We start from the raw sequence: 56,797 nt of genomic DNA on the forward strand, positions 1-56,797 counted from the left end.
GAGCGCGGGGAGCTTGGCGGCGCCGAAGATCAGCACGACGATGGCGAGGATGATCAGGGCGTGCCAGCCCGTGAGGTTCTGCAGCATGGTTCTCTCCTTGATGCTCTGCCGGCCGTCGGCCGGGCGGTGGTGGGGGTCAGTTCGTCGGCGGCTCGGGGGCGTCGCCGCCACCGCCTGCTCCGCCGCCGGGCGCCGCGCCCGCGGTGGGCTCGGTCGTGGTGTCGACGCGGACGACCAACGAGGCGGTGTAGCCCGAGGTGACGTCGCCGCTCATGGTGGCGATCTGGAGCTCGCCGCCGTCGTCGCCGAAGACGTTGTCGCTCGCGAGCGTGAGCTGCGACATGTTCTGCGTGGAGCCGTCGTACTCGGACAGTGCGTAGACCTCGGCGCAGGTCTCCTCGGTCAGGGCGAGCTGCGAGGTGGAGATCGCGTTGGTCGAGTCGGTGATCGAGTCGACGTCGGGGTACACCTCGAAGTGGATGTGGGGCCAGCGGCCGGTGTAGCAGGCGGGGAAGATCGAGGTGAAGGTGACCACGCCGTTCGCATCGGCCACCTGCACGCCGCGCAGGTAGGTCTCCTCGGTGACGCCGTCGGAGTACATCGAGTAGCGGCCCTGCGCGTCGCAGTGCCAGGCGTAGACCGCCACGTTCTCGAACGGCACGTCGCCGTTCGCCATGTCGAGGATCGTGAGCTCGAAGGTCAGCGGCACGCCCTCGGCGGTCGCCCCGCCGTCGATGCTCGATCGGATGTCGCTGCGGACGATGCCCGACTGCTCGAGGATGTCGGGCCCGTTGGAGCCGTCACCCGGGTAGGGGCCGGCCGTCTCGTCGGGGATCTCCGCCGCCGGCAGCTCGGTCGTCGTGGTCGACTCGCTCGCGCTCGGCGAGGGCGTCGTGGTGGTCGTCGTGCCGCTCGATCCGTCGCTCGTCGACGAGTCGGAGGACGTCGTGGTGTCGGACGTCGTCGGTGCGCACGCGGCGAGCGCGGCGGTGCCGACGCCGAGGCCCACGAGGCTGAGGACGCCGCGGCGGCTGATCAGGGTGCGGATGTCGAACGAGGCGCCCTGGTCGACGACCTCTTCGTCCGCGCGGTCGAGGAGGCGGCCCTCGTAGGCGGGGCCCTGCGGTGTCTGGGTGGGCTCTGGGATGCGGCTCATGTCGGACTCCTGCGTGAGGTTCGGATGGGATGGATCCCAGTGTGGGTGGCGAGTCCTTCCCGGCTCTCTGCGCCGTCTATGCGTTTCCTATGCCGGCGGAAGAGGCGGGGTCGGGGTGGCGCGGGGTTGTTTTAGGTGAGCCGAAAATGTATTTTTTCGGCATGCCTAAAAAAGCCAGCGTCCTCGGGGTCGTCGCCGGTCTCGCCGTCATCGCGCCGCTGCTCGCCGCCTGCACCGGCGATCGCGCGCCCGCGGGCGACCGCCCCGTCGTCCTGACGACCTTCACGGTGCTGGCGGACATCGCCGAGAACGTCGCCGGAGACCACCTCGAGGTGCGGTCGATCACGAAGGCCGGAGCCGAGATCCACGGCTACGAGCCGACGCCGGGCGACATCGCGAAGGCCTCGGAGGCCGATCTGATCCTCGACAACGGGCTGAACCTCGAGCTGTGGTTCTCGCAGTTCGTCGAGTCCGTCGACGTCCCCCACGTCGTGGTGTCGGAGGGGGTGGACGTCCTGGACATCTCGGAGGACGCCTACGCGGGCACGCCGAACCCTCACGCCTGGATGAGCCCCGCGAGCGCCCAGCTCTACGTGGACAACATGGTCGAGGCGTTCAGCGATCTCGAGCCCGAGCACGCGGACGACTTCCGCGCCAACGGCGACGCCTACAAGGCGCAGCTGCAGGACATCCAGGACGAGCTCGTGGGCGAGCTCGCGGCACTGCCCGAGAACGAGCGGGCCCTGGTGACGTGCGAGGGCGCGTTCTCGTACCTCGCACGGGACGCGGGCCTGACGGAGGCCTACATCTGGCCCGTCAACGCGGAGCAGCAGGCGACGCCGCAGCAGATCGCTGCCACGATCGAGTTCGTCCGGGACAACGACGTGCCGGCGGTGTTCTGCGAGTCCACGGTGTCGGATCGCCCCATGCAGCAGGTCGTGGAGGCGACGGGCGCGACCTTCGGCGGCACCCTGTACGTCGACTCGCTGTCGGAGGAGGGCGGCCCCGTGCCCACGTACCTCGACCTCCTCCGCCACGACGTCGACACGATCGTCGCCGCGCTCACCGGAGGCGACCGGTGAGCGCGGCGATCGCGGCCGAGGGCGTCACTGTCCGCTACGGGGACGTCCTCGCCCTGGACGACGTCTCCCTGTCCGTCGCGGAGGGCCGGGTCACCGGGCTGATCGGCATGAACGGCGCCGGCAAGTCGACCCTGTTCAAGGCCATCACGGGGATGATCCGACCGAGCCGCGGATCGGTGCGCATCGGCGGGACGGCTCCCGCGGACGCGCGCAAGCGTGGGCTGCTCGGCTATGTGCCGCAGAGCGAGGACGTGGACTGGGCCTTCCCGGTCTCCGTGCGGGACGTCGTGATGATGGGCAGATACGGCCGTCAGGGACCGTCGCGCCGCGTCCGCGCGGAGGACCGCGCGGCGGTCGACGAGGCGCTCGACCGGGTGGAGCTGACCGACCTCGCCGACCGGCAGATCGGGCGGCTCTCGGGCGGGCAGCGCAAGCGGGCCTTCGTCGCCCGCGGCATCGCGCAGGACGCGGGCGTGCTGCTGCTCGACGAGCCGTTCGCCGGCGTCGACAAGAGGTCGGAGGCGACGATCGTCAGGCTGCTGCGCGAGCTGGCCGCGGGCGGGCGCACGGTGCTGGTGTCCACCCACGACCTCCATGCCCTGCCCGCGCTGGCCGACGATGCGGTCCTGCTGCAGCACCGCATCGTGTTCCAGGGCGCGGTGGCCGAGGCGCTCCGGCCCGAGACCCTCGCCCTGGCCTTCGGTCTGGACGTGCTCGGACGGGAGGGGGAGGCATGAGCGTCCTCGACCTCATCCTCGAGCCGCTGCAGTACGAGTTCATGGTGCGCGCCCTGCTGACCACCGCGATCGCGGCCGTCGTGTGCGCCGTGCTGTCGTGCTGGCTCGTGCTCGTGGGCTGGTCGCTCATGGGCGACGCCGTCTCGCACGCCGTCCTGCCCGGCGTCGTGATCGCGTACGTCGTCGGCGCGCCGTTCGCCCTCGGGGCCCTGATCTTCGGGCTGCTGGCAGTGGTGCTGATCGGGGTGATCCGCGGCACCAGCCGCGTCAAGGAGGACGCCGCCATCGGCATCGTGTTCACGACGCTGTTCGCCCTCGGCCTGGTGCTGATCTCGGTCACGCCCAGCCAGACCGACCTCAACCACATCATCTTCGGCAACATCCTCGGCGTCTCGACGAGCGACCTGATCCAGATCGGCTGCCTGGCGGCGGTGGCGTTCGCGGTCCTGGTGTTCAAGCGCCGCGACCTGACCCTTTACGCGTTCGACCCCACGCACGCGTACGCCATCGGCCTGTCGCCGCGTCTGCTCGGAGCCCTGCTGCTCGGATCCCTCGCGCTCACCGCCGTGGTCGCGCTGCAGGTGGTCGGCGTCATCCTCGTGGTGGCGATGCTCATCATCCCCGGTGCGACCGCCTACCTGCTCACCGACAGGTTCGGCCGGATGCTCGTCATCGCGCCCGTGATGTCGGTGCTGTCCTCCGTCGTCGGCATCTACCTCAGCTACTGGATCGACGCGGCGTCCGGCGGGCTGGTGGTCGTGGTGCACGGCGTCGTGTTCGCGCTCGTCTACCTGTTCAGCCCGCGGCAGGGCGTGATCGGGCGCCGTCTCGCGCTCCGCAGAGGCTCGACCGCCTGAGCGGAGCCGTGCACGCGCCCCGGGAGTGCCGGGGCTCAGCGCCCGTCGGTCTCGCCGTCCTCGTCCGGCCGCGGGGTGACCCGCACCCCGGCGACGCGACGACGGTCGAGTGCGACGACCTGGATGGTCGCGCCCGGCACGTCGACGGTGTCGCCGACGTCGGCGAGGCGGCCGAGCCGCTCGGTGACGAAGCCGGCGATCGTGTCGGACGCCCCGCGGGGCAGCTCCAGCCCCGTCGCCTCCTCGAAGTCCTGCAGGTTCAGGCGCCCGTCGACCACGCCGCCCGTCGAGGCCGGATCGATGACGGTGTCGTACTCGTCGAAGATCTCGCCGACGACCTCCTCGACGAGGTCCTCGAGCGTGACGATGCCGTCCGTGCCGCCGTACTCGTCCACCACGACGGCGATGTGGTGCCCGTCCGCGCGCATGCGCGTCAGTGTCGGCAGCACGCGGGCCGTCGACGGGAAGTAGTGGATCGGTCGCATGAGCCGCGCCAGCGACCGGCTGCGATCGTCGGCGGCGGCCTCGAAGAGGTCACGCACATGCACGAAGCCCGTGATGTCGTCGATCGACTTGTCGACCACGGGGTAGCGGGAGAAGGGCAGCTCGCGCACCTGCGCGATCGCGTCGGCGATGTCCGAGGTGTCGTCGAGGGCGACCACCTCCGGTCGGGGGCGCATCACCTCGCTGATCTGCCGGTCGCGCAGCGACAGCACGTCGTCGAGGATCTTGCGCTCGTCCTCCGGGAGCCCCTGGTGGGTGGTGACGATGTCCCGGATCTCCTCGTCGCTGAGCTCGTCGGCGGTCTTGTCGGGATCGCCGCCGAGCAGACGTACGAGGGCGTTCGTCGACACCGACAGCAGCCAGATCACCGGGCGCATGACGACGGCGAAGCCGTCGAGCACCGGGGCCACGGCATAGGCGAACTGCGCGTTGCGCTGGATGGCGAGCCGTTTCGGCACGAGCTCGCCGAGGACCAGCGAGAGGTAGGCGATCACGAGGGTGAGCGCGACGGTCGCGATGGTCAGCGCCAGCTGCTCCGGCGCGCCCAGGGCCTCGATCAGCGGGGTCACCGAGGGGGCGATGGACGTGGCGCCGTACGCGGCCGAGGCGAATCCGGCGACGGTGACGCCGATCTGCACGGCGGACAGGAAGGTGTTGGGGTTGCGGGCGAGCCCCGCGACCTTCGCTCCCCGCCGTCCCCGCGCCGCGATCGCGTTGATCTGGCTTTCCCGCAGGGTGACCAGCGCCATCTCGGTGGCCGCGAAGACACCGCCCACGAGGACGAAGACGATGACGAGGGCGATGTTCCACAGCAGGCCGTCCATCAGCGTGCTCCTTCACCTGCGCGGCGGGCGCCCGCCGGGCTCGCGGCGGGTGCGATGCCGCCGATCGTGGCGGCGGGCTCGGACGTCGAGACGACGCCCGAGGTCCGGATGGGTGGGGCGATCTGCACGGAGGGCTCCAAGGAGAGACGGCGACATGAACGCCAAGGTCTTCTCCATCCCGATGTCGGGACCGATGACCCGGGATGCATGCGCATCCGTAATGACGAGCCGGTCGTGTCGGAGTACTCCCCTTGGGCCTCGGATTTTACGGGATTCCTCCGTCGATGCCGAATCCGGTGGGAGGAGGGGCGTGACGAGCCTGGTAATCGCTCTCAACTGCTCGAGGAGGTGGCCATTCATCGTGAATCGGCGGCATCATCGTTGTATGACGATGATCGATGCCGCCCCGCAGCGCCTCGACGAGGAGGCGACCGCGGTCTACGCGCACCTCTTCCAGGCGCTCGGCGAGCCCACGCGGCTCGCGGTGCTGCAGCACCTCGCCCGCGGCGAGCATCGCGTGCGCGATCTGGTCGAGCACATCGGGCTGGCACAGTCGACGGTGAGCAAGCACCTGGGCTTCCTGCTGGAGTGCCGCCTCGTCGCCGTGCGACCGGACGGCCGCTCGTCCTGGTACTCGCTGTCCGAGCCGGCGGCGATCTCCTCGCTGATCGCCGCGGCCGAGGAGCTGCTCGACGCCACGGGGACGAAGGCGGAGCTGTGCGTGCACCTCCGTCGTCCCGAGCACGCGGCGGGGGGTGTGTGATGGGCGCAGGGCACAGCCACGGCGCCGACCAGACCGAGGTCGTCGGCGACCCCGTCGACCATCGCCGGCGGCTCTGGATCGCGTTCGCCATCACCGCCTCGATCGTCGTCGCCCAGGCGGTCGGGTCGGTGCTCACCGGCAGCCTCGCGCTGCTCACCGACACGGCCCACGCCCTCACCGACGCGTCGGGCCTGCTGGTGGCCCTGGTCGCGGCGACGCTGGTGCTGCGGCCCGCGACCTCCACGCGCACCTGGGGGTTCCGGCGCATCGAGGTGATGGCGGCGCTCGGCCAGGCGACGCTGCTGCTCGGCGTCGGGCTCTACACGGCGATCGAGGGCGTGAAGCGGCTGTTCGAGCCGCCCGAGGTGCCGGCCGCCGAGCTGCTCGTCTTCGGCGTCGTGGGCCTCGCCGCCAACGTCGTCGCGATCCTCGTCCTATCGTCGAGCCGCGGCGCGAACTTCAACATGCGGGCGGCGTTCCTCGAGGTGCTGAACGACGCCCTCGGCTCCCTCGGCGTCATCGTCGCGGCGATCGTCATCGCCACCACGGGGTTCCAGCAGGCCGACGCGCTCGCGGGCCTCTTCATCGCGGCGCTCATCGTGCCGCGTGCGTTCACGCTGATGCGCGAGACGTCGCGCGTGCTGATGGAGTTCACCCCGAAGGGCCTCGACCTCGACGAGGTGCGCGAGCACATCCTCGAGCTCGACCACGTCAAGGACGTGCACGACGTGCACGCCTCCACCGTCGCGACCGGCCTGCCGACGCTCACCGCTCACGTCGTGGTCGAGGACGCCTGCTTCACCGACGGGCACGCCGCCGAGGTGCTGCACGAGGTCAGGGAGTGCGTGGCCGAGCACTTCGAGGTGTCCGTGCAGCACTCGACGTTCCAGATCGAGACCGAGCGCATCAGAGACCACGAGCCGGACGGCATGCGGCACGCCTGAGCCGCGGGGCCGTGCGTCAGAAGGCCAGGACGCGGATGCTCGCGGCCACCTGCAAGAATGGACGCCATGACGACCACCAGGCAGCGCCGCGCGCTGCGAGGTGCCGTCACGGCGTCGGTCGCCACTCTGGTGGCCCTGATGTCGCACCTGATGGGCGGGGGAGCGGTGCCGGGGTGGCTCGGGCTCCTTCTGCCGTGGCTGCTGTCGCTGCCGGTGGGGATGCTGCTCGCGGGGCGGCGTCTGTCGCTCTGGCGGCTGTCGACCTCGGTCGCCGCCAGCCAGGCGCTGTTCCACGTGCTGTTCGTCCTCGGGACGCCCTCGGACGCCGCACTCGTCCTGGCCCCGCATGGGGGACACTCCGCGACCGCAGGCACGATCGTCTCCGCCGTCGAGCCCCATGCCGCGACGATGCTGCACGGCGATCTGTCCATGTGGCTCTGGCACGGCCTGGCCGCGGTGCTCACCGTCGCGTGGCTCCACCGCGCGGAACGGGTCGCCGCCGGCCTTCGCGTCGCGGCGACGCGCGTCGCCGCCTGGGTGCGCCGCCGCTTCGACGCCCCGGTCCTCCCTCTTCCCCTCCGTGCCGCCCCGCTGACCGCCGCGCCGGGCTGGTCGTCGTGGCACCTCGTCTCAGAGGCTCAGCTGGCGCCGTTGTCGCGCCGCGGGCCGCCCCTCCTCCACACGGTCTGATCGTCTCCCTGCGCCCCGATGCCGCGCTCTGCGGCCTTCGGGGTGGATCCGCGTGAGCCGGCCCCTCGGGGCGGCGGCGCGTTCCTGTGTGTCTATCGGCGCAGGCGTCGGCCTGTGCCGGAAGTGAGGTCTGTCATGTCCCGTGTCCGCCTGCTGGCGGCGGGGATGCTGGTTGCTGTCGTCGCGGTGATCGCGACGGCCGTGCCGGCGTCCGCGCACGACCAGCTCATCTCCAGCAGCCCTCAAGCGGGGGCCCGGTTGGAAAGCGCCCCCACATCGATCGCGTTGGAGTTCTCCGACGAGCTGCTGACGCTGGGCGATGCCGGCACGACGGTGATCGTGATGGACGGTGACGGTCGCGACTGGGCGGCCGGGAAGCCGGCCGTCGAGGAGAACCTCGTCACCCTCGATCTGTCGTCGGGCATGCCCGAGTCGGGATACGAGATCCGCTGGCAGGTGGTGTCCTCGGACGGCCATCCGATCGCGGGTGTCATTCCCTTCACGGTCGGCGACGCCGAACCGTTGGCGGCCGCGGTCGCATCGGGCGGCGACGACGCCGGCGGCTCGCAGGCGCAGGAGCAATCGCAGGATCAGGCCACTCGAGAGCATCAGGGCGTCCTCCGGGCCGTGCTGATCGGCGCCGGTGGGGCCGCAGTCGCGGCCGCGCTGTTCGCGCTCATCCAATTCCTTCGTCGTCGCGGCGCACGCCATGACGACACCGGTCAGACCGCGCCGTGAGCGCGGACCGGAAAACCTTGCGAAAGGCAATCACTGTGAACATCGACATCCGCACCATCTCCCGGTTCGGCGTCCTGCTGGGCGCATCCGCGCTCGTGCTGGCGGGCTGCGCATCGACCGAGGCCTCCTCCGCTGAGGCGGCACCCGCGGCCGACGTCGTGACGATCTCGGACGGCTGGGTCAAAGCAGCCGACGAGGGGATGTCCGCCGCGTTCGGCGAGCTGGAGAACACCGGGCCGGAGGACGTGACCGTCGTGTCCGCGACGACGGAGGCGTCCAGCATGCTCGAACTGCATGAGACGGTCGAGAACGAGGCCGGCGAGATGATCATGCGCGAGATCGAGGGCGGCTTCGTGATCCCCGCCGGCGGCTCCCTGGACCTCGAGCCCGGCGGCGACCACATCATGCTGATGGACCTCGCCGACCCGCTGCAGGCCGGCGATGAGGTCACCTTCACCCTGACGTTCTCGGACGACAGCACCTACGAGTTCACCGCACCGGTGAAGGACTACTCCGGTGCGAACGAGAACTACGAGGGCGACGAGTCCGACATGGACATGGACATGGACATGGGCGAGGAGTGATGGCCGCGCCCGGTAAGGGCGCGCGCACCGATCGGCCGGGGTCGACCCGGCGGCAGTTCCTCCTCGGAGGGGCTGTCGCCGGCGTCGGCGCCGCGGCCGCGATCGGGCTCGACCTCGCCCTCGACAGTCCATCCACCGCGCCGGCCTCGGCGCCGTTGAACGGCGACGAGACCGTGCCGTTCTTCGGCGCCCACCAGGCCGGTGTCGACACCGACGCCCAGGCGCATGCGGTGCTCGTCGCGCTCGACCTGCGCGACGACACCGATCGCGACGGGCTGCGCCGCATGATGGGGATCCTCACCGACGACGCCGCCCGTCTCACGCAGGGCGTCGCCGCGCTGGCGGACTCCGAGCCCGAGCTCGCCGTCTCGCCTGCACGTCTGACGGTGACCTTCGGTTTCGGTCCCGGTCTCGTCGATCGGGCCCGTCGCACCGCCCCCGCCTGGCTGAAGCCGTTGCCGGCGTTCGGGATCGACCGGCTGCGACCGGAGTTCAGCGGCGGCGACCTGCTCCTGCAGATCGCCGCCGACGATCCCCTCACGGTCGCCCACGCCGCCCGGATGATGCTCAAGGACGCCCGCGGCTTCGCCGCGGTGCGGTGGACCCAGCGCGGTTTCCGCCGCGCCCACGGCACCGTCAAGCCGGGCACCACCATGCGGAACCTGTTCGGGCAGGTCGACGGCACCACCAACCCGGCCCCGGGCACGGAGGAGTTCGCCCGGGTCGTCTGGAGCGAGGACGGCTGGATGGCCGGCGGGACGTCCGCCGTCGTCCGCCGGATCCACATGGACCTCGACAAGTGGGATCGGCTCGACCGCAGCGGCAGAGACCAGTCCGTCGGCCGGTACATGTCCAACGGCGCTCCCCTCACGAGCAGCCCGGACGGCGCGGCGGCCGAGTTCGACGAGCCGGATCTCGATGCCACGACCGCGGTGGGCTTCCCCGTGATCCCGACCTTCTCGCACCTGCGTCGCGCGCGCAGCGAGGACACCGCGGAGAAGATCTTCCGCCGGGCCTACAACTACGACGACTCCCCGACGGGGTCCGAGGTCTCCGACTCCGGGCTGATCTTCGTGTCGTTCCAGGCCGACGTCGACCGCCAGTTCACCCCCATCCAGCGTCGCCTCGACGAGCTGGACCTCCTCAACGAGTGGACCACTCCCGTCGGGTCCGCCGTGTTCGCGATACCGCCGGGATGCGCCGAAGGCGGCTTCATCGGCGACACCCTCCTGACCTGAGAGCACTCCGCATCATGACCACCACCCTCACTCAGCCCGCCGAGAGCACGCACCCGCCGAGACCCGCCCGGAGGGGCGGCTGGTTCGGTCCGCTTCTGCTGCGTCTGCACTTCTACGCCGGCATCCTCGTCGGACCGTTCATCCTGATCGCCGCCACCAGCGGTGCGCTGTACGCCCTCACCCCGACGATCGAGCAGATCGTGTACCAGGACGAGCTGCACGCGCCTGCCACCGGCACCCGGCTGACCCTGGCCGAACAGATCGGCGCCGCGCAGGCCCACCTCGGTGACGCCGACGCGACCCTGTCCGCGGTGCGCCCCGCCCCCGAGCCCGGGGACACGACCCGGATCATGTACGCCCAGGACGGGCTGGGAGAGAGCGAGTCCCGGGCGGTCTTCGTCGATCCGGGCACCGGCGAGATCCGTGGCGACCTGACGGTGTACGGCACCAGCGGGGCGCTGCCGCTGCGCACCTGGATCGACCAGCTGCACCGCAGCCTCCATCTCGGGGACGTCGGTCGCCTCTACAGCGAGCTCGCCGCTTCCTGGCTCGGCATCGTCGCCCTCGCAGGCCTCGGCCTCTGGATCGTCCGCATCCGCAAGACCCGGGCGAAGAAGGACATGATCCGCCCCAATCGCACGCACAAGGGCTATCGCGGACTCTTCACCTGGCACACGTCTGTCGGCATCTGGGTGCTGCTCGGGGCGCTGTTCCTGTCGGCGACCGGGATCACGTGGTCGCAGTACGCCGGAGGCAACGTCTCGAACCTCCGCGCGGCCCTCGACTGGGGCACGCCCGCGGTGAACACGAGCCTCACCGGCGAGGAGGCGGCCGCCGACGAGCATGCCGGCCACGGCGGTCACGCCGGGCATGGGGCGGCGTCTGCCGAGGCGACAGGTGACGCGAACCCGGCGACGTTCGACGCCGTGCTCGCCATCGCCCAGCGGACGAACGTGAACACCGGGCTGGTGGAGATCAAGCCTCCCGCCGAGCCGGGTGCCGCATGGGTGGTGCAGGAGATCCAGCGCAGCTACCCCACCGAGGTCGACGCCGTCGCCATCGACGGCACCACCATGCAGGTCGTCGACCGCGCGGACTTCGCGGAGTTCACCCTCGCCGCGAAGCTCACCCGCTGGGGCATCGACATCCATATGGGGTCCATGTTCGGACTCGCCAACCAGATCGCCCTGTTCGTCCTCGCCGCGGGCATCGCGACGATGGTCGTCCTCGGCTACCTGATGTGGTGGAAGCGGCGACCGACCCGTGAGCCCCGCACGCCGTTCGGCCGTCCCCCTGCGCGCGGGGCGCTGCGGGGCGCGCCCTGGTGGGGCGTGGGGGCGGTCGTCGCCGCGGGCATCGCGATCGGCTGGTGGCTGCCGCTCGTGGGCTGGACGCTGGTCGCCTTCATGGCGATCGACCTGGTCGTCGGTGCCGTGAGGGCGCGCCGCTCTCGCGCGAGCTGACGTCTCGCTCGCGGCGGTCCGCCCCGCCCGTCCGACAGCGGGCGGGGCGGCCTGTCCCCGGCGGAGGTCCCCACCCGTGCCGGTTCCCCGGGTGGCGACACCGTCCACCCGAAGTCTATTGAGAACCATTATCATCAATGGTGGGCGGATCGGCAAGCCGCATCGCCGCCCGTGGCGACGAGAGGCGGTGCCCGAGGGTGGCGAGGATCCCGGTGATCGGCCTGACCGGCTATCTGGGCGCCGGCAAGACGACGGTGCTCAACCACCTGCTGGCCAGGCCAGGCGCGCGCGTCGGCGTGGTCGTGAACGACTTCGGCGAGATCAACGTGGACGCGGGGCTCGTCACCGGTCAGATCGACGAGGCGGCGTCGATCGCCGGCGGGTGCGTGTGCTGCCTGCCCGACGCCGGGGGCCTCGACGACGCGCTCGAGCGGCTGACGCAGCCGCGCCTGCGATTGGACGCCGTGGTGGTGGAGGCCAGCGGCGCGGCCGATCCGCTCTCGCTCGCGCGACTCATCCGGTTCAGCGGCGCGGAGCGCGTGCGGCCGGGCGGGCTCATCGACGTGGTGGACGCGCTGGAGCATGAGCGCACGGTCGAGACCGGGGCGCTCGCGCCCGGCCGGTTCCGCGCCGCGAGCCTCGTCGTCATCAACAAGCTCGACCGGGTGGCCCCGTCGGAGCGGGCGGACGTCGTCGGTCGCCTGTCGCGACGCATCCGGGAGGGCGGCCCCGTGGCGCACGTCGTGGCGACCACGCGTGGCCGCATCGACCCGGCGCTCGTGTTCGACGTGGCGCGCGACGACGACCCGCCCGACGAGCTGCCCATCGCCGCGCTCGCCCGCGCGGATCGCACCGACGCCGATCCCGACCGCGCCGACGCCGACCACGACCGCGGCGCAGGGCGCTCGCCCGCCGCGCACGTCCACGCCACGGCGGTGACCGTGCGGTCGCGCGGGCCCGCGCATCCGACGGCGATCGCCGACCTGCTCGAGGCGCCGCCCGACGGCGTCTACCGCCTGAAGGGATACGTGACGGTCGCCGGACGCCGCCCGCGCAGGTACGTCGTCAACGTGGTGGGGCGCGCGGTGCACGTGATGCGGGTGACCGATGGCGGCTCGGAGGACGGGCTGGTCGCCATCGGCACGCGGCTCGATGCCGAGCGCGTGCAGGCGAGGCTGCGCGCCGCCCTCGCGCCGGCGACGGCGTCGACGGGGGTGGCGGAGGGGCTGCGAAGGATGGAGCGGCACCGCCGCCTCAGCGAGTGACGCGGGCGGCGGCGGTGCCGTCAGCCCTGCTCGTTCCGCGCCTCCAGGCGGGTGAACGGACCCTCCGATGCGCGGAGGTCGCCCGCGCGCCCGGAGGCGACGGCCCGACCGCGGTCGAGGACCAGCACCGACGCGTCGTCGGGCACGAGGTCGGCCCGGTGAGTGATCTCGACCACCGTGAGGCCGGGCCGGTGCGTGCGCAGGCGCTCGCGCACCAGGCCCGCCGTGGTCGCGTCGAGCTGGCTCAGCGCCTCGTCCAGCACCAGCACCTCCGGCCGCGCCACCAGCGCCCGCGCGAGCGCGAGGCGCTGCAGCTGACCGCCGGAGACGGAGGCGCCCCGCTCCCGCGTCGGCGTGTCGATCCCCTGCGGCAGGCCGTCGACCCAGTCGTCGAGCCCGGCCGCGGCGAGCGACTGTCGCAGCTCGGCGTCGTCAGCGCCGGGCGCGGCGAGCCGCAGGTTGTCGGCGATGGTGCCGCTCAGCAGCGTGGGCCGCTGCGAGACGACCGCGACGCGTGCGCGCAGATCGTCCAGGCGCAGCAGCCGCAGCTCGGCGCCGCCGAGACGCACGACGCCGGCATCCGGGTCGCGCCCGCGCAGCAGCAGAGTGGCGAGGGTCGACTTCCCGCTGCCCGACACCCCGACGACGTAGCTCCAGTCGCGCGGGCGGAAGGCGACGCTCACCGCGTCCACCGCGGGGGCCGCCGCGCCCGGATAGCGCAGCGTGACGTCCTGCAGTTCGACGCCCGCGTCCGACGGCTCCGGGCCGGGGGCGGGCGGGTCGGTCACGACGGGCCGGGCCTCGATCACGTCCCGCACGCGCTCGGCGGCGGCGAACGCGGCGTCGAGGCCTGTGGTGAAGTCGTCGATGCCGCGAGCGGGCGCCCACAGTCCGACGGCGACCGCGAGGCCGACCGCGACCGTCACGGCCGAGAGCCCCGCTCCGGTCGCGGTCGCCACGAGCGCGATGAGGGCGCACGACTGCAGCAGCACCGCGGCCCCGCCCCGCACCGCCTGTGTCACGCCCGCGCCTGACCGTGCGCCGGCGAGCTCCCGATCCGCCTCGTCGAGACCGCGCAGGCGGCTCGACCGCGCGCCGAGGGCGAGGATCTCGCGCGTGCCCTGGATGTCGTCGCCGATGCGCGAGGCCAGCGCTCCGCGGGCGGCGGCGACGCGGCGGGCGGCCCGCCACGTCGCCGAGCCGGCCACCAGCGGCACGACGAGGGTCGCCGCGACGAACGGCGTCAGCACGCCCGCGAGCGCGGGGTCGACGACGACCGCGAGCCAGACGAGCGCGACGGCCGGGACGGCGACGGCGGACACCGCCGGCGGCAGGGTGTGGGCGAAGAAGACCTCGACGCGGTCGATGTCGCGCGTGGCGCGCTGGGTGAGCTCGGATCCCGCCCGCCCGGAGGTCGCGGCGGGGGCCTGCGGCACGAGGCGGGCGAACAGCAGGGCGCGCAGGCGCTGCAGGGCGGTGAACGCGACCCAGTGCCCCGTGTAGTGCTCGAGGTAGCGCAGCAGCGCCTTCGTCAGCGCGATCGCGACGAGCCACAGCACGAGCGGCGGCACGGCGACCTGTTCCCCGGTCGCCGCGCGGGCGGCGGTCGAGGCGGCCACGACGAGCAGGGCGACGCCGAGCAGCTGGCCCCCGACGCGGGCCACGATCGACACGATCAGGAGCGGCACCAGGCGTCGCGTGTGGCCGACCAGCCAGCGGGTCAGGGCGAGGCGTCCCCCGCTGTGCGCGGTCATGCGGCGGCCCCCGGGGCGCTCAGTGCGATCACGCGATCGGCGGCGAGGATGGCCCCCGGCCGGTGCGCGATCATCAGCACGGTGCGCCCCGCCGCCAGCCGGTCGAGGGCGGCGAGGATGGCTGCCTCCGCGGCGAGATCGACCTGCGAGGTCGGCTCGTCCAGCAGGAGGATGGGGGCGTCTCGCAGCGCGGCGCGCGCGATCGCGAGCCGCTGCGCCTGGCCGCCGGACAGCAGGGCGCCGTGCTCGCCCACGGGCGTGTCGAGGCCGGCCGACATGGCGGCGACCTCCGAGCGCATGCCGGCGAGCTCCAGCGCGTGCCACAGCTGCTCGTCGGTCGCGGCGGGGTCGCCCATCCGCAGGTTCTCGGCGATCGAGCCGACGAAGAGGAACGGGCGCTGTTCGACGACCGTCAGCCGTGATCGCACCGCCTCGGCGTCGCCGGCGGTGTCCAGCCCGTCGACGACGACCCGCCCCGCCGTCGGTGCCAGGTGGGCCTGGATCAGGGCGCTGACCGTCGACTTGCCCACCCCGCTCGGCCCGACCAGCGCGACGCGCTCGCCCGGCACGATGCTCAGCGAGAGGTCCTGCAGCACCGGCCGTCCGCCCGGCCAGGCGGCGGTGACGCCTTCCAGCGCGATCCCTCCGGCGGGCACCGGGGGAGAGGCGGGCGCGGGGGCGCCGGCGCCCGTGGCGTCCGGGCGCGGGGCCGGCTCCTCGCCGAGGTGGTCGGCGAGCTGGCGCTGGGCCGCGCGACCGCCGATGCCGATGTAGAAGAACTGCCCGATCACGTCGACCGGGCCGGTCACCAGGACGCTCAGCAGCACGATCGCGATCGCCGACCCGGCGCTGATGCTGCCGTCGGCGGCGCGCACGACGGCGATCGCGGTGGCGGCCACCACGACGGTCAGAGAGAACGCCGCGTCGACGACGAAGATCAGCAGCTGGTTGCCGGCCAGCATCCGCATCAGCCCGCGGCGGTGCTCCTCGCCACGGGCCTCGAGGTCGGCGCCGATGCGGTTGGCGGCGCGCGCGTAGACCAGCGTGTCGAGCGCCTGGATCGCCTCGAGGAACCCGGCCGTGAGACGCGCCTGGGTGCGCCGGTAGGACGCGCCGATCGGGCGGACCGCGCGCTGGAAACCGCCGATGAGCAGGGGGACGAGGAGGATCGTCAGCACGAGCCAGCCGGCGGTGACCGCGTCCACCAAGAGCGCCATCACTCCGAGCACGAGCAGCGGCGTGGTCAACGACCCGACGATCGGCCCGAGGAACGCGGCGCGGTAGTGGGCGATGCGCTCCACGGCGTCGGTGGCGAGCGAGAGCAGCGCGCCCGAGCGTCCCGTCGTCCCGGCGACGCCCAGATCGAAGATGCGGCTGACCGTGGCGCGGCGAAGCCGCTGCTCCGCCGCCGACGCCGCCCACTGCGAGAACCATGCGCCGACCCCCGCGCACGCCGCGGCGGTCAGCGCCAGCAGCACCGGCGCCAGCCACCCGGCCGGCGCCGGAGGCCCGTCGTCGACGACCCGGCCGAGCCAGACGAACAGCACAGCCGTGGCGACCGCCCCCGCCCACGCGAGGCCGGCGGACGTCCAGAGCACCCAGGGCGGCGTGGCATCGCGGATGCCGGCGGGCAGCGGGCCCGCCGAGGCGGGGCCATGCGGGTGCGGGCCGGGCGCCGGGCGGCCTCCCGCTCTCGAGATCGCGGACACCCGACCATTCTCCCCGGTCGACGGCGGGCGTCGGCGCGGGAACGGGCGGGCGTCTCTCCCCGAGGAGGCCGGTCAGCGCACGCGGCGAGCGAGGACGACGCCGTCCGCGAGCGTCCCCGATGCGCCGTCCGGCGCGGTCGCCGCGCGCTCGCGCGTCTCACAGGCCAGCACCTGCCAGGACGACCGGTCCAGCGACAGTGCGCGCAGGTCCTCCGCTGGCGCGGGGAACGGGTGCGACCGGACGCTCTCGGGGTCGGCCCAGGAGGGCGGGCCCGCGTGGGCGACCACGAGGATCAGCCCGCCCGGGGCGACGAGCCCGGTCGCCCGGCGCAGGATGTCCTCGCGCGGGATCTCCACGGGCCAGGACTGCAGGAACGAGGCCGTGACGAGGTCGTATCGGTCCTCGTCCTCCCACGCCGCGAGGTCAGCCGACTCGAACCGGGCGCTCTCGCCGAGCCCCGCCGCGTCGGCCGCGGCCCGGGCGCGGGAGACCGCGGTGGGGGACAGGTCGACGCCCGTCGCCTCCCAGCCGCGCGCGGCGAGCCAGAGGACGTCGCCGCCCTCGCCGCAGCCGAGGTCGAGAGAGCGCCCCGGCGCGAGCGGCCCGGCCACGTCCGCCACCACGCGGTTCACACGGCCCGACCAGACGCGTTCCGTGTCGGCGTACCGCGCCTCCCAGAACTCCGCGGGCGACGGCACGTCCGTCACGATGCGCTCCGGGCGGCGAGATCGAAGTCCTCCTCCACGAGCGCGCCGTTGACGGCGCCGCCGGTCAGCGAGGCGGCCCCCATCGACATCGGCACGTTGAGCATCGGGTTCACGACGTTGCCGGCAGCCCAGACGCGAGGATGGCTGGTGCGCCCGGCGGGGTCCACGGCCAGGAAGGCGCCCACGCCCGGCAGGGGCTCGGCTCGGTCGAGGCCGAGCGGCGCGAGGAAGCCGTCCCGTGGCCGGGGCGTGCCGGCCGTGAAGATCGCGTCGACCTCGGTGACCCGGCCGTCGTCCGTGCGCACGGCGACGAGCCGGCCGCCGTCGCGCAGCGTCTCGACGACGGGGGAGGGCGCGACCCGCACTCCGCGCGAGCGCAGCCGCGCCTCGGTCTGCGGATCGAGGGCCCCGATCGCCGCCGAGAACAGCGTGACGCGATCGCTCCACTGCCGCACGAGGGCGGCCTGGTGCAGGCTCTGCGGGCCGACGGCGAGCACGCCCAGCCGTCGGTCCCGCACCTCCCACCCGTGGCAGTAGGGGCAGTGCAGCACGTCGGTGCCCCATCCGGCGCTGAGGCCCGGGACGTCGGGCAGCTCGTCCACGATGCCCGTCGCCACCACGACGCTGCGGGCCTCGTGCGTCGTGCCGTCCTCGAGCGTCAGCCGCAGGCCCGCCGCGGCGTCCTCGACGGAGGCGGCAGCGCCCTCCCGCACCTCGACGTCGTACCGCGCGAGCTCGGACCGCCCGCGCGCCAGCAGCTCGGAGGGAGGCGTGCCGTCGTCGCCGAGCACGCCGTGCATGTGCGACGCGAACCGGTTGCGCGGGCTGCCGGAGTCGACGACGAGCACGCGGCGGCGGGCGCGCCCCAGCATGAGCGCTGCGGACAGGCCGGCGGTGCCGCCACCGAGCACGAGGGCGTCCCAGGGACGAGGGGAGGTCTGCGAGGTCATGTCGCCCAGTCCACGCGGGTCGTGAGAGAATCGCAAACGTTCTTGCAGAAGTGGCAAGTGGAGGACTCCCGTGGCACGAGACGACCTGTCCGAGGTGGGGCCGCGACTGCGGGCCTTCCGCCGCGCGAGAGGCTGGACGCTCGACGATCTGGCGGGGCGCGCGGGCATGTCGCCCAGCACGCTGTCGCGACTGGAGGCCGGAAAGCGGCAGGCGAGCCTCGAGCTGCTGATGCCGCTGACGCGGCACCTCGGCGTGCGGATCGACGACCTCGTGAGCCCCGACTCGCCGGATCCGCGCGTGAGGCGCCCGGTGATCCGCCGCGACGGCCTCGTGATCGCCCCCCTCGCCCCCGAGGGGTCGCCGATCCACACGTACAAGATCACCTACCCGCCCGTGGCCGCTCTCCCGGAGCTGCGCGTGCACGACGGGTACGAGTGGCTCTACGTGCTCACAGGGCGCCTCCGCCTGCGGCTCGGCGACCAGGACCTCGTGCTCTCCCGGGGAGAGGCCGCCGAGTTCGACACGCGCACCCCCCACGCGATGTGCGCGGCGGGCAAAGCGCCCGCCCAGGTGCTGAGCATCTTCAACGACGACGGGGCGCGCATGCACACGCGGGTCGCGGCCGGCGACGTCGACGCGGATTGAGCGCGCCGTGCGCCGCAGTCTGTGCGGCCAGAACGACAGATTGTGCGGGCGGCCGCGTAAAGAGGGAAGCGTCCGGAAGCATGTCTTCGACGGTCGGCAGAGGAGCGCGTCGCGATGTCGCGGCGCAAGCGCCCGCCGCACAGCAAAGGAGCACAGCGTTATGAGCACCGTGAATGCGGCGCAGCGGCCGTCTCGGCGGGCGGGAAAGAAGCCACTGCGCCTGTGGGCGGCGGTCGTCGTCTACATCGTGGCCGCGGTCCTCGTCGTGGCACTGGTCGTAGGGAACTACTTCGCGAGTCGCTACTTCGATCTCATCTCCCTTTACCTCGGGCAGCAGACGCAGACGGTCGTCGAGGCAGAGGGCGAGGAGACGCAGCACTACGTCAGCGACTTCGACAGCGACGCCGACCGCCAGGCGTATCTCGAACAGGTCTCTACGGACATCTCCCGAGAGGGGATCACCCTCCTCGAGAACGACGGCGCCCTGCCGCTCGCGGCGGGCGCACGAATCAGTGTCCTCGGACAGGACGCCGTCGATCCCGTCTACGGCGGCGGCGGCGCCGGCTCGATCGATCCGTCTCTCGCCGTGACGCTGGGCGAGGGACTGGACCAGGCCGGGTTTGAAGTGAACCCGGTGCTGTGGGACTTCTACGAGAGCGGCCCCGGCGCCGACTTCCGCAAGACGACCCCGGACGTCTACGGGGAGGGCGCGTACGCCGTCAACGAGGTGCCCCGCGCGCTCTACACCGACGACGTCGTCGGCAGCTTCGGCGACTACGCGGACGCCGCGGTGGTCGTGATCGGCCGGTCCGGCGGCGAGACCGCCGACCTCGCCTCGACGTCCGGCGAGAGCGGCGTAGCGTACCTGCAGCTCGACCCGGACGAGCGCGACATGATCGAGCTGGCGACCGAGAACTTCGACGACGTGATCGTCGTGCTGAACACCTCGAACCCGCTGGAGCTCGGCTTCCTCGAGGAGTACCCGATCAGCGCCGCCGTCTGGGTCGGCTCGCTCGGCCAGCACGGCGCGACCGCCGTCGGCGAGGCGCTGTCCGGCGTCGTCAACCCGTCGGGGGCGCTCGTGGACACCTATGCCTATGACTCCCTCGGAGCCCCGGCGATGGCGAACCTCGGTAGCTATGCGATCACGAACAGCGATGTGCCGATGGGTGATACCTACCTCGCCTACGCCGAGGGCATCTACGTGGGCTACGCGTACTACGAGACCCGGTACGAGGACGTCGTCCTCGGCGCCGAGAGCGCTGACGCCTTCGACTACGCGTCCGAGGTGCAGTACCCGTTCGGCCACGGCGACTCCTACACGACGTTCGCCTGGTCCGGCTACTCCGTCGAGGAGCATGGTGACGCCTTCACAGTTGGCGTCGACGTCGTCAACACCGGCGAGACTGCGGGCAAGGACATCGTGCAGGTCTACCTGCAGTCGCCCTACACCGACTACGACCGCGAGCACCGGATCGAGAAGGCCGCCGTCGAGCTGGCGGGCTATGCGAAGACCGGCCTGCTGGAGCCCGGGGAGTCCGCGACGGTGCAGATCGAGGTGCCGCGCGAGCTCATGAAGGCCTATGACGCATACGGTGCGGGCACCTACATCCTCGACGCCGGTGACTACTACCTCACGGCGGCCGACGACGCGCACGCCGCAGCGGACAACATCCTCGCGGCCAAGGGACGCAGCACGGCGGACGGGATGACCTCCGACGGTGACGCCGACTTCGCCCACCGGATGACGGTGGAAGACCTGGACGTGAGCACTTACGCCGTCTCGGCGGAGACCGGCGCGGCGATCACGAACCAGTTCGAGTCCAGCGATGTGCGCACCTGGGACGATTCGTTCTCTTACCTGAGCCGCAGCGACTGGACCGGCACCTGGCCGACGACCTACCAGGACGGCAGCTGGGAGGCACCTGAGGCGTTCGTCGGGGCCCTCGCGATCCCCGACAGCCAGGACGGCGAGGCCGAGGCGCCGGTGTTCGGGACCGTCGCCCCCGCGTACGGCGAGCTCAACGCGGCGATGCTCATCGGCGAGGAGTACGACAGCCCCGTATGGGACGCGCTGCTGCAGCAGGCGAGCCTCGACGAGCTCGACCAGCTCGTCCGCATCGGCGGCTACGCCACGCGCGGCGTGGACTCGATCCAGCTGCCGGCGACGGTGCTCAAGGACGGGCCTGCCGGCTTCTCCGCCACGCTGACCGGCGGGGACAACGGCATGGCCTACCCGCCCGCGATCGTGCTGGCCTCGTCCTGGAACGACGAGCTCGCGCGCGAGATGGGGCTCGCCATCGGTGAGGACAGCCTGTCGCTCGGGTACGCCGGCTGGTACGCGCCGTCGATGAACATCCACCGCACCCCGTACTCGGGCCGCAACTTCGAGTACTTCTCCGAGGACGGGTTCATCTCCGGCAAGATGGGCGCCGCGATGGTCGACGGCGCTCAGGACAAGGGCGTGATCGTCTTCACGAAGCACTTCGCCGTGAACGACCAGGAGACCAACCGCATCGGCGGCGCGATGCTCGCCAGCGAGCAGGCAGTGCGGGAGCTCTACCTACTGCCGTTCGAGCTCACCGTCCGCGAGGGTGGTGCCCGCGGCATGATGGCCTCGATGAACCGCCTCGGCCCGCTGTGGACGGGCGCCCATCCTGGACTCGTCACCGAGACGCTGCGCGGCGAGTGGGGCTTCCAGGGCGTCGTGGAGACGGACCAGGCGTCGTTCGACGTGTTCGTCTACGAGGATTTGCGCCAGGGCCTCGCGGCCGGCACGGACCTGTGGCTCAACACCGACGCCGCGCTCTGGAAGCTGCCGGACGACCAGGTCACGCCCGCCGTGCAGGCAGACATCGTCCGCGCTGCGCACAACGTCGCGTACGCGGTCGTCAACAGCAACGCGATGAACGGCCTCTCTGCCGGTGGCGAGCTCGTCTCCGTCACCCCGCTGTGGATGTGGGGGCTGATCGCGGTCGATGTCGTCGTCGGGCTGGCGATCGCTCTGATCGTCTTCCTCGTGACTCGCCGGCTCATCCGCCAACGCCGGGAGGCATGACAGACGCCCCGCCCCCTCCGCGGGGCGAACGACGGGGCCGGAGCGGTGGGGACCGGCTCCGGCCCCGGACCAGGAGAGAACGTGACTGAATCCAACCCGCGCCAGGCGCCTACGACCCACGAGGTCGAGTCGCTGGTCGCGTCGCTGACGCTGCTCGAGAAGGCGGCGCTGCTCAGCGGGGCCGACGTGTGGCGCACCCGCGGCATCCCGCGGCTCGGCGTCCCGCAGATCTGGATGTCGGACGGCCCGCACGGCCTGCGCCGGCAGACCGGATCGGCGGACCACCTCGGGCTCGCCAAGAGCGAGCCGGCGACCTGCTTCCCGACGGCGGCGACCGTCGCGAACAGCTGGGACGAGGGCCTGGCCGAGCGGATCGGGCGGGCGCTCGGACGCGAGGCGCGGGAGCAGGGCGTGCACGTGCTGCTCGGACCCGGGCTGAACATCAAGCGCAGCCCGCTCGGCGGCAGGAACTTCGAGTACTTCTCGGAGGACCCCGAGCTGTCGGGCCGCCTCGCCGCCGGCTACGTGCGCGGCATCCAGTCGGAGGGGGTCGCGGCGACGCCGAAGCACTTCGCCGTGAACAGCCAGGAGCTGCGCCGCATGGTGTCGGACTCTGTGGTCGACGAGCGCACGCTGCGCGAGCTGTACCTGACCGCGTTCGAGATCGTCGTCCGCGAGGCGGGCCCGTGGGCGCTCATGTCGTCGTACAACCTCGTGAACGGCACCTACGCGCACGAGCACCGTGAGCTGCTCGTGGACATCCTGCGCGAGGAGTGGGGCTTCGACGGGGCCGTCGTGTCGGACTGGGGAGGCGGCAACGACGCGCCCGCGGCCGTGGCCGCCGGCGGGGCGATCGAGATGCCGTCGCCCGGCTTCGACTCGGTGCGGGACATCGTCGCCGCGGTGCAGGACGGGCGGCTCGACGAGGCCGACCTCGACGCGCGCGTCGCCGAGGTGCTGACGCTCGTGCGGCGGGTCACCGCGGACGGCACGGCCGTGACGGCCGACGCCGACGCGCACCACGCGCTCGCCCGCGAGGCCGCCGCCCAGAGCGCCGTGCTGCTGCGCAACGCCGGGGGAGTCCTGCCGCTGGCGGTGGGCACGCGCGTCGCCCTGATCGGCGACTTCGCGCAGGTTCCGCGCTACCAGGGCTCCGGCTCGTCGGCGGTCAACCCGACCCGCCTGACGAACCTGCGCGACGCGATCACCGGCACGGGCCTCTCCCTCGCCGGCTTCGCGCAGGGCTTCTCGCGCCTCGGCTCGGACGACGACGCGCGCCTGCGCGCGGAGGCGGCCGCGCTCGCCGCGACGGCGGACGTGGCCGTGCTGGCGCTCGGGCTGCCCGAGAGCTTCGAGTCGGAGGGGCTCGACCGTGAGCACCTGCGGCTGCCCGAGCAGCAGCTCGCCACGCTGCGCGCGGTCGCCGTCACCGGCACGCCCGTCGTCGTCGTGCTCAGCGGCGGCGGCGCGATCGAGACGCCGTGGCTCGACCAGGCCGCCGCCGTCCTGCACGCGTACCTCGGCGGCCAGGCCGGCGCGGAGGGCGTCTGGGACGCGCTCACGGGCGTGGTCGACCCGGGCGGGCGCCTCGCCGAGACCCTGCCGCGTCGCCTGGAGGACGATCCGCTGGCCGGGCTGTTCCCGGCCCAGGGCCCCACGGCCGAGTACCGCGAGGGGCTGCTCAGCCGCTACCGCTACCACGCGACCGCGGGCGTCGACCCGGCGTTCCCGCTGGGCTTCGGGCTCAGCTACACGACGTTCTCCTACAGCGACCTGCGGGTGACCGAGGAGGGCGCCTCCTTCACCGTCGCGAACACCGGCGCACGCGCGGGCGCGGAGGTGCCGCAGCTGTACATGCGGCGCGTGTCGGAGTCGGCCGTGCCCCGACCCGCGATCGAGCTGAAGGGCTTCCGCAAGCTGCACCTCGGCGTCGGGGAGTCCGCCGTCGTCGACATCCCGTTCACCGATCGGACGTTCCGCTTCTGGGACGTGCGCTCGGGCTCCTGGCAGGTCGAGGCGGGGCGCTACGAGATCCTCGCGGGCCCGCACAGCGGTGAGCTGCCGCTGTCGGCCGAGCTCGAGCTCGCGGGGACGATCGCCGCGGGCCGGGTGGACGCCGCGCTCGCCGACTACGTGCGGGGCGACGTGCGCGCCGTTCCCGACGACACCTTCGCCGCCCTGCTCGGCAAGCCCGTCCCGCAGAGCTCCTGGGACGACGGGGAGCTGGCCGTGAACACGCCGATGGACCAGCTGCGCCGCGCCCGCAGCGGTCTCGCGCGGTTCGCGTTCGGCGTCCTCGAGCGCCGCAAGCGCAAGGCGGACGCCGCGGGCACGCCGGACCTCAACATCCTCTTCCTCTACAACGCGCCGTTCCGGATCATCCACAAGATGAGCGGCGGGCTGGCCACCCGGCGCCTGACCGACGGCGTCCTCACGCTCGCCAACGGGCGGTCCGTGCGCGGGCTGGGGAAGGTGATCGGAGGGTTCTTCTCCGGACGCCGCGCGGAGAGGCGCACCGCCCGTGCGTTCGCCGACGCGAGCAGCGCGCCGGCATCCGCCGTGTCGCCGGACGAGCAGGACGGGAGCGCCCGATGATCGCCGCCGTGCGGAGGGCCTGGTCCTCCTTCGTCGTCAAGCACCCCGAGCTGTCGAGGTTCCTCGTGTTCTTGCTCATCAGCAACGGCGTGACGGTGCTGCAGCTCGCGCTCATGCCGATCTTCCGCTGGGGGCTCGACTCGTTCACGGGGCTCGTCGGCGTCGACTTCCAGGTGCTGCCCGTCGGCAGCCAGGTAGACGGCAGCCCGTACTACATGTTCGACTACGCCGCCGGGCCGCTGCCCGCCGGCGGGGGCGGGCTGGCGTACTTCCTGGCCGTGCAGGTCACGCTGCTCATCGCGCAGGTGATCAACTTCTTCCTGCAGCGCAACATCACCTTCAAGTCGAACACCTCGGTGTGGGTGGCCGCCGCCTGGTACACGGCCGCGTACATCGTCATCACGTTCATCGCCGCGGCGGCGCAGGGCTTCTACAAGGCGCCGATCTATCACCTGCTGATGACGGGTTGGGGCTGGGGAGCCACGGGCGAGGTCGTCGCCGACGTGCTGACGATGATCATCAACTCGGCGATCTCGTTCTGGGTGTTCTACCCGATCTTCAAGGTGATCTTCCGTCAGGTTCCCGAGGAGGAGCCGGCGGCCACGGTCACGCGATGATGTCGCAGGACGCCGCGGCCGGGCAGACTGGTGTCGTGCCCCTGCTGACGGTCGTGGTCCCCGCGTACGACGCGGCCGCGTACCTGCATCGTGCGCTCGACCCGCTGGTCGCCTTCGCGGCGGCGCATCTCGGCGCGATCGAGGTGGTCGTCGTCGACGACGGCTCGAACGACGGCACGGGCGCGCTCGCCGACGCCTACGCGGTGCAGGCCCCGGAGGTCGTGCGTGTGATCCATCAGCGCAACGCGGGGCACGGCGGGGCGATCAACGCCGGGGTCGCCGCGGCGACCGGGCGCTATCTGAAGGTGCTCGACGCCGACGACTGGCTCGACAGCCTGGTGCTCGTGGAGGTGCTCGCCGAGCTCGCCCGGCGCGAGGCGCAGGGCGGCATCGATCTGCTGGTCACCGACTTCACGCACGTCCGCGACGGACGCGGCGACCGCGTCGTGAGGTTCGACTCGGTGTTCCCGGCGCGCCGCCTGATCGGCTGGGAGCAGACGGCGCGGTTCGCCCGGCGGCAGTACCTGATGATGCACGCCGTCATCTTCCGCACTGCGCTGCTGCGCCGGTCCGGCCTGAGCCTGCCCGAGCACACGTTCTACGTCGACAGCCTGTACGTGCTGACGGCGCTCGCCCACACACGGCGCATCGTGTACCTGCCGGTGTCGCTGTACCGCTACGTCATCGGGCGCGCCGGGCAGTCGGTCGAGGCGGACACGATGCTGCGGCGCGTCGATCAGCAGCTGCGGGTGACGCGCCTCGCGCTGGCGATGCTGCCCGACCCGCGGGACGTCGTCTCGGGCGCGGTGCCCGTCCGGCTGTACGGCGCGATGATGCACTACGTCGAGGCGCTGTGCGTGGTCACGAGCGCGACCCTGTCGCGCGGCGGCACCCGCGCCCATCTCGCGCAGCGGCAGGCGTTCTGGGCGGAGGTGCAGGCGGAGAGCCCGTGGCTGCACGCGCGGCTGCGCCGCACGCTGTTCGGCGCGAGCAGCAACCTGCCGGGCCGGGCGGGGAGCCGGGTGACCACCCTCGCGTACCACGCGGCCCGACGCGTCGTGGGGTTCAGCTGATGCCGGGGGCATCGAGGCAGTCGTGATCCGCATCGGCGTCGTGGAGGACGATCCGGTCAGCCTGGATCGCCTGGTCTCGCACATCGACCGGTTCCGTCGCGAGCACGGCGGGCACTTCCGCGTCGACGCCTTCGCCGACGGTGCCGACCTGCTCCACGAGTACCGCGCCGACTTCGACGTGCTGTTCCTCGACATCATGATGGAGCGGGTCGACGGCATGACGGTCGCGCGGCGCATCCGCGAGACCGACTCCGAAGTCGTGATCGTGTTCGTCACCGCGTCTCCCCAGTACGCGATCAGCGGCTACGAGGTGGCCGCGCTCAGCTATCTGCTGAAGCCGGTGCCGTACCCGGCGTTCGCGCAGGAGCTGGAGCGCGTGCTCGCGCAGCTGCGGCGGCGCGAGAGGAGACGCCTGCTGCTGACCACCTCGGACGGCGCGCACCATCGGCTCGACGTCGCCGAGATCCTCTATCTCGAGAGTGTTAAGCACCACGTGCTCGTGCACACCGCGGACGGCGACCACGACGTCGTCACGACGCTCAAGGCCATGGAGGCCGAGCTGGTCGACGCCGGCTTCCACCGCTGCAACAGCGGCTACCTCGTGAACCTGCGGCACGTGATCGGCGTCGAGGGCGGGGAGTGCCGGCTGCGCGGGGGCGCGCGCCTGCAGATCTCGCGCCCCCGCCGCAAGGACTTCCTGGCCGCCCTGGCGGCGGACATCGGCGAACGCGGGGTGGGCACGTGACCGGGCATCCGGCGCTGGACGTCGTCGTCGCCGCGGTGGGGTCGTCGCAGGCGCTGCCGGACATCCCTCGGGCCTACACGGCGCTCGCCGAGTGGGCCGCGTGCCTGGTCTACATCCTCATCCTGGGGCGGCGCATGGGGTGGGCGGGCACGGCCGCGGTGTCCGCGGCCGGCCTCGGTGCGCTGATGGCCGTGCAGCACCTGGCGGGGCTGCTGCCGCTGACGCTCTGGCTGCCGGGGATGCTCGCGGCCGCGGCGACGATGTACGGGCTGCTCGCGGCGACGGTGCGGGGTTGCGCGGTCGGCGCCGGGTATCTGACGGCGCGCGCGTTCATGCTCGCCGAGCTCACCGCCTCGCTGCACTGGCAGCTCGACCACTTCTATTTCGGCACGGACCCGGGCGGGGCGGTCGGCGGCGCGGATCCGCTGCGCCTCCTGCTGCTGGCCGTGGTGTACGCGGGGGCGCTGGCGGTGGCGTGGGCGGCGGAGCGCCGGCAGTTCCCGCGCGGTGGCCGCGCCGACGCGACGTGGCGCGACCTCGGGGTGTCGCTGGCGATCGCCGCGGCGACGTTCGGCATGTCCAACCTGTCGTTCCTCGCTGTGTCGACGCCGTTCAGCGGTCGCCTCGGGCCGGAGGTGTTCTACATCCGCACGCTCGTTGACCTCTGCGGCTGCATCGCCCTGTACCTCCAGCAGGAGCAGCGCCGCGAGACGGAGGCGCGGCGCGAGAACGAGGCGATGGCGACGCTGCTGCGCGGCCAGCACGACCAGTACCGCATCGCGCGCCGGACGATCGAGGACGTGGACCGCAAGTACCACGACATGAAGCACCACCTGCAGGCCATCCGGGCCGAGCCCGATGGCGAGGCGCGGCAGCGCATCTTCGAGGCCCTCGAGGAGTCGGTCAGCGCCTACGGGGCGCACGTGCGCACCGGGAACCGCGTGCTCGACGCCGTGGTGACGGGCAAGCAGATGTATGCCGTCGAGCACGACGTGTCGGTGTCGGTGGTCGCCGACGGCAGGCTGATCGAGTTCATGCACGTGCTCGACGTGACGTCGCTCGTCGGCAACGCCCTGGACAACGCGATCGAGGCGACCCGGCGGGTCGCCGACCGCGAGCGGCGGGCCGTGCGCATGGCCCTCTTCGCGCAGGACGACTGGGTGATGCTGCGCTTCGAGAACACCTACGACGGCATCCTGCAGCGCGACGGCGAGCGCATCCTGACCCGCAAGGGCGGCGCGGGCCACGGCTTCGGACTGCGCAACATCGAGGAGACCGCGGAGAAGTACGGCGGCTCGGTCTCGATCGCGGCCGACGACGCGTGGTTCTCGCTGCGCGTGCTGCTCCCGCGGCGCTGACGCCCGGTGGGCCGCGGTCGGCTGCACTCGTGATGGCGATGGTTGACGGGCGCTGGTCGCATTCGTCGCCCAGGCTGCCGCGATCAGGAGGGCGAGGTCATGCGTGGCCAGGAGGCCCATCCGTCCCGAAGACCGCGGAGGGTGGGTTCGGCGTCTTCGACCCGCTGGACAGGAAAGTCCTGTGCGCGGGACTTTCCGGAGCGCGCGCCGTCCGGATAGGTGAACGTGTGCCCGATCCACGGGTCAGGTCCGCGTTCGATCGTCTCTCGATAGTTGCCGCTGACCACCGCGAAAACGGCCTGCTCGAGCTCATCGGCCTCGGCCTGCCAGGTCGAGTCGCACGCATCGCAACCGCAGACTGGGTAATGGAAGTCATGCAAGAGGCCCGCGTGCATGTGGATCCCCGGGTATGCGGTGAAGACCAACGTCAAGGTCGCGCACTCTGGATCAGTCGGTCGTATCCGGACGGTGCGGATCACGTCATGAGACGTGTTCCGTGGCAGGTCCGCAGCCGCCTCGACACGGTCATCGACCTCGACGTCGTACGTGTTTCGGAGGTGCGCAACCAGGGCGTCGGCGACGACGTGGAGCGGCGCGAATCGCTCGGGATGCGTGTCGATCGAGTACGTCTCCTCCGGAGGTGACCCGGGCCAGCGCTCTCCGTAGTCGATCACGGCACCATCAGCATCGCGGAAGACCGGTGTCTCGATGGCAGGGCGGACGTAGGGGCTCACGCCGTCATCCTCCCTCACCGGCTCTTTCCTGCGGTGCGTGATCTGCCATCTCGATCCGGTGTCGGTTTCCGGTCTTGGGCGCGCAGGCAAGCTCGATTCGCCTTCAGTGGCGACCTCTCGTTGCACAGTGCGTGCTGCGAGAACATTCGATCTCGTGATCCGTCGCGGACCCGGACCCGTGTGCACAGAATGGCCGACGCGGCCGGGCGGTGCAGCGGGAAGTTCGTGGAGGGGCTGACGGGAATCGAACCCGCGCTGTCTGCTTGGGAAGCAGAAGTTCTGCCATTGAACTACAGCCCCGTACGCGCCGGAGCGCGTGTCAGCCAGCATAACAGCCGCCGCTCGGCGTCGTTGCGCGCCGAGGCGGGTGAGGGCGTCGCTGCGCGGGGGCGGCCAGTACGCTGGTCGGGTGCTGCTCTCGGATCGCGACATCAAGGACGAGCTCGACTCCGGCCGCATCGGCCTCGACCCGTATGAGCCGGGGATGGTGCAGCCGTCGAGCATCGACGTGCGCCTCGACCGCTACTTCCGGCTGTTCGACAACCACAAGTACCCGTTCATCGACCCGGCGCAGGACCAGCCCGACCTGACGCACCTCGTCGAGGTCGACGCCGACGAGCCGTTCATCCTGCACCCCGGCGAGTTCGTGCTCGGGTCGACGTTCGAGGCCGTCACTCTGCCCGACGACGTCGCCGCACGCCTCGAGGGCAAGTCGTCGCTCGGACGGCTGGGACTGCTGACGCACTCGACGGCCGGCTTCATCGACCCCGGGTTCTCCGGGCACGTCACGCTCGAGCTGTCGAACGTCGCGACCCTGCCCATCAAGCTGTGGCCCGGCATGAAGATCGGACAGCTGTGCTTCTTCCGGCTGACCTCCCCGGCGGAGAACCCCTACGGCTCGGGCGCGTACGGCAACCGCTACCAGGGCCAGCGCGGTCCGACGGCGTCGCGCTCGTTCCAGAGCTTCCACCGCACCGACGTGTCGGTGACGGACAACGGGTCGCGCGGGGCGTGACCGAGACGGCGGGCGGATGACCGCCCGCACCCTCCGCGCCGAAGGCTCGGTGAACGGCGTCTGAACAATGCCGTGCCGCCAAATGGCGGTGTGTTCCCGGATGTCAGGCTGGATCGATCGATCCGCCGGTGACCCGCGCGGCCGATCGCGAGGGGGACTCCATGAACGCATCCAGCCGCATCCCGGTCGAGCTCGTCGTGCTCGACATGGCGGGCACGACGGTGCGCGACGACGGCGTGGTCGAACGCGCCTTCCAGCGTGCGCAGGAGCGCACCGGGGTGGTCGCCGGACTGACGCCGGACGAGGCGCTGCAGTACGTCCGCGACACCATGGGGCAGTCCAAGCTCGAGGTGTTCACCCACCTCGCCGGCGGCGATCGCGCGCGGGCGGAGGAGGCGACGGCCGCGTTCGAGCGCGCGTACGCCGAGCTGATCGTCGAAGAGGGCGTCGAGCCCGTCCCGGGGGCCCGTGAGCTGCTCGTCGACCTGCGCGACGCCGGCGTCGCGGTGATCCTGACCACCGGCTTCGCGCCCGTGACGCGCGACGCGATCCTCGACGCGCTCGGTTGGAGAGACCTCGTGGACGACGCGCTCTCGCCGGTCGATGCCGGCCGAGGTCGCCCCGCTCCCGACCTGGTGCTGCTCGCCGCCCTGCGGGCGCGCGTCTCGAGCGTCGCGGCGATCGCGGTGGCCGGAGACACGGCGAGCGACATCGGCTCGGGGCTTTCCGCGGGCGCGGGCCTCGTGGTGGGAGTGCTGAGCGGCGCCCACGACCGCGCCACCCTCGAGGCGGCCGGCGCGCACGCCGTGATCGACGACGTCACGGGGCTGCGCGCGCTGATCGGCCTCCAGACGCCCGCCGAGGTGTGACCGTGGCCTCGCCCGCCCTCGCCCCGACGCCCGCGCCCGTCACCCGGGACGTGCGGATCGAGCCGCCCGCGGTTGCGATGGTCTGGACGGGAGTCGGACGATCCCACGAGACGGTCGCCGTGCCGGGCGTCGTGCTCGGCGAGGGCGAGACGCTCGTGCAGATCGAGCTCGCCACGGTCTGCGGGTCGGACGTCCACACCGTGCGGGGCGACCGCGCCGCGCCCGTGCCGCTCGTCCTCGGCCACGAGTACGTGGGCCGCGTGACGGACGTGGCAGACGGGGTCCGCGCGGTCGACGGCGCGCGCGTGAACATCGGCGACCGCGTGGTCTGGTCGATCATGGCCAGCTGCCGGGAGTGCGACCGCTGCCTGCGCGGCCTGCCGCACAAGTGCCGCTCGATCCAGAAGTACGGCCACGAGCGCATCCAGCCGCGCTGGGAGCTCACGGGCGGCTTCTCTACGCACGCGCACCTGCGTGCCGGCACCGCGATCGTGCGGGTCGGGGAGAGCCTGCCGGCCGAGGTGCTCGCCCCCGCCGCCTGCGGGTCGGCGACCGCGTGGTCGGCGCTCGCCCGGGCCGACGAGATCGTCGACGTCGACGACGCGACCGTGCTCGTCCTCGGCGCCGGGCTCATCGGCCTCACCGTGTGCGCGATGGCCCGCGACCGGGGCGCGAAGGTCGTGGTCGCCGACCCCGACCCGGCCCGTCGCGCGCTGGCCGCCCGGTTCGGGGCGGCCCAGGTGGCCGACCCGACCGACCCGCGCGCGCTCGGCGCGGCGCTCGCCGCGACGGGATCCGCCGAGTACCAGGTGGTGGTGGAGGCGTCCGGGGCGCCACGCGCGGTCGCCGCGGCCGTCGACGCGGTCGGCGTCGGGGGAGTCGTGCTGCTCGTCGGCAGCGTGTTCCCGACCGAGCCCCTCGCACTCGATCCCGAGCGTCTCGTGCGCGGCCTGGTCACCGTCCGCGGCGTGCACAACTACACGCCGCGCGATCTCGACGGCGCGATCGGCTACCTCCGCGACCACGCCGCCGCTCACCCCTTCGACGAGCTCGTCAGCGCCCGGTATCCGCTGGCGCAGATCGACCGCGCTCTCGCGGCGGCCGAGGCGGGCGCCGCCGTCCGCGTCGCGGTCGACCCCCGCGACGCGCGCCGCCGCCGCTGAGCCGCCGCGGTAACACGGGGTAACGCCGGATACCCGGCCGGCCCGGTGCGGGGCGACCATGAGGGGGTGCCGGATCCGCCGCCGCGCGGGCGCCCCGGGTCACACGTCACGCATCGGGGCGGGGAGGAACACATGACAGGGCTTGGACAGGAGAGCGCGGACGCCGAGTTCGAGCGGCTGGCGGCGAGGTACCGGCCGATCTTCGACGAGATCGCTGTGGGCGAGGCGCAGCGCGAGCGCGACGGCGTCGCGCCGCACGAGCAGCTGCGGTGGCTGATCGGCGCCGGGTTCGCGGGGCTGCGGATCCCGCGCGAGCTGGGCGGCGAGCAGGCGCGGCTGTCGACCGTGCTGCGCCTCATCGCCGAGCTCGCGGTCGCCGACGTGAACCTCGCCCATGTCTGGCGCAACCACTTCTCGTTCGTCGAGGACCGCCTGTACGACCGGCGCGATCCGCGGTCGGACGAGTGGCTGGCCAGGCTCGGGCGGGGAGAGATCGTCGGCGGGGGATGGAGCGAACCCGGCGCCGCCGGGACCGCGGGCACGATCTCGACGCGGATCGCCCGCGACGGCGACGACTGGGTGCTCGACGGCGTGAAGTACTACTCGACCGGCAGCGTCTACGCGCGGTGGTCGACGGTGCTCGCCCTCGACCCCGACGGCACCGAGGTCGTCGTCCTCGTCGACACCGGCTCGCCCGGCGTGCGCATCGGCGACGACTGGGACGGCTTCGGCCAGCGGCTCACGGGCAGCGGCAGTGTCGCCTACGAGGGCGTGCGGGTGCCGTCCGATCGGGTGTTCGCGTATGCGACGCGGTACAGCTATCAGCGGCAGTTCTACCAGTCGACGCTCAACGCCCTGCTCGTCGGGGTCGGCCGCGCGATCGAGCGGGACGGCGCCGCGGCGCTGCGTGCGCGGGTGCGCTCCCATCGCAACGCCACGGTGCCGACGCCCACCGACGACCCGGAGCTGCTCGAGGTGCTGGGGTCCGTGTCGGCGGCTGTCTACGCGGCGCAGACCGCCTTCGAGCGCTCCCTCGTTCTCACCGACGCCCTCATCGAGCGCGCGGGAGCCGCCGACGCGGGCGACGACGCGGGGCTCGGCCACGCGAGCGTGCAGGCCGTCGCCCAGACGCAGCTCGTGGCGACCACGGCGGTGCTCGATGCCGCCACCCGCGTCTTCGACGCGCTCGGCGCATCCGGCACCAGCCACCGTCTGGGGCTCGACCGGCACTGGCGCAACGCCCGCACCCTCGCCTCGCACAATCCTCGCGTCTACGTGGCGCGACTGCTGGGGGATGCGCTCGTCAACGGTCGCGACCTGACCGCCTGACCCCGGTCAGCCCGCGGCGGGCGGGTTCACGAGCGGGATGACGTCGCGCGCGATGCGCTCGAGCTCCTCCTGCTGGGGCGACGCCTGGAGGAGGAGGGTGTCGACGCCGGCGTCCTGGAACTCCAGGATGCGCTCGGCGACCCGCTCGGGGGTGCCGACGAAGTCGGGGCGCAGGCCCCGGTTCGACACGGAGTAGTCGCGCAGGTCGGGGGCGTGCTCGAGCTGCGACTTCGAGATGAAGTCGGTGTACGACTCGTAGGCGGGGCCCTCGGACACGTCCGTGATCCGGTCGAGCTCGGCCTGCGCCTCCTCATCGGTGTCGCGCACGATGATGTAGGCCGCCATCCCGAAGTGGGCGAAGGGTGCGAGCCCCGCTGCGGCGCGGCGCTCGGTCATCTCGGCGATCTTGGCCCGCAGCTCGTCGGGCGTGCCGCCGTGCGTGAGGTAGGCGTCCGCGAAGCGCGTGATCGCCGCCTTGCCGGCGGGCGACTCGCCGCCCGCGTAGATCGTCGGCGCGGACGCCGGCTTCGGCTGCAGGTGCGCGTCCTCGAGCCGGTAGTAGTCTCCCGCGAAGTCGAAGCCGTCGCGCTCCCACATGCCGCGCAGGATGTCGACGAACTCCTCCGTGCGTGCGTAGCGATCGTCGTGGGCCGAGAAGATGCCGCCGTACTGCCGGGCCTCCTGCTCCCACCAGGCCGAGACCACGTTGAGGGTGAACCGGCCACCCGAGAGCTGGTCGAGCGTCGCCACCTGCTTGGCCGTCACGGCGGGCAGGTGGAAGCCGGGGCGGATGGCGGTCATGATCTCGATCCGCTCGGTCACCGCGGCCAGCGCCGTGGCGACCGTCCACGCCTCGAGGCTGGGGGCGGCCACTCCCTTGATGTCGTTCAGGTTGAGCTCGGGCACGAGCGTGACGTCGAACCCGTTCTGCTCCGCGAAGCGTGCCAGCCGGGCCGCGTAGCCGAAGTCGACCGGCATGCCCTCGTCCTCGACGTTGCGCAGCCACCCGCCGAAGATCGGCGTCCAGTATCCAAACCTCATGCCCCCATCCTCGCCTGAACCGGGAGGCCGCGTGGCGCCGGCGTGCGCGGGTCGCGTCGGCACGCTGTTGACACCGTTCCCAATCCGGGGCAAGCTAGCGATTGGGATCGTTCCCAAAAACGTGCCGGGCCTGGTCCAGGACCGCGCCGCCGTTCCAAGACACCGCGAAGGAAGACCATTCACATGAGCACCCCGATCCCCGTCCCCGAGGACTTCGAGGCCAGCGTCCAGCACGCCGTCGACCAGGACGACAAGGCGCGGCAGATCGTCGACGAGGCGCTCGAGAAGGGCCTGGAGCGGGTGTACCTCGTCGGGTGCGGCGGATCGCACTTCGGCACGTACCCGGCGTTCGACCTGCTCGACCGCTACGCGTCGGCGTTCACGACCCAGCGCATCACCAGCGCCGAGCTCACCTCGCGCGACCCGATCGGCCTGGACGAGCACGCGCTCGTCGTCGCCGCGTCGCACTCGGGCAACACCCCCGAGACGGTCGCCGCCGCGCGTTTCGCCCGCGAGAAGGGCGCGACCGTCGTCGGCATCGCTCGCGAGGGCGACAGCGGGCTGGCGGAGGCGTCGCACCTGCACCTCGACTACCCCGACACGATCACCGTGACCGAGCCGAAGCTCGTCCACAACGAGCAGATCGCCGCGGCGCTGCTCGACCGCACCGGCGCCGCGGACGTCGCCGCCCGCCTGCGCGCCGGCATCCCCGCCCTCCCCGGCGCGCTGCGCGCCGTCAAGGACGAGATCGCCGAGGCCGGCGAGCGCGTGGCCGACGTCGTCGCCGACGCGCCGCTGACGTACGTCGTCGGCGCCGGCCCGGCCTACGGCATGGCCAAGATGATGGCGTGGTGCTACTTCCAGGAGATGCAGTGGATGGACGCGGCCGCGATCAACGGCGGCGACTTCTTCCACGGTCCGTTCGAGCGCATCCTCGAGGACACGCCGCTCGTCGTCCTGCAGGCCGAGGACGCCAGCCGGGCACTCGGCGAGCGTGTCGTGCGCTTCGGCGAGACCTACACGTCGAAGCTGGGTGTGGTGGACACCGCGACCCTGTCTCTCCCCGGCATCCCCGCCGAGAGCCGCGCCGACCTCAGCGTCGTGGCGCTGATGAGCGCCGAGCGCCGCGTGCTCGACCACGTCGCCGCGCGCCGCGGCCACGACACCTCCGTCCGCCGGTACATGTACAAGGTCAGCTACTGATGAGACTGCTGGGGGTCGGCGACAACGTCGTCGACCGCTACCGGGCGCTGGGGAGGATGTTCCCCGGCGGCAACGCCGTGAACGTCGCCGTGTTCGCCTCGCGCCTGGGGGCGGACGCGGCGTACCTCGGCGTCGTCGGCGACGACGAGGCCGGCCAGACGGTGCTGCAGAGCCTGCGGCAGGAGTCCGTCGGCACGGGCCTCGTCACCGTGACGGAGGGCCCGAACGCCTACGCCGACGTCGACGTCGTCGGCACCGACCGGGTGTTCCTGGGGTCGTCCAAGGGCGTGTCCGTGTTCGAGCCGACCGACGAGCAGTTCGCCGCCATGGAGGCGTTCGACGTCGTCCACGCCGGGTACGCCGGCAGCTTCCTGCCCCACGTGCCCGAGATGGCGCGGCGCACGCGCGTGTCGTTCGACTTCGGCAGCCGTTTCGGGCTCGAGACGGCCGCGCCCGTGCTGCCGCACCTGTACCTCGCCGCGTTCTCGTCGAGCCACCGCAGCGACCGCGAGAGCACCGAGCTCGCGCAGGCAGCGGTCGCGGGGGGCGCGACGTACGCGCTCGCGACGCGCGGCGAGAACGGCGCCTACCTCGCCTCCGAGCGCTGGCTGATCCATCAGGAGGCCGATCGGGTGCAGGTCGTCGACACGCTGGGCGCGGGCGACGCGTTCATCGCCAGCGTCCTCGTGGGGCTGCTGGCCGGGCGCGACCGCCGCAGCGTCCTCGCCGCCGCCAGCGCGCACGCCGCGCAGGTCTGCCTCGCGCACGGCGCGTTCGGCTACGGCGTCCCGTTCCAGCCGTCGGCGGAGGCCGGCGGCGCACAGAAGGTCAACACAGAGGTGAACAGATGAGTCTGAGGATCGGCGTCGACACGGGAGGGACGTTCACCGACGTCTGCGCGTTCGACGAGGCGGACGGGCGCGTGCACGTCCGTAAGGTGTCGAGCACGCCCGACGACCCGGGCCGCGCGATCGTGCAGGGCGTCGCCGAGCTGCTGGAGCAGATCGGCGACCGCGAGATCGGCGAGGTCTCCTACTTCGCCCACGGCACGACCGTGGGGACGAACGCGCTCCTCACCGGCCGCGGCGTCACGACGGGCCTGATCACCACCAAGGGGTTCCGCGACCTGCTCGAGCTCGGCCGCGGCCGCCGGCCCGACATGTACGACCCGCAGGCAGACAAGCCCGAGCCGTTCGTCGCCCGCCGTCACCGCCTCGAGGTGACCGAGCGCGTGCGGCACACCGGCGCCGTCGAGACGCCGCTCGACGAGGACGAGGTCCGCGCCGCGGTCCGGTTCCTCAAGGGCGAGGGCGTCGACTCCATCGCCGTCTGCCTGCTCTACAGCTACCTGTTCGCCGACCACGAGCGCCGCATCGGCGAGATCATCGCGGAGGAGCACCCGGACGCGTACGTCTCGCTGTCCTCCGAGGTGCTGCCGGAGTTCCGGGAGTACGAGCGCCTGTCGACCGTCGTCACGAACTCGTACGTCGGCCCCGTCGTCTACCGGTACCTCGCGCGGCTGCGCGCCACGCTGGCGGAGAACGGCCTGCGCGCCGTGCCCCACGTGACGCAGTCCAACGGCGGCGTCATCCCGTTCCAGACGGCCGAGTCGATGCCGGTGCGCCTCGTGCTCTCCGGCCCCAGCACGGGCGTGGTGGGCGCCGCGGAGATCTGCGCGAGCGCGGGCTTCCCGGACATCATCACGTTCGACATGGGCGGCACGTCCAGCGACATCTCCCTCGTGCAGGGCGGGCGCCCGAAGGTCACGGCAGGCATGGAGCTCGACGGCCGACCGATCCGCTCTCCCATGCTCGACATCCACACGGTCGGCGCCGGAGGCGGATCCATCGGATGGATCGACAGCGGGGACCACCTGCGCGTCGGCCCGCAGAGCGCCGGCGCCTTCCCCGGGCCTGCCTGCTACGGCAACGGCGAGGAGGCGGCGGTCACCGATGCGAACGTCGTGCTGCAGATGCTCAACCCCGAGTACCTGCTGAACGGGCAGATGAAGATCGACCGCGAGGCCTCCGTCCGCGCGGTCGAGCGCCTGGCGCGGCCCCTGGGCCTGACGGTCGAGGAGGCCGCGCTCGGCATGCTGCGCGTCGTCACCGCCAACATGGCGCGCGCCATCCGCGTCGTCTCCGTCAAGCGCGGCTACGACCCCCGCGACTACGCGCTGGTGCCGTTCGGCGGCGCGGGCCCGCTGCACGCCTCGCGCCTGGCGCGCGAGCTGGGCATGCGCACGATCGTCGTGCCCGAGGTGCCCGGGGCGCAGTCGGCCCTGGGGCTGCTGATGACGGACGTGCGCACCGACTTCATGCGCACGCAGATCACCGTCATCTCGCCCGACCACCTCGACGAGCTCCGCGCCGGATTCGACGTGCTCGAGCAGCAGGCCGACGCGTGGTTCGCCCACGAGGACATCGACGCGTCGGACCGCGGCAGCGTGCGGCGACTCGAGCTGCGCTACGCCGGGCAGAACTTCGAGCTCGCCGTCGAGGTGCCGGACGGGCCGCTCGACGAGGAGCTCGTCGGGCGCATCGTCGAGGAGTTCCACGCGGCGCACGAGCGGGTGTACGGCTATCGGTCGCCCGAGTCGCGCATCGAGGCCGTGACCTTCCGGCTCGAGGCCAGCGGACAGGCCGCCCGCGTCGAGCTGCGTGAGGACGCGATGTCGGGGGAGGACGCCGGCGGCGCCGTCGTCGGCACCCGCGAGACGTGCTTCGACCCGGCGGCGGGCTACATCTCGATCCCCGTGTACGACCGGTCTCTGCTCGCCCCCGGGAACCGGATCTCCGGCCCCGCGATCGTCGAGCAGATGGACACGACCACCGTGCTGCTCCCGGGCGACGAGTGCACGGTCGACACCCTCAGGAACCTCGTCATCCGGACAGGAGAGCAGCGATGAGCGCAGACGACAAGGCCCTCGACCCGGTGCTGGTGGAGGTGGTGGGGTCGGCCCTCGCCACGATCGTGGAGGAGATGAGCGAGACGCTCGTCAAGGCCGCGTTCTCGCCGAACATCAAGGAGCGGCGCGACTGCACGGCGAGCCTGTTCGACGCGCAGGGCCGGGCGATCGCGCAGGACGAGGGCGGCTCGCCCATGCACCTGGGCTCGCTCATGGGGATCGTCGACGGGATCCGGAGCCGCTTCGGCGACGACGACATCCGCGAGGGCGACGTCTTCATCGGCAACGACCCCTACACCGGCGGCGGCTCGCACCTGCCCGACATCGTGCTCGCGCTGCCGATCTTCGTCGACGGCGAGGTGCACGCGTGGGCGGCGTCGCTGGCCCACCATGCCGACTTCGGCGACCGCGGCCATGCGCACATCTTCCAGGAGGCGATCCGCATCCCTCCGGTGCACCTGATCCGCGAGGGGGTGCTGCAGCAGGAGCTGCTGGAGGTGTTCCTGCTCAACTGCCAGATCCCGGAGGAGCGCAAGGCCGACCTGAACGCGCAGCAGGCCGCGTTGCGGGTGGCGCAGACGCGTTACCTCGAGCTGGTGCAGCGCTACGGCGCCGAGCAGACCTCCGCGGTCGCGCGGGAGCTGCTCGACTACACCGAGCGGCGCACGCGTGCGGCCATCGCCGAGATGCCCGACGGCGTCTACGCGTTCGAGGACCTCTTCGACGCACCCGAGCTGGACGACGAGCTCATGCTGCGGGTGGTGATCACCGTGCGCGGCGATGAGCTGCACTTCGACTTCCGCGGCAATCCCGCGCAGGTGCGGGCGAGCGTCAACGTCGTGTGGACCGGCCTGTACGCGTCGGTCTACTACACGGTGAAGACCCTGATCGACCCCGACATCGCGCCCAACGCGGGCCTGTACCGGCCGGTGACGATCGTGGCCGACGAGGGGTCGATCCTCAACTGCACGGCGCCCGCCGCGGTCAACGGGCGCATCGAGACGTGCCAGCGCGTGGTCGACCTGATCCAGGGCGCCCTGGTCGAGGCGCTTCCCACGCGCGTCACCGCGGCCTCGAACGGCGCGGTGACCGGCGTGCACTTCTCGGGATACGACGCCGTGCGCGGCCGCGACTTCGTCTACCTCGAGACGATCGGCGGGGGATCGGGGGCACGGCACAACAAGGACGGGCTCGACGGTATCCAGGTGCACATGACCAACACGTCCAACCTGCCGGTCGAGGCCCTCGAGGCCGAGTACCCGCTCATGGTCGAGGCCTACGAGCTGCGCGGCGGCTCCGGCGGCGACGGCGAGCACCGCGGCGGCATGGGAATCCGGCGCAAGGTGCGCGTGGAGGCGCCCGACGTGCACTTCTGGCTCGACACGAGCCGGCAGCGGTCGCAGCCATGGGGCCTGGCCGGCGGCGAGCCCGGCGCCTCGTCTCGGGTCGAGCTGAGCGAGGACGCCCGCCCGGTCGATCACGGCTACACGGTGCTGCAGCCGGGTCAGACGGCCTCGATCGAGACCGCCGGCGCCGGCGGCTACGGCGACCCCGCCCGCCGTTCCGCCGAGGCGAGGGCGGCCGACGTCGCCGACGGGCGGCTGCAGGGCTAGACACCGCGCGCCGTCGGCGTCCCTGGCGGGTTCAGACCGGCCGGGACGTCGACGCGCGCGTGATGAGCTGGGCGTCGAGCAGCATGTCGCTCGGCACCTCTCCGATGCGCCGGATCCGCGCGATCAGCATGTTGGCGGTCGCGGCGCCCAGCCGGTATCGGGGCTGGTCGACGACGGTCACGGCGGGGCGCACGAGGGTGGTCCACTCCTGGTCGTCGAAGCCGACGAACGAGAACGCGCCGGGCAGCGACAGGTCGCTGTCGACGATGTGCGTGTACGCGCCGAGCGTCAGCACGGAGTCGGTGCAGTACAGTGCCGTGAACCGCCGGCTCTGCAGCGCCTCGGCCACGGCGGCGCGCGCCGAGTCGGCGTCGTAGGCGGACGACAGCACGAGCGCGGGGTCGACGGGGATGCCGTGCGCCTGCAGCGCGTCCAGGTAGCCGAGCAGTCGCTGGTGGGACGGCCGCAGGGTGTGCGCGTCGTCGGTGCCGCCGCGAAGCTCGTCGAGGCTGCCGGCGGCCTCGGTGACGATCGCGATGTCGTGGTGCCCCAGCTCGATCAGGTGCTCGACGGCGGCGCGCGAGGCGGCGATGTGATCGACGGACACGAGGGGCACGTCGGCGAGCGCCGGCATGCGACGGTCCAGCAGCACGACGGGGATGTCGTCGTCGACGAGGGCCCGGACGCTGCCGGGGTCGTCCTCGAAGACCGGGGCGACGATGAAGCCGTCGACCTGCTTCTCGCGGAGCACGTCGATGGCACGGGCCTGGATGTCGCGGTCGTTGTCGGTGTTGCCGAGGAGGACCTCGAAGCCCGCCGCGTGCGCCGCGTCGCTGGCGCCTCGAACCACGGCCGAGAAGAAGGGGCTGGCGACGTCGGGGATGACGATGGCCAGCGTGTTGCTGGTCCCGGAGATCATCGCCTTGGCCAGGGCGTTGGGCCGGTAGCCGAGGCGTTCGGCGGCGTCCTGCACCCGCTGCTGCGTGGCCGGGCTCGCGGAGCCTCGGCCGGCGAGCACCCGGGCCGCCGACGACTTCGAGACGCCTGCCTCGCGGGCGACGTCGACGATGGTGACGGTGTGAGCGCGTCGTGCCATGGGACCTTCCTGTCGGGCGCCCGCGATCGCGGTGGCACCGTTCCCTTTCGGCTGATCGTAGCCGGGTGCCCCCGGGGACGCCGCGAGGGTGTTACGAACGAGTTACGCCTGCACCACGGTATTGACACCGTTCCCAACTTGCCGCAGAGTGACTGCCATGACAGATTGGGATCGTTCCCAATCATCGTGCACCCTCCAGCACCGATGGACGGGCACGAGGGCCGTGCCTGTCACGCCGCACGCGATGAAGAGACGAAGAAGTCGTCGCGTGGGCCAGTCCCAGCTCACCCGAGGAGTCCCCATGGCATCACCCTTCCCGACCAGCCCCGGCGGTCGCGCGCGCCGGCTCGCGGTCATCGCCTCCGTCTCCGTCGCCGCGCTCGGCCTCGCCGGCTGCGCCGGCGGAACCGACGGCGGTGACGACGTCCTGCTCTACGGCCTCGACAGCGACGTGCCCAACCTGGTCACGCCGCAGAACCAGGGCTCGGCCTCGATGATCCTGAACGCCGCGCTGCACCGCGGCCTCGTGCAGTACGACGCGGAGGGCCAGATCGTGCCCGCGCTCGCGGAGAGCTGGGACGACGAGGGCTCGCAGAGCTTCACGTTCCATCTGCGCGACGACCTGACGTTCCACGACGGCAGCGAGCTGACGAGCGAGGACGTCAAGGCCACGCTCGAGTACATCGCCGACCAGGACAACTCGGCCAAGCTCTACGCGGCCGCCTCGGGCATCAGCTCGATCGAGACGCCCGACGACACGACCGTCGAGGTCGAGCTCGCCGCTCCCGATGCGGCGTTCCTGTCCTTCCTCGCCGACGTCTCCGGGGCGATCCTGCCGAGCGAGTCGCTGGGTCAGGACGAGCCGACCTACGTCGGCGCCGGCCCGTTCCAGTACGTCAGCTACGAGCAGGGCTCGAGCTTCGTGGTCGAGGCGTTCGACGGGTTCTACGGAGCCGACGACGTCCAGCTCGACGGCATCGAGTTCCAGATCATGGCCGACCAGACGGCGCGCGACAACGCGCTGCTCAGCGGCAGCGTCGACGCGGTCTCGTTCGTCGGGTGGAACAGCTACGACCAGGTCGAGCAGAACGACTCCCTCGTGCTCGACCGCACGGAGGGCCCGTTCATGTACCTCGTGTTCAACACGACCGAGGACAGCCCCTTCTCCGACCCGCTCGTGCGTCAGGCCGTCGCGTACGCCGTGGACCGCCAGGGCGTCATCGACTCGGCGCTGGCGGGGCAGGGCGAGCCGCTCAACGGGATGCCGATTCCCGAGAACAGCGACTACTACGACGAGCAGTACGCCGACTACTACGAGCAGGACCTCGACAAGGCGCGCGAGCTGCTCGCCGAGGCCGGCTACCCCGACGGGTTCACCGCCCGGATGCTGTCGTCGTCGCAGTACGACTTCCACGAGAACACGGCAGTCTCGGTGCAGGCCGACCTCTCGGAGATCGGCATCGAGCTCGAGATGAACCTGCCCGACTGGCCGACCCGCCTCGAGCTCGGCGCCGCCGGCGACTACGACATCGCCGTGTACGGCACGAGCGGCCTGACGAACGATCCCGCGTTCCTCTCCGAGATCCTGACGCCGAGCGGCTCGCAGAACGCCTCGTACGGCTACGACGACCCGAAGGTCGCCGAGCTGCTGGCCGCGGGGCGCGCCGCGACCGACACCGCCGAGCGGCAGGCCGTCTACGACGAGCTGTCCGAGTACGTGCTCGAGCAGGCGCCGATCGTGACCTTGGCGTGGCGAGCCCAGGCGTTCGGCTACAGCGTGGACGTCACCGGGTTCAGCAACATCCCCGGGTTCCTGACGTTCGACTCCGGCTACACGCTGGCGAACACCGGCCTGAAGTAACCCACTGGTGACGGGGAGCGGCCACCGCGTGGCGCTCCCCGTCACCTCGTGGCCCCCGTCACCACGTAGAGAGAGATGCACCGCCGATGGCCCTGAACATCCTGAGACGCCTGCTCGCCGGCGTGGTGCTGCTGTTCGTCGTCGCGACCGTCGTGTTCGTCGCCCTGCAGCTCGTCCCGGGAGACCCCGCGCGCACCATCCTCACCGGCACCGGGGCGACGCCGACCGAGGAGGCGGTGCAGGCACTGCGCGACGAGCTGGGGCTCAACCTGCCGCTGTGGCAGCAGTACGCGGCCTTCCTCGGCCAGCTCGCGACGGGATCGCTCGGCGAGTCGCTGCAGAACGGCCAGCCGGTGCTCGACCTCGTCGCACAGCGCCTGCCTCGCACCCTGATCCTGATCCTGACCTCGACCGTCGTGTCGGTGCTGCTCGGGGTGCTGATCGGCGCGACCGCGGCGCGGTTCTCCGCCGGGCGGGGCGCGTGGTGGGACCGCGTGGTGCTCGCCGCCACGTCCGTGGGGGTGGCGGTGCCGTCGTTCGTCGCCGCCGTACTGCTCGTCTACGCCTTCGGCGTGCAGCTGCAGTGGCTGCCCTCCGGCGGGTTCGTGCCGTTCGAGCGCAATCCGGCCGGGTTCTTCCAGAGCCTCATCCTGCCCACCGCGGCGCTCGCCGTCGGCTTCACCGGGACCGTCGCGCGGATGACCCGCTCGTCCGTCCTCGGCGTCGGCAACCAGGACTGGGTGCGCACCGGCCGGGCCGTAGGGCTGCGCGAGCGCACCGTCTTCCTGCGGCATGTGCTGCGCAACTCGCTCTCTCCCGTGCTGACGGTCACGGGCCTGCAGATGGGCGCGATGCTCGGCGGCACCGTCATCATCGAGCGCGTCTTCAACTACCCGGGCCTGTCGGGCCTGCTGATCGACGCCGTCACGCAGCGCGACTATCCGATCGTGCAGGGCGTGGTGCTCGTCATCGCCGCGCTGTTCGTGGTGCTGAACATCGTCGTCGACATCGCCTACGGCTTCCTCGACCCGAGGGGAAGGAACTGATGACCCCGCTGAACTCGCTCCTGCGGCAGCTGCGCCGCCCCGGCCCGGCCGCGGCAGCGATCTTCCTCGTCCTCCTGGTGCTGGTCGCGCTGCTCGCAGACGTCATCGCCCCGTACAGCTCGATCGCGCAGAGCAGCGAGCGTCTCGCCGGGCCGAGCGCGGCGCACTGGCTCGGCACCGACCAGTTCGGCCGCGACACCCTCTCGCGCCTGATCGTCGGCTCTCGCGTCGACCTGCTGGTGTCGGTCGGCGCGACCGCGGTCGCGACCGTGCTCGGCGTCGTGGTCGGCCTCGTCGGCGGGTCGTCCCGCGGCCTGGTGGGGCTGCTGTCGATGCGTGCCGTCGAGGTGATCCTCGCCTTCCCGCCCATCGTCTTCGCGCTGCTGATCGTGACGCTGTTCGGCCAGGGCGAGTTCACGATGATCGCGACCATGGGCATCCTGTTCGCCCCCGCGTTCGCGCGCGTCGTCTACGGCGAGGTGCTCACGATCCGCAACCTCGAGTACGTCCAGGCCAGCGAGGTGATCGGCAGCCGCCGCACCCGCATCCTGTTCCGCGTGATCCTGCCCGGCGTCATCCCGCCCGTGCTGGTGCAGGTGTCGCTCACGCTGGCCTCGACGATGCTGCTCTCGGCGGGCCTCAGCTTCCTCGGGCTCGGGGTCGTGCCGCCGACGCCGTCGTGGGGATCGATGATCGGCGAGGGCCAGGCGCTCATGCTGACCAGCCCGCTGCTGCTGTTCGTCAGCTCGGGCGTGATCGTCGCGACCATCCTCGCGTTCTCCGTGCTGGCCGACGCGACCGAGCGCGGCCTGGATCCGCGGCGCCGCGCACGCTCGCCGCGAGCCCCGCGCTCGCGGCCGACGCCGCCGCGCACGCAGGTGATCCCGCTCAACGTCCAGAAGAAGATGGAGACGATGCCATGAGGTTCGGCGCGCACAGTCAGATGTTCGTCCACGACATCCGCGAGGACGTGGACGGGGTCTTCGACGCGGTCGCCGGCTTCGGTCTCGCCGCGATCGAGATCAACACGCCGGACGCGGCGGTCTTCCCGCTCGACGAGGTGCGCCGCGCCGCCGAGCGCACCGGCCTCGAGGTCGTGATCGGCACCGCGCTGGGCGCCGAACGATCCACCATCGCCGACGACGAGGCGGCACGCCGACGCGGCATCGAGCACCTGCGCGGCTGCGTCGAGATCGCGGCCGCGCTCGGCGGACACCGCGTCTCGGGCGGCGTGCACTCGGCCAACGGCGCCTTCCACGGGCGCGGGCGCTCGCCGGAGGAGTGGGAGCGGTCGGTCGCCGCCCTGCGCGAGGTGGCCCCGGACGCCGAGGCCGCCGACGTCACCCTCACCGTCGAGCCGGTGAGCCGTTACTCCGGCTACTTCCTCAACACCGCCGACGACACCGTGCGCCTGGTGGACCAGGTCGGCTCGAGCCACGTGCGCGTGCAGCTGGACACGTTCCACATGAACATCGAGGAGGACGACACCCCGGCCGCCATCCGGCGCGTCGGCGACCGGCTCGCCCACTTCCACGCGGTCGAGAACAACCGCGGCGTGCCCGGCACCGGGCAGGTGCCGTGGCGCGACGTGTTCGCCGCACTGCGCGACGTCGGCTACGACGGTCTGATCGTGTTCGAGCACTTCCCCGTGGAGCTGCGCGACATGGCCGTGCGCACGCACACGTGGCGTCACATCGCGTCGTCGGCCGAGGTCTGCTCGCGGGCGCCCCGCCTTCTCGAGGAGCTCGCCCGATGAGCGCCCCGACGCCGGGCGAGCCGCTGCTCGTCGCCGACGCGGTCGGCATCTCGTTCGAGACGCCCGACGGCGTCGTCGACGTCACGCGGGACATCTCCTTCGAGGTCGGCGCGGGCGAGACCGCCGCGCTCGTCGGCGAGTCGGGATCGGGCAAGACCGTCACCGCGATGTCGGTGCTCGACCTGCTCCCGGCGACGGCAGGCCGGTCGGGCGCGATGCGGTACCTCGGCGAGGACCTCTTCACGGCGCCGGCGGAGCGCATCCGCCGGCTGCGCGGCGGCGAGATCAGCATGATCTTCCAGGAGCCGATGACCGCGTTCAATCCCGTCTACACGGTCGGGCGGCAGATCTCCGACGCGATCCGCGCGCATCGGCCGATGTCGCGGGCCGCCGCTCTGACGGAGGCGACCAGGCTGTTGGCGGACGTGGGCATCCCCGAGCCCGCCCGTCGTGTGCGCAGCTATCCGCACCAGCTCTCGGGCGGGCAGCGTCAGCGGGCGATGATCGCGATGGCGATCGCGAACGATCCGGACCTCCTCATCGCCGACGAGCCGACGACCGCGCTCGACGTCACCGTGCAGGCGGAGATCCTCGCCCTGCTGCGTCGGCTGCAGAAGGAGCGGGGGATGGGCATCCTGCTCATCACCCACGACATGGGCGTGGTGGCCGAGATGGCCGACCGGGTGGTCGTGATGGAGAAGGGCGACGTCGTCGAGCAGGCGGGCGTCTTCGAGCTGTTCGCCGCTCCCACGCAGCCCTACACGCAGGCGCTGCTCGCCGCGGTTCCCCGCGCCGGGAGCGTCGCGGCACCGGAGCGCGCGCCGCAGGCGACGGACGGGGCTCCGGCGCTCGAGCTGCAGGGACTGAGCGTCCGCTACCCCGGGTCGTTCCTCAAGAAGGGCTTCCTGGCCGTCGAGGACGTCTCGCTCACGATCCCGCAGGGCGAGGTCCTCGCTCTGGTCGGAGAGTCGGGGTCGGGCAAGTCGACCATCGGCAAGGCCGTCGTCGGCCTCGTGCCGACGGAGGGCGGCGAGCTGCGCATCGCCGGCAAGGACGTCCGCAAGACGTCAGCCGGGCAACGGCGCGAGCTGCGCCGCTCGTTCGCGATGGTGTTCCAGGACCCGGCGTCGTCGCTCAACCCCCGGCAGAGCATCGGCGAGAGCATCATGGAGCCGTTCGTCGTGCACCGCCCCGAGATGGGCCGCGCCGAGCGGAACACGAGGGTGAGCGAGCTGCTCGAGCGCGTCGAGCTGCCGTCCGCGTGGCACTCGCGCTATCCCCATGAGCTCTCCGGCGGGCAGCGGCAGCGCATCGGCATCGCCCGGGCCCTCGCGCTCGAGCCGGCGCTGCTGATCGCCGACGAGCCGACGAGCGCGCTCGACGTGTCGGTGCAGGCGGCCGTGCTGGAGCTGTTCCGCACGCTGCAGCGCGAGCTCGGCTTCTCCTGCCTGTTCATCAGCCACGACCTCGCTGTCGTCGAGCTGCTCGCCTCCGAGGTCGCGGTGCTGCGCGCGGGCCGGCTCGTCGAGCAGGGCGCGACCGCGTCCGTGCTGCGGGCCCCGCGCGAGGAGTACACCCGTCGGCTGGTGGAGGCCGCACCTGTGCCCGACCCCGTCCTTCAGCGGGAGCGGGCCGCGAAGCGCCTCGCGGTGGGGAACTGACGAGGCGCTGACGCAGGGCGCGGGGTGGCGGGCTCGGCCCGGGCCGCCCCGCGCCACCACCTCGAAGCGGACCTCCCTAGTATCCTGTACGGACAGCTAGCGGACGGGGGCGGATGTGGACGACGACGTGGCTCTTCTCGAGGAGGTGCGCTCGCAGGCACCGGAACGGACGCTGTCGCGCTTCACCCGCGCTGATGCGCTGGCGCTGGGCCTCCGTGCGCTGTCGTTGGCGGAGCAGGACGGTCTTCCTGTCGCCATCCGGGTCACTCGTGGCGAGCAGGTCGTGTTCCACGCCGCGCGGGAGGGCGCGACCGCGGAGCACGACGGCTGGGTGCGTCGTAAGGCCAGGTCGGTGCGCACGCACGAGGTCTCCAGCCTCGAGCTCGTGCTTCGCCAGCGTGTGACCGGGCGTGCTCTCGACTGGCTGGACCCCCGGGAGTTCGCGGTGGCAGGCGGTGCCGTGCCAATCGTCGTGGGAGATGCCGTGGTCGGCGTCATCTCCGTGTCTGGCCTCGTCGGTTCGATCCGCGATGATCACGACCTGGCGATGGCGGCACTCAGGGGTCTGGACATACGCGCCTCGACGAGTGGCGGGGGCGCGTGATGGTCCCTGTCCCTGCCGGCATCGATCGGCGTTCGTCGGTGCCCTTCTACTCCCAGCTCAAGGACATCATCGTCGCCGACATCGTCGCGCGCGGTCTCGAGGCCGGAGACCGCCTGCCCGGCGATCACGAGCTGTGCGAACGGTACGACATCTCACGCACCGTCGTGCGTCAGGCTCTGCTCGAGCTCGAGCACGAGGGGTTCATCCGGCGGGAGAAGGGGAGGGGGACCTTCGTCCACGACCCGCGTACGTCGCGCGGGATCGGCGGGGCGCTGGTGGGGTCCTTCGAGGACATCCAGGGCGGCGAGGGGGCGCAGCACTCCCGGCTTCTGCGGCGAGGGTTCGTGCCGGCGAGTGCGAGAGTGGCGTCCGACCTCGGGGTCGATGAGGGGACGGAGGTCGTGGAGATCGAGCGCCTCCGCGAAGTGGACGGCGAGCCCTGGGCCTTCACGCGCACCCAGCTGCCACGTGACGTCGGCGAGCCGTTGCTCCATGCGGTCCTGGAGGATGTCTCGCTGTTCGGGATCCTCGAACGCGAGTACGGCGTGGTGTTCGAGCGCGCCCAGCGCACGATCGTCGCCGAGCAGGCGTCTGATCAGGTCGCCGAGGCGCTGAGGATGGTGTCGGGCGCGCCAGTGCTCGTCATGCGCAGTGTCTCGTTCGACCGTGCTGGACGGGCGATTGAGCGATTCGCAGGCTTTCATCGAGGTGATCGCAGCCGGCTCGACGTCGAGGTGCGGCATCTCCTGGCTTGACATCCTGTAATTACAGGTTGCATCATTGTCTCGCACCCGCGAAGAGGCGGGTTCCCGAGCAATGGAGCAGAGCATGGCAATCAAGGCGCGAACCGGGGTCTTCCTCGGTGTGGGTGTGCTCGCCGTCGCAGCGATCGCGACCACGGTCATCGTCAACGTGGTGCAGAACTCGTCGCGCGACGACGACGTCGTGACGTGGTGGGTGCCGGACTGGGATTACGAGGTGGCCGTCGAGCTCGTCGACGAGTTCGAACAGGAACACCCGGGCATGTCCGTGGAACTGGTGCAGACCACGGGCGACACGGTGGCGAACCGTACGTCCGTGGCGCTGGACTCCGGCAACGTCCCCGACGTGATCACCGAGTCCGTCGCTCGCGTGCGCGGCTACGCGGACAAGGGGCAGCTCGCCGACCTGAGCGGACTGTTCGGCGCCGACATCCCCGCCGACGACTTCGCTCCCGGGCTCATCGACGCCCTCTCCGTTGACGGTGCGACGTACGCGATGCCCTACCGTTGGGCCACCAACGCCCTGATCTACAACCCCGAGCTGTTCGAGGCGGCAGGCATCGAGGAGCCGCCGGCCACCTGGGACGAGTTCGTCGAAGACGCGCGTGCTCTCACGAAGGACGGCGTGGTCGGCACGGCGTGGCCCATCCAGGGCGACCCGAGCGACCTGACGCTCCGCTTCCTGGAGTTCGCGGTGTCTGAGGGTGCGACGATCACCGACGGGGCGCCCGAGCTGACGGAGGAGTCGACGGAGGCCGCCGTGGAGATGCTGGGCGGCGCGATCGCGGAGGGCTGGGCCAGCCCGAGCTCGTTCGAGCTCGACAACACCGGCATCCGGGAGCTCTTCCTGCAGGGACGGGTCGCGATGTACCCGGGAGGCGTCTTCGACGTGGCGGAGGCCCAGGCGCAGGGCGCGCCGATCGCCACCGCTCTCCTTCCCGGGCCCGAAGGCCCCGGCACCGCCCTCGGCGTCGGATGGGCGCACGTCGTGCCGGAGGGTTCCGCGCACAGGGACGGTGCGGAGGAGCTCGTGCGTTTCCTCGCGGAGCCCGAGAGCATGGCCGCGCTCACGCTGACCTTCCCCGCGCGCCTCAGCGCGTCCGAGGAATCGAAGTTCCAGACGCCCGAGCGGGTGGCATACGCCCAGCAGCTCGCGGAGCACTCGGTTCCGGCGCCCTACGACCCGCGGTGGACCGCGTCTGTCCAGGCGGTGCACGACCAGATCCAGGAGGTCGCGCTGACCCGGAAGACGGCCCAGGAAGCGGCGGCGGACATCCAGCAGGTCGTCGACCGGGCATTCGCGGAGTGACACGGGGATGAGTGTTCAGAACCTCGCTGCGGGAACGGCCGGGCGGCGTCGACGCACCGGTCGCCCCGTGGCGCTCATGGTGCCTGCCCTGTTGCTCACCGCGGTGCTGATGATCGTTCCGATCGTCACGACCGTGATCCGGGTGATCAGCGACGGCGGGGAAGGACTCGTGCGACTGTTCGCCATGCCGAGCATCGGACCGGTCTTCCTCAACACCCTGGTCTGGACGCTCGTCTCCGTCGCGGGCGCGGTGCTGATCGGATATCTCGGCGCCCTGGTGCTGCAGTCGAAGCACCTTCGCGGCGTGGGCCTGTGGCGCGCACTCGTCATGGTGCCGTGGATCATCCCGGGGGTCGTCGCGGCCACCATCTGGCGGTGGACGCTGTCGACCGACTACGGCATCCTCAATCAGACTCTGCTCGACCTCGGCCTCATCGACGCTCCCGTCCGATGGCTGTCCAACCCGGACATCGTGCTGGTCGCGGTCGCCCTGATCCAGATCTGGGTCACCGCGCCGTTCGTGATGCTGATGGTCTCCGCCGCGCTGGCGGGCATCCCCGAGGAGCGCTACGAGGCCGCCCGTCTCGACGGGGCCGGCGGCGCGACGATCTTGTGGAGCATCATCCTGCCGGCCATCCGCACCACCACCGGCATCTGCGTGCTGACGCTTGCGATCTGGGCGCTGAACTCATTCACGATCATCTATGTGACCACCAGCGGGGGCCCCGCCGGGGCATCGACGATCCTTCCGATCCTGCTGTATCAGGCCTTCCAGAACGGCGACCAGACGCTCGTCTACGCCGTCGCCCTCGTCCAGCTCGTCATCGGCGGCGTCTTCGCCGTGATGTTCGCCCGTACCATGCGCACCGACCTGGAGGAGCAGTCGTGAACCGGTCACTGATGCGGAGCCTGTCGATCGCGGGGGTATGGGTCCTGCTTGCGGTCATCCTGCTCTGGAGCCTCGCGCCCGTCGCGGTGATGGCGTTCACGTCGTTCAAGCCGCGGGCGGACATCTTCGCGGTGCCCACCACGCTGCTCCCCAGCACATGGACGTGGGGCAACTACGTGACGGTCTTCACGGCGTCGACGATGCCGCAGGCGCTGCTGAACTCCGTCGTGGTCGGGCTGCTGGTCGCCGTGGCGACGCTGATCTTCTGCTTCAGCGCCGGCTACGCCCTCGCCCGCTTCCGCTTCCGCGGCTCCCGTCCGCTGGCGCTCGTGATTCTCCTGGGGCAGGTCGTGCCGTTGACCGTGGTGCTGCTTCCGCTTTACCAGATCGTCTCCGGAATGCAGCTCTTGGACACCACCATCGGCCTGGCCTTCGCGCACCTCGCGATCACCGTGCCTCTGGTCACGTGGATGGTGCGCAACCAGATCGTGGCGATCCCGGTCGAGCTGGAGGAGGCCGCACAGATCGACGGCGGAAGCCGATTCGATGCGGTCACCTACGTCACCCTCCCGATCTGCGGCCCGGGCCTCGCCGCCGCGGGCATGTTCGCGTTCCTGCAGTCTTGGCACGAGTTCCTGTTCGCGTCGGTGATGACGAGCTCGACGGCCGCGCGCACCGCGCCGGTGTCGCTGACGGAGTTCGCCAACGAGTTCAGTGTCGACTGGGGGGCCACGATGGCCGCCTCCGTCGTGTTGACGCTGCCGATCGTGATCCTGTTCGTGGCGATGCAGCGCTACTTCGTCGGCGGCCTGACGGGTGGGGCGGTGAAGGGATGAGGATCACGGACATCCGGTGCGCGCGCATCGGCCGCAGCCCGATCGTGCGGATCGTCACGGACGAGGGCATCGACGGATTCGCCGAGATCGAGTTCTCGAAGCCGCTCGCCATCGCGCGGACCCTGGAGATCTATCGTCCGCTGCTGCTGGGCATGGATCCCACGGAGGTGGAGCGATGCATGCTCCGCATCCGCCGGATGGGGGGCACGAAGCCTTGGGGCGCCGTCGTCTCCGCGCTGGAGATCGCTCTGTGGGACGTGGCCGGCCGTGCGCTGAACGTCCCCGTGCACCGGCTGCTGGGCGGAAAGGTGCGCGACCGGATCCGCGTCTACAACGGCGGCATCCGAACGACCCTCGGCGCGCACACGCCGGAGGACTACGCCGCCTCCATGCGCTACATGACCGAGTCGCCCGAGGGGTTCTCGATCTTCAAGGAGGGAGTGGGCCTGCACGGTTTCATGGCCCCGAACACCCCGGACTTCCTCTATGGCGACCTGCGCGAGGGGCCGCTCCACCCGAACCGTGGCACTCTCACCCCGAGCGGCGTCAGCCACATCGTTGACACCGTCGCCGCGATGAAGGACGTCGTCGGTCCGCATCGCCGGCTGGCGCTGGATATGGGGCCAGGGTGGACGGTGCCGGATGCGATCAACGTGCTCCGCGCGCTGGAGCCGTTCGACATCGCCTGGGCCGAGGATCTGCTCACGGGCGACTTCGTGCCGTGGAACGACGTGTCCGGCTATCGCGAGGTGACGACCTCCACCTCGGTGCCGACCCACACGGGGGAGCAGCTGTACCTGCGCCAGAACTTCCGCGAGCTGATCGAACAGCGCGCCGTGCGCGTGATCGGCCCCGACCCCGGGGACGTGGGCGGGCTGGCCGAGCTGAAGTGGATAGCGGAGCTCGCCGACCTGTACGGCATCGGTATCGCTCCGCACGGCGTCAGCAGCGGACTGCTCGGACTGGCAGCACTGATCCAGGTGTCGGCGACGCTCCCCGACAACCTGATCGCGTTCGAGTACCCGACCGCCGCCGACCCGTGGTGGTACGACATCGTCGACGGATTCGACACGCCGATCGTCGTCGACGGGCACGTGCGTGTCGGCGACCGTCCCGGCCTCGGCATCGACTTCGACCGGGAAGCTGCTGGCGCCCGCCTGGAGCCCGGCGCCGAGGACTTCTTCGACTGGAACCCGCGAGAGGACTGACCGATGGAATGGACACGACGCCCCCTGGGCGGCACCGGCTTGAGCATGACGCCCCTGACCGTCGGCGGAGCGCCGCTCGGCTCTATGCCCAAGAACTTCGGCTACGAGGTGGCCGAAGAGGACGGCGTCGCCACCGCCGTCGCCGCGCTCACCGGCCCTATCCGGTCGCTCGACACGTCATGTGCGTACAGCGACGGCGAGTCGGAGCGACGCATCGGCATCGCCCTCGAACGTGTCGGTGGCCGGCCGGATGACTTCGTGCTGGCCACCAAGGTGACCCGCGACCTGCGCACGGGAGACTTCTCCGGGGCGCAGATGCGCCGCGCCATCGAGGGCAGCCTCGCCCGCCTCGGCGTCGACCGCGTTCCCCTGCTCTACCTGCACGACCCTGAGAACACGACCTTCACCGAGGCCACCGCCCGCGGCGGGGCGGTCGACGTGATCCGCGCGCTTAAGGATGAGGGCATCGCCGGCGCGATCGGGGTTGCGGGAGGCGACACCAGGATCATCTCCGAGTACGTCGCGACGGGCTACTTCGACGTGCTCCTCACCCACAACCGATGGACGCTGGTCAACCGCACAGCTAACGCGATGATCGACCTCGCCCGCGAACACGGCATGGGTGTCGTGAACGCTGCGGTTCTGGGTGGCGGGATCCTCGCCACCGGTGCCGGCGCGTCGACCCGGTACGGCTATCGCGAGGCGCCCGAGGTGCTGCTGAACGCGATCCGCGAGGTCGAGCGCCTCTGCCATGAGGCCGACGTGCCGCTGGCCGCCGCCGCTCTGCAGTTCTCGACCCGCGATCCCCGCATCGCGACCACCATCGTGGGCGTTTCCCGGCCCGAGCGCATCGCCGACAACGTCGCCGCCATCGAGCTCGACATCCCTGACGCGCTGTTCGACGAGATCGACCGCATCGCCGCCACCCTGCCGGCCGACATCGGCCCCCGCTGACCCACCTGGAGGAGCTCATGGCCATCCGCACCGCCATCATCGGTTTCGGCACCGGCGGACGAGTGTTCCACGCGCCGCTGATCGCGTCGGACCCACGGTTCGAGATCGTCGCGATCGTCACGCGCGACCCGGGGCGAGCGTCCGCTGCCGCCGAGTACGCGAGCGCCGAGGTGATCGCGGATCCGGAGAGGGTGCTCTCTCGCAACGACCTCGACCTGGTGGTGATCACCAGCCCGAACGAGACGCATGCCGCGCTCGCGCGGCGCGCGATCGCCGCGCGCATTCCAGTGGTGGTCGACAAGCCGCTCGGCGTGTCCAGCGCCGAGGCGCGTGCCCTCGTGGATGAGGCCGAGGCGGCGGGGGTGCCGCTGACGGTGTTCCAGAACCGCCGGTGGGACGGCGACTTCCTCACGCTGCGTCGGCAGATAGACGACGGTGTGCTGGGAGAAGTGCACCAGTTCGACTCGGCTTTCGAATGGTGGGCTCCGCAGCTCACCGACCGCTGGAAGGACACCGCTATCCCCGAAGCCGGTGGCGGGATCCTCTTCGACCTCGGCCCCCACCTCATCGATCAGGCGCTGCAGCTATTCGGCGATGTCGTCGAGGTCCATGCCGAGCTCGACCGGCGACGGCTCGGGGCTAGGAGCGACGACGACTCCTTCCTGTCGCTCACCCACGAGAGCGGTGTGCGGAGTCGGCTCTGGATGAGTGCGACGGCGCCGGCGAATCGGCCGCGATTCCGCGTCGTAGGTTCGCAGGCGGTGTTCACCTCGCACGGCCTCGACCCCCAGGAGCCGCAGTCGATCGCGGGACGGAGGCCGCTGGACCCGGGTTTCGGCGTGCACGACGACGGTCGCACGGCGACGATCGCCGGGCCGCATGGCGAGCACGACGTCCCACTGCTCGCTGGGGAGCACAGGGCGTTCTACCGTGTGCTCGGGGGCGCGCTGATCGGGGACGGTGCGCTTCCCGTGAACTCGCTCGACGCGGTGCGGGGCCTGGAGATCATTGAGACCGCGCTCGGGCGCTGACGCAGGGCGCGGGGTGGCGGGCTCGGCCCGGGCCGCCCCGCGCCGCCCTCACGGCGTCAGCCGGTGACGTCGCCGTCGACGTACATCCAGCGGCCGCCGCGCCGTTCGAACCGGGCGTGCTCGGCGAGCGCGCCCATCATCGGCGAGCCCGTCGCGTCCGTCTCGTAGATCGCCACGAAGTCGACGGTCGCGTCGTCCGACGCGCTGATCTCCAGGCCGGTCCACCGCAGGCGGTCGTCGAACGTCAGGTCGTCGGGCTGCGGGCGCGTGCGCGGATGCCAGGTGCGCAGCAGGTGCTCGGCGTCGTGCTTCGCGTAGGCGCTGTACCGCGAGCGCATCAGCTCCTCGGGGGTCTCGGCGAGCCGGGCTCCCGAATGCAGCGGGCCGCAGCACGCGGCGTACACGCGCCCGGATCCGCAGGGGCAGGGCTCGGCGATGCTCACCGATCCAGCCTACGGCGGCCGGACGCGGTGATGGCCGCGCCCCAGGGGGACGCGGCCATCACGGGGCGAGCCGGGGTCAGCCGACCTTCTTCCAGGGACCCCACTTGTCGCCGGGCTCCTGGTTGCGGGTCCACCATTTGGCCTCGTAGGTCGAGCCCTCGTAGGTGACCGTGTCGCCGGCGTTGAAGATGCGCGACGCCGTCCATGCGGGCACGCCGTTCTCGTCCTCCACGCCGAGCTCCTGCCACGGCCCGTACGGGTCTCCCGGGCGCTGGCCCTGGGTGTACCAGGTGGCCAGCCACTCCGCGCCGTCGTAGGACACGATCTCCCCACCCGTGTAGACGGTCTGGGCGTCCCACTCCGGCACCTCGGGCGCCTCCGTGGCGCGCGTGACGTCGAGGGTCAGCGTGCCCTTCTTGGCGTTCTGCGCCGTGACGGCGATAGATGTGCCCGTGCCGCCGACGATCACGGAGTTCTGCGGGTTCTCCTCGTCGTAGTAGGCATACGGGTCGGTGTCGTCGAAGACCGACACCGGCTTCTGCCGGGGCACGTCCAGCGTCGTCAGACCCGCCTCCGTCTCGCGATGCAGCGAGATGCGGTCGGTCTTCTCGAGGCCGAAGGTCGCGTCGAACGACTGGATGCGCTGGCGGACGAGTGTGCCGTCCGACCACGTCAGCGCCTCGGCGCGGGCGTCGACGGGGAGCGCCTCGCCGCCGCCCGGGTGCTGCGACGTGTTGTTGTCGCCGTAGAGGCTGTTCACGTACCAGACGAGCATGCCGTCCTGGTAGGGGAAGTGCTCGACCTTGTCGGGGTTCGAGAGCGTCCAGCCGAAGTTGTACGGTCCGGTCTGCAGGGTCGCGTCGTAGCCGCCGTACACCCGGTTCTCCGCGATGTAGAAGTGGCTGTACGGCTGCAGGTAGCCGCCGTTCTCGATCACCGAGAAGCCCTCGAGGGTCCAGTCGCTTGCCCCGTCGTCCGTCGTGAGCGGATCGCCCACGGCGATCTCGTCGACCTGGAGCCCCGGGTAGGTGGCGGCCACGTCGGTCCAGTAGCGGAAGCGCACCTGCGCGGTCTGGCCCGCGTAGGCCGACAGGTCGGCGGTCAGCGCCTCCCAGCCCTCGGTGGCGCCGCTGATGCCGAAGCCGGCGTTCTGGCCGTTCGGGTCGTCGGGATCCGAGTGGTTCGTCTCCACGGCGGTCCAGGTGGCGCCGCCGTCCGTCGTCACCTCGACGTAGGCGTAGTCCCAGCCCTCCTCGATCTCGTAGTCGACCTGTGCTGTCAGCTCCCCGCCGTCGGGCACCGTGAACTCCGGACTCGTGGCCGTGACGTCGAGGTTGTCGCCCGAGCCCGAGTAGAGCTGCTTCGTGCCGGAGAAGGCCTCGCCCACCTCGACGAACTGCTCGCCGTCG

At 71.7% G+C, this 56,797-nt stretch carries 51 protein-coding genes and 1 tRNA gene (2 of these 52 only partly in view); 39 read left to right on the plus strand and 13 right to left on the minus strand.

What is annotated here, in order from left to right; genetic code table 11:
• Both K5S26_RS11760 and K5S26_RS11765 read right to left on the minus strand, forming a co-directional pair.
• Positions 1 to 87 carry the 5' portion of a twin-arginine translocase TatA/TatE family subunit gene (locus tag K5S26_RS11760; protein WP_221858168.1) on the minus strand. Its footprint begins 159 nt before the window's first position, so only the first 87 of its 246 coding nucleotides appear in the window; its start codon is at positions 85 to 87; its stop codon lies beyond the left edge, outside the window.
• 49 nt (positions 88 to 136) lie between these two features.
• Positions 137 to 1,156, minus strand: coding sequence for an intradiol ring-cleavage dioxygenase (locus tag K5S26_RS11765; RefSeq protein WP_221858169.1), 1,020 nt, complete (start codon positions 1,154 to 1,156; stop codon positions 137 to 139).
• Positions 1,157 to 1,302: 146 nt separating this feature from the next.
• Between K5S26_RS11765 and K5S26_RS11770 the strand changes: the two genes are divergently transcribed.
• From K5S26_RS11770 to K5S26_RS11780, 3 genes are read left to right on the plus strand one after another with little or no spacing between them, the layout of a single operon-like run.
• Entirely contained in the window at positions 1,303 to 2,238 is a 936-nt protein-coding gene (locus K5S26_RS11770) for a metal ABC transporter substrate-binding protein (RefSeq protein WP_246603914.1), read from the plus strand.
• Positions 2,235 to 2,975, plus strand: coding sequence for a metal ABC transporter ATP-binding protein (locus K5S26_RS11775; RefSeq protein ID WP_221858170.1), 741 nt, complete (start codon positions 2,235 to 2,237; stop codon positions 2,973 to 2,975). Before K5S26_RS11770 ends, K5S26_RS11775 begins: the two co-directional genes overlap by 4 nt.
• On the plus strand, positions 2,972 to 3,832 hold the full coding sequence (locus tag K5S26_RS11780) for a metal ABC transporter permease (RefSeq protein WP_221858174.1): 861 nt from the start codon (positions 2,972 to 2,974) through the stop codon (positions 3,830 to 3,832). The genes K5S26_RS11775 and K5S26_RS11780 overlap by 4 nt, the downstream gene beginning before the upstream one ends.
• Before the next feature lie 35 nt (positions 3,833 to 3,867).
• Here K5S26_RS11780 and K5S26_RS11785 read toward each other — a convergent pair whose 3' ends face one another.
• Positions 3,868 to 5,160 (minus strand): hemolysin family protein, encoded by a 1,293-nt coding sequence (locus K5S26_RS11785; RefSeq protein ID WP_221858183.1) that lies wholly within the window; start codon positions 5,158 to 5,160, stop codon positions 3,868 to 3,870.
• Between the two features lie 385 nt (positions 5,161 to 5,545).
• Here K5S26_RS11785 and K5S26_RS11790 point away from each other — a divergent pair, with 385 nt between their 5' ends.
• From K5S26_RS11790 to K5S26_RS11825, 8 genes are all read left to right on the plus strand, one after another.
• Positions 5,546 to 5,923 carry an ArsR/SmtB family transcription factor gene (locus K5S26_RS11790; protein ID WP_246603915.1) on the plus strand — a complete coding sequence of 126 codons (378 nt, stop codon included), beginning with the start codon at positions 5,546 to 5,548 and terminating at the stop codon, positions 5,921 to 5,923.
• Positions 5,923 to 6,867, plus strand: a complete 945-nt coding sequence (locus K5S26_RS11795) for a cation diffusion facilitator family transporter (RefSeq protein WP_221858185.1) — start codon at positions 5,923 to 5,925, stop codon at positions 6,865 to 6,867. The genes K5S26_RS11790 and K5S26_RS11795 overlap by 1 nt, the downstream gene beginning before the upstream one ends.
• Before the next feature lie 66 nt (positions 6,868 to 6,933).
• Complete coding sequence (locus tag K5S26_RS11800) at positions 6,934 to 7,557, plus strand: hypothetical protein (RefSeq protein ID WP_221858194.1); 624 nt, start codon at positions 6,934 to 6,936, stop codon at positions 7,555 to 7,557.
• 42 nt (positions 7,558 to 7,599) lie between these two features.
• Positions 7,600 to 8,295: a copper resistance CopC family protein gene (locus K5S26_RS11805; RefSeq protein ID WP_308122935.1), complete on the plus strand. Its 696-nt coding sequence runs from the start codon at positions 7,600 to 7,602 to the stop codon at positions 8,293 to 8,295.
• Positions 8,296 to 8,336: 41 nt separating this feature from the next.
• Positions 8,337 to 8,879: a copper chaperone PCu(A)C gene (locus K5S26_RS11810; RefSeq protein ID WP_372454405.1), complete on the plus strand. Its 543-nt coding sequence runs from the start codon at positions 8,337 to 8,339 to the stop codon at positions 8,877 to 8,879.
• A complete protein-coding gene (locus K5S26_RS11815; RefSeq protein ID WP_221858206.1) occupies positions 8,879 to 10,117 on the plus strand; it encodes a Dyp-type peroxidase in 1,239 nt (412 codons plus the stop codon). Before K5S26_RS11810 ends, K5S26_RS11815 begins: the two co-directional genes overlap by 1 nt.
• A gap of 14 nt (positions 10,118 to 10,131) precedes the next feature.
• The gene (locus tag K5S26_RS11820; RefSeq protein WP_221858208.1) at positions 10,132 to 11,580 is read left to right on the plus strand and encodes a PepSY-associated TM helix domain-containing protein; all 1,449 of its coding nucleotides are present in this window, start codon (positions 10,132 to 10,134) and stop codon (positions 11,578 to 11,580) included.
• A 212-nt stretch (positions 11,581 to 11,792) separates the two neighbouring features.
• Positions 11,793 to 12,845: a CobW family GTP-binding protein gene (locus K5S26_RS11825; RefSeq protein ID WP_308122938.1), complete on the plus strand. Its 1,053-nt coding sequence runs from the start codon at positions 11,793 to 11,795 to the stop codon at positions 12,843 to 12,845.
• A 20-nt stretch (positions 12,846 to 12,865) separates the two neighbouring features.
• Here K5S26_RS11825 and K5S26_RS11830 read toward each other — a convergent pair whose 3' ends face one another.
• The 4 genes from K5S26_RS11830 to K5S26_RS11845 all read right to left on the minus strand — a co-directional run bounded on the left by K5S26_RS11830 (position 12,866) and on the right by K5S26_RS11845 (position 17,966).
• Positions 12,866 to 14,599, minus strand: coding sequence for an amino acid ABC transporter ATP-binding/permease protein (locus tag K5S26_RS11830; protein WP_221858214.1), 1,734 nt, complete (start codon positions 14,597 to 14,599; stop codon positions 12,866 to 12,868).
• The gene (locus K5S26_RS11835; RefSeq protein WP_221858216.1) at positions 14,596 to 16,308 is read right to left on the minus strand and encodes an ATP-binding cassette domain-containing protein; all 1,713 of its coding nucleotides are present in this window, start codon (positions 16,306 to 16,308) and stop codon (positions 14,596 to 14,598) included. The genes K5S26_RS11830 and K5S26_RS11835 overlap by 4 nt, the downstream gene beginning before the upstream one ends.
• A 72-nt stretch (positions 16,309 to 16,380) precedes the next feature.
• Positions 16,381 to 17,016 carry a class I SAM-dependent methyltransferase gene (locus K5S26_RS11840; RefSeq protein ID WP_308122939.1) on the minus strand — a complete coding sequence of 212 codons (636 nt, stop codon included), beginning with the start codon at positions 17,014 to 17,016 and terminating at the stop codon, positions 16,381 to 16,383.
• Positions 17,013 to 17,966, minus strand: coding sequence for an NAD(P)/FAD-dependent oxidoreductase (locus tag K5S26_RS11845; protein WP_221858224.1), 954 nt, complete (start codon positions 17,964 to 17,966; stop codon positions 17,013 to 17,015). Before K5S26_RS11845 ends, K5S26_RS11840 begins: the two co-directional genes overlap by 4 nt.
• A gap of 70 nt (positions 17,967 to 18,036) precedes the next feature.
• On the opposite strand from K5S26_RS11845, the gene K5S26_RS11850 reads away from it, so the two are divergent.
• The 7 genes from K5S26_RS11850 to K5S26_RS19185 all read left to right on the plus strand — a co-directional run bounded on the left by K5S26_RS11850 (position 18,037) and on the right by K5S26_RS19185 (position 28,058).
• Complete coding sequence (locus tag K5S26_RS11850) at positions 18,037 to 18,612, plus strand: helix-turn-helix domain-containing protein (RefSeq protein ID WP_308122940.1); 576 nt, start codon at positions 18,037 to 18,039, stop codon at positions 18,610 to 18,612.
• Positions 18,613 to 18,772: 160 nt separating this feature from the next.
• A complete protein-coding gene (locus K5S26_RS11855; RefSeq protein WP_221858226.1) occupies positions 18,773 to 21,670 on the plus strand; it encodes a glycoside hydrolase family 3 protein in 2,898 nt (965 codons plus the stop codon).
• 81 nt (positions 21,671 to 21,751) lie between these two features.
• Complete coding sequence (locus tag K5S26_RS11860; protein WP_308122941.1) at positions 21,752 to 24,265, plus strand: glycoside hydrolase family 3 C-terminal domain-containing protein; 2,514 nt, start codon at positions 21,752 to 21,754, stop codon at positions 24,263 to 24,265.
• The gene (locus tag K5S26_RS11865; RefSeq protein WP_221858228.1) at positions 24,262 to 24,882 is read left to right on the plus strand and encodes a hypothetical protein; all 621 of its coding nucleotides are present in this window, start codon (positions 24,262 to 24,264) and stop codon (positions 24,880 to 24,882) included. Before K5S26_RS11860 ends, K5S26_RS11865 begins: the two co-directional genes overlap by 4 nt.
• Positions 24,879 to 25,955, plus strand: a complete 1,077-nt coding sequence (locus tag K5S26_RS11870; protein ID WP_246603916.1) for a glycosyltransferase family 2 protein — start codon at positions 24,879 to 24,881, stop codon at positions 25,953 to 25,955. The genes K5S26_RS11865 and K5S26_RS11870 overlap by 4 nt, the downstream gene beginning before the upstream one ends.
• A 22-nt stretch (positions 25,956 to 25,977) precedes the next feature.
• The gene (locus K5S26_RS19180; RefSeq protein ID WP_221858230.1) at positions 25,978 to 26,700 is read left to right on the plus strand and encodes a LytR/AlgR family response regulator transcription factor; all 723 of its coding nucleotides are present in this window, start codon (positions 25,978 to 25,980) and stop codon (positions 26,698 to 26,700) included.
• Positions 26,697 to 28,058, plus strand: a complete 1,362-nt coding sequence (locus K5S26_RS19185; protein ID WP_221858240.1) for an ATP-binding protein — start codon at positions 26,697 to 26,699, stop codon at positions 28,056 to 28,058. Before K5S26_RS19180 ends, K5S26_RS19185 begins: the two co-directional genes overlap by 4 nt.
• 83 nt (positions 28,059 to 28,141) lie before the next feature.
• On the opposite strand, the gene K5S26_RS11885 is transcribed toward K5S26_RS19185, so the two are convergent.
• Together K5S26_RS11885 and K5S26_RS11890 are read right to left on the minus strand one after the other, a co-directional pair.
• Positions 28,142 to 28,792: a DUF6226 family protein gene (locus K5S26_RS11885; RefSeq protein WP_221858259.1), complete on the minus strand. Its 651-nt coding sequence runs from the start codon at positions 28,790 to 28,792 to the stop codon at positions 28,142 to 28,144.
• Between the two features lie 226 nt (positions 28,793 to 29,018).
• A tRNA-Gly gene (locus K5S26_RS11890) sits at positions 29,019 to 29,092 on the minus strand.
• 109 nt (positions 29,093 to 29,201) lie between these two features.
• On the opposite strand from K5S26_RS11890, the gene dcd reads away from it, so the two are divergent.
• From dcd to K5S26_RS11910, 4 genes are all read left to right on the plus strand, one after another.
• The gene (dcd, locus tag K5S26_RS11895; RefSeq protein WP_221858261.1) at positions 29,202 to 29,807 is read left to right on the plus strand and encodes a dCTP deaminase; all 606 of its coding nucleotides are present in this window, start codon (positions 29,202 to 29,204) and stop codon (positions 29,805 to 29,807) included.
• Between the two features lie 161 nt (positions 29,808 to 29,968).
• Positions 29,969 to 30,676, plus strand: coding sequence for an HAD family hydrolase (locus tag K5S26_RS11900; RefSeq protein WP_221858263.1), 708 nt, complete (start codon positions 29,969 to 29,971; stop codon positions 30,674 to 30,676).
• Positions 30,677 to 30,678: 2 nt separating this feature from the next.
• A complete protein-coding gene (locus tag K5S26_RS11905) occupies positions 30,679 to 31,839 on the plus strand; it encodes a zinc-binding dehydrogenase (protein WP_308122942.1) in 1,161 nt (386 codons plus the stop codon).
• A gap of 132 nt (positions 31,840 to 31,971) precedes the next feature.
• Complete coding sequence (locus K5S26_RS11910) at positions 31,972 to 33,168, plus strand: acyl-CoA dehydrogenase family protein (RefSeq protein WP_221858279.1); 1,197 nt, start codon at positions 31,972 to 31,974, stop codon at positions 33,166 to 33,168.
• 6 nt (positions 33,169 to 33,174) lie between these two features.
• Here the strand turns inward: K5S26_RS11910 and K5S26_RS11915 are convergent, their stop codons facing one another.
• The gene (locus K5S26_RS11915) at positions 33,175 to 34,209 is read right to left on the minus strand and encodes an LLM class flavin-dependent oxidoreductase (RefSeq protein ID WP_221858281.1); all 1,035 of its coding nucleotides are present in this window, start codon (positions 34,207 to 34,209) and stop codon (positions 33,175 to 33,177) included.
• A gap of 183 nt (positions 34,210 to 34,392) precedes the next feature.
• Between K5S26_RS11915 and K5S26_RS11920 the strand changes: the two genes are divergently transcribed.
• From K5S26_RS11920 to K5S26_RS11935, 4 genes are read left to right on the plus strand one after another with little or no spacing between them, the layout of a single operon-like run.
• Positions 34,393 to 35,412 carry an SIS domain-containing protein gene (locus tag K5S26_RS11920; RefSeq protein ID WP_221858283.1) on the plus strand — a complete coding sequence of 340 codons (1,020 nt, stop codon included), beginning with the start codon at positions 34,393 to 34,395 and terminating at the stop codon, positions 35,410 to 35,412.
• Entirely contained in the window at positions 35,412 to 36,263 is an 852-nt protein-coding gene (locus K5S26_RS11925) for a PfkB family carbohydrate kinase (RefSeq protein WP_221858284.1), read from the plus strand. Before K5S26_RS11920 ends, K5S26_RS11925 begins: the two co-directional genes overlap by 1 nt.
• Positions 36,260 to 38,320, plus strand: coding sequence for a hydantoinase/oxoprolinase family protein (locus K5S26_RS11930; RefSeq protein ID WP_221858292.1), 2,061 nt, complete (start codon positions 36,260 to 36,262; stop codon positions 38,318 to 38,320). The genes K5S26_RS11925 and K5S26_RS11930 overlap by 4 nt, the downstream gene beginning before the upstream one ends.
• The gene (locus K5S26_RS11935; protein ID WP_221858294.1) at positions 38,317 to 39,933 is read left to right on the plus strand and encodes a hydantoinase B/oxoprolinase family protein; all 1,617 of its coding nucleotides are present in this window, start codon (positions 38,317 to 38,319) and stop codon (positions 39,931 to 39,933) included. The genes K5S26_RS11930 and K5S26_RS11935 overlap by 4 nt, the downstream gene beginning before the upstream one ends.
• Before the next feature lie 31 nt (positions 39,934 to 39,964).
• Here K5S26_RS11935 and K5S26_RS11940 read toward each other — a convergent pair whose 3' ends face one another.
• Positions 39,965 to 41,029, minus strand: a complete 1,065-nt coding sequence (locus K5S26_RS11940; protein ID WP_221858296.1) for a LacI family DNA-binding transcriptional regulator — start codon at positions 41,027 to 41,029, stop codon at positions 39,965 to 39,967.
• A 301-nt stretch (positions 41,030 to 41,330) separates the two neighbouring features.
• Here K5S26_RS11940 and K5S26_RS11945 point away from each other — a divergent pair, with 301 nt between their 5' ends.
• From K5S26_RS11945 to K5S26_RS12005, 13 genes are all read left to right on the plus strand, one after another.
• Complete coding sequence (locus tag K5S26_RS11945; RefSeq protein ID WP_221858298.1) at positions 41,331 to 42,890, plus strand: ABC transporter substrate-binding protein; 1,560 nt, start codon at positions 41,331 to 41,333, stop codon at positions 42,888 to 42,890.
• A gap of 86 nt (positions 42,891 to 42,976) precedes the next feature.
• On the plus strand, positions 42,977 to 43,936 hold the full coding sequence (locus tag K5S26_RS11950) for an ABC transporter permease (protein ID WP_221858300.1): 960 nt from the start codon (positions 42,977 to 42,979) through the stop codon (positions 43,934 to 43,936).
• Positions 43,936 to 44,859 carry an ABC transporter permease gene (locus tag K5S26_RS11955; protein WP_221858309.1) on the plus strand — a complete coding sequence of 308 codons (924 nt, stop codon included), beginning with the start codon at positions 43,936 to 43,938 and terminating at the stop codon, positions 44,857 to 44,859. Before K5S26_RS11950 ends, K5S26_RS11955 begins: the two co-directional genes overlap by 1 nt.
• The gene (locus K5S26_RS11960) at positions 44,856 to 45,692 is read left to right on the plus strand and encodes a sugar phosphate isomerase/epimerase family protein (protein WP_221858311.1); all 837 of its coding nucleotides are present in this window, start codon (positions 44,856 to 44,858) and stop codon (positions 45,690 to 45,692) included. Before K5S26_RS11955 ends, K5S26_RS11960 begins: the two co-directional genes overlap by 4 nt.
• On the plus strand, positions 45,689 to 47,353 hold the full coding sequence (locus K5S26_RS11965; protein ID WP_221858313.1) for an ABC transporter ATP-binding protein: 1,665 nt from the start codon (positions 45,689 to 45,691) through the stop codon (positions 47,351 to 47,353). The genes K5S26_RS11960 and K5S26_RS11965 overlap by 4 nt, the downstream gene beginning before the upstream one ends.
• A 115-nt stretch (positions 47,354 to 47,468) precedes the next feature.
• Positions 47,469 to 47,957: a heme-binding protein gene (locus tag K5S26_RS11970; protein ID WP_221858317.1), complete on the plus strand. Its 489-nt coding sequence runs from the start codon at positions 47,469 to 47,471 to the stop codon at positions 47,955 to 47,957.
• Positions 47,957 to 48,712, plus strand: a complete 756-nt coding sequence (locus K5S26_RS11975) for a GntR family transcriptional regulator (protein ID WP_221858318.1) — start codon at positions 47,957 to 47,959, stop codon at positions 48,710 to 48,712. Before K5S26_RS11970 ends, K5S26_RS11975 begins: the two co-directional genes overlap by 1 nt.
• A 73-nt stretch (positions 48,713 to 48,785) precedes the next feature.
• Complete coding sequence (locus tag K5S26_RS19020) at positions 48,786 to 50,027, plus strand: ABC transporter substrate-binding protein (protein ID WP_221858321.1); 1,242 nt, start codon at positions 48,786 to 48,788, stop codon at positions 50,025 to 50,027.
• A gap of 7 nt (positions 50,028 to 50,034) precedes the next feature.
• Positions 50,035 to 50,916: a carbohydrate ABC transporter permease gene (locus tag K5S26_RS11985; protein ID WP_221858323.1), complete on the plus strand. Its 882-nt coding sequence runs from the start codon at positions 50,035 to 50,037 to the stop codon at positions 50,914 to 50,916.
• Entirely contained in the window at positions 50,913 to 51,752 is an 840-nt protein-coding gene (locus tag K5S26_RS11990; protein WP_221858325.1) for a carbohydrate ABC transporter permease, read from the plus strand. Before K5S26_RS11985 ends, K5S26_RS11990 begins: the two co-directional genes overlap by 4 nt.
• Positions 51,749 to 52,960, plus strand: coding sequence for a mandelate racemase/muconate lactonizing enzyme family protein (locus K5S26_RS11995; protein WP_221858327.1), 1,212 nt, complete (start codon positions 51,749 to 51,751; stop codon positions 52,958 to 52,960). Before K5S26_RS11990 ends, K5S26_RS11995 begins: the two co-directional genes overlap by 4 nt.
• Positions 52,961 to 52,963: 3 nt before the next feature.
• Positions 52,964 to 53,914 carry an aldo/keto reductase gene (locus K5S26_RS12000; protein ID WP_221858329.1) on the plus strand — a complete coding sequence of 317 codons (951 nt, stop codon included), beginning with the start codon at positions 52,964 to 52,966 and terminating at the stop codon, positions 53,912 to 53,914.
• A 17-nt stretch (positions 53,915 to 53,931) separates the two neighbouring features.
• Positions 53,932 to 54,945: a Gfo/Idh/MocA family protein gene (locus tag K5S26_RS12005; protein ID WP_221858346.1), complete on the plus strand. Its 1,014-nt coding sequence runs from the start codon at positions 53,932 to 53,934 to the stop codon at positions 54,943 to 54,945.
• 56 nt (positions 54,946 to 55,001) lie between these two features.
• Here the strand turns inward: K5S26_RS12005 and K5S26_RS12010 are convergent, their stop codons facing one another.
• Together K5S26_RS12010 and K5S26_RS12015 are read right to left on the minus strand one after the other, a co-directional pair.
• The gene (locus K5S26_RS12010) at positions 55,002 to 55,388 is read right to left on the minus strand and encodes a YchJ family protein (RefSeq protein WP_221858348.1); all 387 of its coding nucleotides are present in this window, start codon (positions 55,386 to 55,388) and stop codon (positions 55,002 to 55,004) included.
• Between the two features lie 76 nt (positions 55,389 to 55,464).
• On the minus strand, positions 55,465 to 56,797 hold the 3' portion of the coding sequence (locus K5S26_RS12015) for an immune inhibitor A domain-containing protein (RefSeq protein ID WP_221858356.1). The gene runs 1,295 nt beyond the window's last position; the window shows 1,333 of its 2,628 coding nt (coding positions 1,296–2,628); its start codon lies beyond the right edge, outside the window; the stop codon is at positions 55,465 to 55,467.

Source organism: Microbacterium marinilacus (genome assembly GCF_019753765.1).
GTDB classification, from domain to species: Bacteria; Actinomycetota; Actinomycetes; order Actinomycetales; family Microbacteriaceae; genus Microbacterium; species Microbacterium marinilacus.

What these genes read in the sequence shown, in the direction of transcription:
- K5S26_RS11865 (WP_221858228.1), top strand. Translation starts at nt 24,262, where the DNA reads ATGATCGCCGCCGTGCGGAGGGCCTGGTCCTCCTTCGTCGTCAAGCAC.
- K5S26_RS11900 (WP_221858263.1), top strand. Translation starts at nt 29,969, where the DNA reads ATGAACGCATCCAGCCGCATCCCGGTCGAGCTCGTCGTGCTCGACATG.
- K5S26_RS11920 (WP_221858283.1), top strand. Translation starts at nt 34,393, where the DNA reads ATGAGCACCCCGATCCCCGTCCCCGAGGACTTCGAGGCCAGCGTCCAG.
- K5S26_RS12000 (WP_221858329.1), top strand. Translation starts at nt 52,964, where the DNA reads ATGGAATGGACACGACGCCCCCTGGGCGGCACCGGCTTGAGCATGACG.
- K5S26_RS11780 (WP_221858174.1), top strand. Translation starts at nt 2,972, where the DNA reads ATGAGCGTCCTCGACCTCATCCTCGAGCCGCTGCAGTACGAGTTCATG.
- K5S26_RS11770 (WP_246603914.1), top strand. Translation starts at nt 1,303, where the DNA reads ATGTATTTTTTCGGCATGCCTAAAAAAGCCAGCGTCCTCGGGGTCGTC.
- K5S26_RS11795 (WP_221858185.1), top strand. Translation starts at nt 5,923, where the DNA reads ATGGGCGCAGGGCACAGCCACGGCGCCGACCAGACCGAGGTCGTCGGC.
- K5S26_RS11845 (WP_221858224.1), bottom strand. Translation starts at nt 17,966, where the DNA reads ATGACCTCGCAGACCTCCCCTCGTCCCTGGGACGCCCTCGTGCTCGGT.
- K5S26_RS11985 (WP_221858323.1), top strand. Translation starts at nt 50,035, where the DNA reads ATGAGTGTTCAGAACCTCGCTGCGGGAACGGCCGGGCGGCGTCGACGC.
- K5S26_RS11940 (WP_221858296.1), bottom strand. Translation starts at nt 41,029, where the DNA reads ATGGCACGACGCGCTCACACCGTCACCATCGTCGACGTCGCCCGCGAG.
- K5S26_RS11975 (WP_221858318.1), top strand. Translation starts at nt 47,957, where the DNA reads ATGGTCCCTGTCCCTGCCGGCATCGATCGGCGTTCGTCGGTGCCCTTC.
- K5S26_RS11785 (WP_221858183.1), bottom strand. Translation starts at nt 5,160, where the DNA reads ATGGACGGCCTGCTGTGGAACATCGCCCTCGTCATCGTCTTCGTCCTC.
- K5S26_RS19020 (WP_221858321.1), top strand. Translation starts at nt 48,786, where the DNA reads ATGGCAATCAAGGCGCGAACCGGGGTCTTCCTCGGTGTGGGTGTGCTC.
- K5S26_RS11955 (WP_221858309.1), top strand. Translation starts at nt 43,936, where the DNA reads ATGACCCCGCTGAACTCGCTCCTGCGGCAGCTGCGCCGCCCCGGCCCG.
- K5S26_RS11870 (WP_246603916.1), top strand. Translation starts at nt 24,879, where the DNA reads ATGATGTCGCAGGACGCCGCGGCCGGGCAGACTGGTGTCGTGCCCCTG.
- K5S26_RS11915 (WP_221858281.1), bottom strand. Translation starts at nt 34,209, where the DNA reads ATGAGGTTTGGATACTGGACGCCGATCTTCGGCGGGTGGCTGCGCAAC.
- K5S26_RS11855 (WP_221858226.1), top strand. Translation starts at nt 18,773, where the DNA reads ATGAGCACCGTGAATGCGGCGCAGCGGCCGTCTCGGCGGGCGGGAAAG.
- K5S26_RS11820 (WP_221858208.1), top strand. Translation starts at nt 10,132, where the DNA reads ATGACCACCACCCTCACTCAGCCCGCCGAGAGCACGCACCCGCCGAGA.
- K5S26_RS11765 (WP_221858169.1), bottom strand. Translation starts at nt 1,156, where the DNA reads ATGAGCCGCATCCCAGAGCCCACCCAGACACCGCAGGGCCCCGCCTAC.
- K5S26_RS11800 (WP_221858194.1), top strand. Translation starts at nt 6,934, where the DNA reads ATGACGACCACCAGGCAGCGCCGCGCGCTGCGAGGTGCCGTCACGGCG.
- K5S26_RS11950 (WP_221858300.1), top strand. Translation starts at nt 42,977, where the DNA reads ATGGCCCTGAACATCCTGAGACGCCTGCTCGCCGGCGTGGTGCTGCTG.
- K5S26_RS11925 (WP_221858284.1), top strand. Translation starts at nt 35,412, where the DNA reads ATGAGACTGCTGGGGGTCGGCGACAACGTCGTCGACCGCTACCGGGCG.
- K5S26_RS11815 (WP_221858206.1), top strand. Translation starts at nt 8,879, where the DNA reads ATGGCCGCGCCCGGTAAGGGCGCGCGCACCGATCGGCCGGGGTCGACC.
- K5S26_RS11965 (WP_221858313.1), top strand. Translation starts at nt 45,689, where the DNA reads ATGAGCGCCCCGACGCCGGGCGAGCCGCTGCTCGTCGCCGACGCGGTC.
- K5S26_RS11930 (WP_221858292.1), top strand. Translation starts at nt 36,260, where the DNA reads ATGAGTCTGAGGATCGGCGTCGACACGGGAGGGACGTTCACCGACGTC.
- K5S26_RS11945 (WP_221858298.1), top strand. Translation starts at nt 41,331, where the DNA reads ATGGCATCACCCTTCCCGACCAGCCCCGGCGGTCGCGCGCGCCGGCTC.
- K5S26_RS12005 (WP_221858346.1), top strand. Translation starts at nt 53,932, where the DNA reads ATGGCCATCCGCACCGCCATCATCGGTTTCGGCACCGGCGGACGAGTG.
- K5S26_RS11960 (WP_221858311.1), top strand. Translation starts at nt 44,856, where the DNA reads ATGAGGTTCGGCGCGCACAGTCAGATGTTCGTCCACGACATCCGCGAG.
- K5S26_RS11910 (WP_221858279.1), top strand. Translation starts at nt 31,972, where the DNA reads ATGACAGGGCTTGGACAGGAGAGCGCGGACGCCGAGTTCGAGCGGCTG.
- K5S26_RS11935 (WP_221858294.1), top strand. Translation starts at nt 38,317, where the DNA reads ATGAGCGCAGACGACAAGGCCCTCGACCCGGTGCTGGTGGAGGTGGTG.
- K5S26_RS11790 (WP_246603915.1), top strand. Translation starts at nt 5,546, where the DNA reads ATGACGATGATCGATGCCGCCCCGCAGCGCCTCGACGAGGAGGCGACC.
- K5S26_RS11995 (WP_221858327.1), top strand. Translation starts at nt 51,749, where the DNA reads ATGAGGATCACGGACATCCGGTGCGCGCGCATCGGCCGCAGCCCGATC.
- K5S26_RS11830 (WP_221858214.1), bottom strand. Translation starts at nt 14,599, where the DNA reads ATGACCGCGCACAGCGGGGGACGCCTCGCCCTGACCCGCTGGCTGGTC.